This window comes from Gammaproteobacteria bacterium (assembly GCA_035546635.1).
Classification (GTDB): domain Bacteria; phylum Pseudomonadota; class Gammaproteobacteria; order JAURND01; family JAURND01; genus DASZWJ01.
The window spans coordinates 1-57,671 of record DASZWJ010000017.1 but is presented as its reverse complement, the minus strand read 5'-3'; the positions used below and the strand labels follow the sequence as shown (position 1 = coordinate 57,671).

Genomic DNA, 57,671 nt, shown 5'->3' with positions numbered 1-57,671 from the left:
TATATAAGCCTGTAAGCTACCCATATGTACAGCCTCCAGCGTCATCATCCCGATGTAAGGGTCTAATTGCTTAATCATTTCAATTTCTGTAATTAAGCTGGCTTTGTGACCGCTTTCTTCCAAGTACTTAAGTACCGCTTCTCGAAAGATACGCTTCGGTCGTACTCCATACACAGTTGCTTGACGGATCAGCTCCAGCTTTCTGGCTAAGTAGCGTTCTGCTTCTTGCAAATCGCTTGTTTCAGTGCTTTCGCAAACCCGTTGTCCGTTAATTGTTTTGTCGATATGCCAGACTTGGTTTCGTTTGACCAACCCTGGTATTTGTTTTCGTCCCATAATGGTCTCCTTTCGGCGGGACGCCCACAGCAAGCCTTATAATGATCTGCCCAGGCGTCTAAGTCAATCCTATCGAAGGCTAAGCCTTGTATTCCGATAGGGATTTCTATCATGTAAGGTCTGACTTCATCATCAAAACGATTCCTATCCATCCCTAAATAAAATGAAGCGTCTTTTAACCTTATGAATCGGGGAATCAGTACCATTTATTTCTCCACAAACTTATTTTCAAAAGCAGGGCTTTAAAAAAGATAATTGAACCATCCCAGTTTTTATCAAAAAAAATTACGGTATAGAGATTTAATAACTGAAGCATTAAAATAAAAAATTTTTTGTCATTTCTTCAAATTAAAGATAACTATTACGGTAATGAAAAATGTAAATACTTTAGGTATCATTGCTAGTTTTTTTATTCTCTTCGCTTTATATAACTCTCCTTCGCTACGCCAGTTACTTTAGCCTGAAAACTCGCCACATTTGTGGCGAGTTACACATCTAAGATGTGATCCATGGAAGGAATAACCTCCTTCATGGACACAGGTTAATGAACCACCCTCAAGGTCTTTACAAAGCCATTAAGCATTATGGTTCACGTGAAGAATTCGCGAGGATACTTGGCGTCTCCAGACAAATCGTTGGTTATTGGTTAAGTGGTGAAAGGCAGCTTCCAGAATGGATGGCTTTACGGATATTCGTTTTATTGAAGGGCTCTATTCCATTAAAAGAATTGAGTGTTAATCATAAAGCCATCTCTGATATCACTGAAGCAATGGTGTTTCACACGAAAAACCCGACTTTACAAGTTCCAATTAAAGAGATTGTTTATAACGATTTTCAATGCCCTATTTACGGTAGTGATGAACATTTTCTTATAAATTTAAGTAACGATGATCTGAATAGACCTGTATTAATCACGGAAGAATGCAGGCTTATTACCTGTACATGCCGTTTGTTAGCTAATGTTTTATTGGGTAGACGTTTCATTCATGCTTATAAATTAAATTTAATGAAGGTAGTCAATCAATGTGAAGAGATAGAAGCAATTGTTGAGTCATTGCCTATAAGTGAACGGGTGGCGCTAGGGCTTGCCATAGAGAGAGAAATAGGTAATCGCCAAGGTAAAAGAACTGATCTGCAAAGACCAGAAAATAATCTAGAGAAAATAAGTGACCAACTTGTGAATATCTATGCACAAGTTACCTCAGGTCAAAAAACTCGTGCGATTGCAGCAAAAATAGCTGGATTTAATAGTGTTTTTTCATACAGACAAGCGAAAATTGTTGTAGCCAAAGGATTACCAGCTTTGATTGTCGCAATGGATAAACATCTATGTTCCATCTCTAAAGCCAAACAAACTACTGATTTATCAATTGAAGCACAACAACGATTTCTTTCCTCTCTTAAAGAGCTCAATTTTGACAATCAACACTACTGATATTGGAGAAAATTATGGGCAAAATCCGTACTGTCAAACCGGAACTATTTCGACACGTACCGCTTTTCGAAGCAGAAAAAAAATATCAACTGCCTTTGAGATTAGCTTTTATTGCTTTATTTTCATGCTGTGACCGCGAAGGCCGCTTTCGGTGGGAACCGCGCACATTAAAACTCGATATTCTACCTTATGATGACGATATTGATTTTAGCAAAATTTTGAATGCATTTTTGGCAGAGGGTTTTATTAAAAAATATACCGACCAAGGTAAATTTTATGGTTATGTTCCCTCATGGCACCAGCATCAATCTATCAACAAACATGAGCCGCCATCAAGATTACCCGATCCTCACCAGTGTGAGCATGTAAATGCTTACGAACAATGCACAGATATGCATATGCAACATTCTGCATTGCATGAACAGCTGTCTGCAAAGCCCATATCAAACTCCGCAATGCCTAAATCCTCGTCTGCATCTTCTGTATCTACGTCAAAATCAGAAAATATCCCTTTAAATCAGCAGGATAATGACAGGTCAATCGATCTGCGCGCACCAATACCTGAAATGCATATGCAAGCACGTGCAGCGCACATGCCTGCACCTGAAATGCAGATGCATGCATCGCTGGAAATGGAAGTGGAAATGGAAATGGAAGTGGAAATGGAAGTGGAACGGGAAGTGGAAGTGGAACAGGAAGTGGGTGTGGAAAGGGAAATGGAGAAAAAGGGAAACTTGGGTAGTAACCGAAACACTGTCGCGCCAGCGCGACAACGAAAAATCGGTTCAGCCGAAATTTTTCAAGTTTTTAATTTTTGGAAAACCACGCTCAACCGTCCGCAAGCGATTCTCGATAGCAAACGCCAACGCTTGATTAAACAGGCTTTGCAAAGCGGGTACTCCGTAGCCCAGCTCTGCGATGCCATCAGCGGTTGTGCCAAAACCCCACACAACCTTGGGGATAACGAACGCGGACAACGCTACGACGGGCTACATGTCATTCTGCGAGACAGCGATCAAATTGAGCGGTTTATCCAAAACTTCCGCAATCCGCCCTGCCCACCGAATGCATCAGACAAGCTAATACGGGCTAATGCCAATGCCGGAAAAAATTGGCTCAACAAAAAAATCTCGGGAGGAAAAACCGATGCGAAATGAAGAAATGCCGGAATTTGTAGAACTGCTGACGGCTTTGAGTTTGTCTTATGGCCAGTCATTGAATGAATTTATGATTGAACGCTATTGGTTAACCTTGGAGCGGTTTGAGTTTGCCGAGGTGAAAAAAGCCTTGTATGCGTGTACCACCCAGAACCCGGACAAAGGACAGTTTATGCCGCAAGCAACAGAAATATTGCGCCACATCGAAGGCAGCACTGAAATTCAAGCACTCAAAGCCTGGGCGCTTGTTTTGAAAATAGTACGGCAAGTCAGCAGCTATGATTCACTGGTGTTTGATGATCCGATTTTACATCGCGTCATTGATGATATGGGTGGGTGGATTTCTTTATGTGAAACAACATTGGACGAGATGAAATGGAAAGGCTATACATTCCAAAAGCTGTATGCTGCCTATGTACTGCAGCCTCCTGCGCATTTTCCAAAAAAATTACTTGGACGTGCGGCTTGGCAAAATGGTTTGCATGGTTACCAAGAGCCACCGCCGGTAGTGGTTGGAGATAAAGAAAAAGCTAAAAAAGTGTTTGAGCTGGGCACAGACAGGCATACGTTAGTGCATAGAGATGTATTATTGTTAGAAAACAATACACCTGCTTTAGAAAATAGCGCATCTCCAGAATCTTTGCCATGCCCTGAAAAAAAGGACTAGATCATGAAGTCATTTTTTTTAAGCGAGATAAAAGATCAGATTACTTTTGAACAGAAAATAGCTGCTGTGTTTAAAGAGGTGGATGTAATGCATCACAAACAACTGCCTGATAGCCTAGTAGCTATTTTGATCAAAGTTCTAACTGAAGAATTAGGCATCACCCCAGGCATAGCGGTAGATAACCCCTTAAGCTTAAGAGAAATGCTATGCCTGATTCTCCTAGCTACTGGCAAAAGCCCTGAACAATGCGCTGTTTTATTAAATATCACTGCTAATACTTTCTCATCCTATTTAAAACGCATACACAAAAAACTACGTGTCAGGAATCGCATGCAAGCTTTATTTATCGCTTTGCAGAAAGGGTATTTGCAAATTTATAATCACAACAAAATAATGAACTCTTTTTTTTCATAGCCACCGTTCTTGTCCCCTAATTTGGGGTATTCCCAATATACAAAATCCTTCCTAAAATTTGTCCATTCATTTTTTTTAATTGCAAAATTTCAAATGGACACTGTATGCGATACCAAAATCAATTGGGAATAATAACTATGATAGTCCTTGTGGTTAGCTCTTCAGCATTGGCACAAACAAGTCATACGACAACCACAGTTGGACGTTACCTATCTGTTGATAATAAACCGACGTCTGCCCAGCGAGATTTACTATCACAAATTATCCAAGTGCGCTTTCCCCAACCCGTGCAGACAATTGGTGATGCTATGAATTATTTATTGCGATTCAGTGGTTACAGTTTGGTGGATGAGACAAGACAAAGTATTGCGATGAAAAACACCCTAAAAAAACCGCTGCCCTTAGTTGATCGCAGTTTTGGCCCCATGAGCTTAAAAGACGGATTAATCACCCTTGCCGGTCCCGCTTTTACTTTGATGCAAGACCCACTTAATCGTGAAATCAACTTTAAGTTAAAACCTGGCATTACCTGGCACAAAGGATAAGCGCATATGAATATTGAAGCTAAAGATTCGGGTAAATTGAAATCACTTAGCCAGCTGCTAAAAGATAAATGCGGGTCTGACTATGATGCAATTAAAAATTTTGGCCTGACTTGTTTGCTGTTGGTGAGCGTTTTGCTTTCTTTTTTTACCTTAGTATCTGTGATGCACCAATATCATAACGCTGGACAAGCAGCTGGCATTACTACAAAGCGCAATCTGCAGATATTAAGTGAACTAAATGACTTACATAGTCAAGTACAACAGCTTTCCTCACTTTCATCGAAACCTGGAGAATTGAAGACTACTCTGGTGCGTTTAGACACAGAGTTAACTGACCTGGAAAAAGAAATCGCCAACACAGCAAAAAGCACTGAAGTACAAAAACTATCCGTGCAATTATCTGACATGCAGAGCGATTTGGGTGATCTCTCTCAGACCTTCGCCGCCCAATTTACCAATAAAAAATATATCGATGCTAAAAAACTACCCTTTCATGTGTTGTCATTAGATGTGATTTCAGAGCAACCGTTTATCTCCGTTGATTATAACCATCACATCATTCCCTTGGGGATTGGTGACTCATTAGCTACGTGGAAAATTATGAGTGCCGATTACGACACCCAAACCGTTGAATTAACCAATGCTCAGGGTCAATACGTGAAAATAACACTTTCAGAGCAAACCGCATGAAAACCTATGAAAGGCTATTTTGTCTCTGCGCAGGAATGCTTATTTTTTTACTAAGTTGGAGCTCCATTCAAGCAGAGAATGTAGAAAATACCCAAGAGCAATCAACCCGGGTCGAGAGTTCAGAAAACCAAAATACCACGATAGGCACTGCACAAGATTGGGGATTAAGCGAGTCGGAGTGGAACCAATATAAACGATGGATGCAAGGCACTGATGGTCTCTGGTATGCACATATGACACCACCCGCCGTTTTAGGTATGCGCGCTGATAGTCCAGAAGCGCAACGTCACTTTGCTGAAATTGTGGCTCGCCAAGAACATGACAAAGTAGAGCGAGAGTTGGCTTTCAATAATGCAGTGTTTATTGCCATGCGTCGCTTATATCCTGATGAACCGATCATTAAAGATTTTGATAAATCGGCATTTAATCCAGTGAGTGCTAACAGTAAAAGTAAGAATGCAATTTTACAACCTGGTGATCGATTGGCCTTGTTTGAAAATATTCAGCAAGGATTAGATTTAGCGATACTACCCAAAGTGTTGGGATTACTGCGAGCTAACAACAAGGTCAGTCTGGATATTTATTGCAGAGGCAACCTTGACGATAACGCCATTCGCCATTGGGCAGCACTCAATAATATACCGGCTAATTTAGTGGGAAGCGGACGCATCACACTCAATCAGGATGATGGACGTTTAAAAAATAACACTGTTGATTTAAAGCCACCCTATTTGTTGCTGGTAAGAGACGGACAGTCACAAGTAGTTTCGGTCTGGGATCTGTAATGGCGGCTAGTAAAGCCCCAGAAAAAACCCAGCGCAAACGTCGTGGCTTACTGAGTCTGTTGTTATCCCTAGTGGTGCATCTGATTTTAATGAGTGTATTTGCCTGGTTAGTGTTGCTGATTGGTTTTGGTATTAACCGCGTAGTTCATAAAAATGAAACCGGTTATCCCGCAATACATGCCATTGTAGATAGCAATATTTATTTTTTGAAGCAACATACGCTGTTGAGGGGTGAAAATGATTATATGCGTTTGCAGCAATTGCGGCATTGGATCACTAAAAAAACAAAATTAAAGCAGAAAATCAGCTATTTGCAGCAGGAAATGCAGAAATTACAGCCATTAAAAAAATCTCTGAAACCGGCATGGCAAACCATCCATAGCGAGATAGTTCCTTTGCTCTGGGGTGTAACCAGCATCATTTTGACCAGGGTTTTTTTATTTATATTGGCATTACCGCTTTTTATTTTGTGCTTGGGATTAGGGATGGTCGATGGTCTGGTACAGCGTGATATCCGTAAATTTCAAGGTGCACGTGAGAGTACTTTGTTATTTCACGAAATTAAAAGAGGTAGTCATTTTTGGTTTTTTATGCCGCTATTGATGTATTTGCTGTGGCCTTGGCCGATTGCCCCACAATGGTTCCTGGTGCCATCGGCATTAATTCTAGGCTTGATAACACAGCTAGGTGCTAAATCTTTTAAGAAATACGTATGAGGTGGAAGGTGAAAAGAATCAAGCAAATGCTAGTACTGATGCTGTGTGGTGTGATGACTCAGGTTTTTGCTTCACCCCAACCAGAAGATCAAGAACGTAGTTATTTGGTGCAATTGGTCAATCAACTAGATGCCATGACACCACTGGTTTTAGCCGCAGAACGTGAGCAGCCCCAAAATGTACGTATGCAATTCCACTATACAGCTTGGCGCGATAGCAAAGGTCAGTTACACAACGGGTTACTAGAAGATATTAAAACGATTAAAGCTGGCATACGTCAAAAGCTGGATCAAACACCGGTCGAGCCAAGGGCGTTAGATGCGATTCGCGGAGATTATTTAGATAAAAACAACGTATCACCGGAAAGCCATTCATGACCACTGCATCGAGCGCCATAGAAGCCTTTCAAGTTGCTGCCGGTGTTTCAGTCAGTGATCTCAGCTTAACGGTACGTAGTATTTTATTAACGCTAGTATTTTTTTGGGCGGCGGCCTGTGTATACAGCAAAATCCATCATTTTCGACATCACGATGTCGATATGTATGACGCACACCGCCAATTGTTACGGATTTTATTTATTGTCGCCATTGCTGTGGCATTAGTATTTATCCCTTAGATTTTTAGGAGCAATTTATGTTTAAACGCAGTTTATCAAAAATAAAAAATAGTTTCTTAATGGCAGGAGTTTTTTTGACTACCTTGCCCTGTTTAGCAGAGCTACCCAAACCGCCAGATGGCGACATCGCAAATGATACCAGCGACTGGATTGATGTTGGGGGCGCTCTTACCTATAAAACTTTGAGTTACGCCTTAATAGCGCTGGGAGCAATGATCGTAGCCGGTGCGGCATTTGGTACTTTTAAAGCTTATCACACGGCACAGGAGAGACAGGATTTAGGTCATTTCTTTAAGCACGCTGCGGTGGGGCTAGCAGCTGCTGCAATAGGGGCAGGATTACTGTATGCCGGTTATCAGATCATTACTAACAATTAATGAGATTTAACACGATGCTGCTCAACCATATCAATCATAAAATGCCCATTTATAAGGATTGCACTTTATTTGAGCTATTGATAGTGAGCGGCGCATATCTGGTGTTGGGAGGATTGATATTTTCCTTGTTGACCTGGATCTTTATTGGCTATGCCTCTATCGGTTGGGCATTAACTTTGCTGTCATTAGTCCATGCGACACGCTTCTTATTAGGCCGACTACAACGGCTTAAATATGGCAAGCCATATGGTTACTATCAGCAGTTATTTTTTAAAAAGCTGGGTACCTCAATGTTAAATTTCTTCTGGAAAACTCGGCTTGTCACTCGGATTGGTCGCTGGTCCGTTAGGAGAGAACTGTGAAGCTATTTAATGCCTGGAAAAAAGAAGATCGTGATAGAGCAGTGATTCATGTGCAAAGTCGCTTCATTATTGTTTTGGTTCTGCTATGTGCATTAATTAGTGTGGGTTGGATGACAGCCCCTTCTCGGTTACGAGTTTATATTCCACCGGATATTTCTAACGGTGCCACTATCAAGGTCAGCGAGATCCCAGCACCGTTAATTTACAGTTTTACTTATGAAATCTGGCAAGAGCTGAATTACTGGCCGGAAGATGGCAGTAAAAATTATCAGAAAAATTTGCATACTTTTGCAGCTTATTTAACGCCTGAATTTCAAGCCGAGCTTTTGGAAGAGAGTAAGGATTTATTAACCAGCGGACAAATTCAGCGGCAACGCTTCTTGCAAGGTAAATCAGGCAGTGCTTTTGATGTGGCTTCCGTCAAAAAATTAAGTGGTGATAGCTGGGAGGTTGATCTCAAAGTGCGATTGATGGAATACAAAAATAATCAGTTAGTTAAGGATGTCGAAATTTTATATCCGTTAAAAGTCATCCGGCACGATGTTTCCAATAGCATCAATCCTTATGGCTTAGCTATTAGCGGATTCGTCGCTGCCCCACAACGCTTAAAGACTTACATATAGGAGAGAACAGATGAAACGGTTATTGATAAGTCTGTTAGCAATGAGTGTCGTACTATCCGCGCTTTCTATGACCTCTCTACCTTTGTCTGATAGCCAAATACAAAAGCTGCAACAATATTTACCCACGGATGATGACAATGCGCCGCTGATTTGGAAAGGTGATCCGATTTTTGTTGCCATACCGGTGGAAAAAGAAAAGCGCTTAATCTTTCCTGAGCCGGTTCAGGTAGATTTAAACGGCAGTTTAACCACCGATCAACTGCGTATCATCAATAATGACCAAAACCTATATTTAACTGCTCATCAAGCTTTTGCTAAGACGCGCTTGTTTGTAACGCTTAAAAATTCACAGCAAATTATTTTATTGGATGTCGCAACGGACAACCAAGCCTCTCCCAATACCCGTACGATTTCATTGCCTAAAAATACAAAATCAACCTCCATAGCAGTTGCGAAACCTCAAAATAATAACCCATTAAACAATGCAACAATCAACAGTAATCAAACAGTCTCAGCTGATGATTATGTCAATGCTCTGCGTTTTGCTTGGCAACAGTTGTATGCCCCACAACGCTTAATCAACCAGGATCTGGAATTTACCCGGACGCCGATGCATACCACTTCTTGGGTAACGGATTTAGTCTACGGCGATAAAGTGTTAGCACACCCGGAAGCTTCTTGGCTGCTAAATGGGTTATATGTAACAGCAATCGAGCTGCGCAATAAATATCCGCATGACACCACCTTAACAGCTCGCGACCTCTGTGGCGATTGGCAAGCAGCCACGCTCTATCCGCGCACGCATTTGAAACCTGCAGGTCAAAAACCCGATGACAGCACCACCTTGTTGTTAATTTCTACCAAGCCATTTAGCGATGTGTTGGGAGTCTGTCATGGCAGCGCATAAAACCAATGGCTTATTAAAATTTATCGCGATACCCACCCTCATTTTGTTGTTGATAGTCGTTATTTTCTCTATCACGCATCACGACAAAAAACCTTTGCTGCCTGCCATCCATAAAAATGGCAAAAACACTACCGCTTCACAGGATAGTGCCGCTGAATCGTTAGACACGTTAACGGCACAGCTATCCGCAACACAACAACAAGTCAACTCTGTAGTCAAAAACAATGAAACACTACAACAACAGAATCAGCAATTATTGGCGAAACTGCAAAACAAAAAAGATAAAACAGCTGGCGATTTATCACAGCAGGTGGCTGAACTTAAAGATCAGATGCAAAAACTCGGTACGGTAAAAAATAGTCAATATCCTGTAGCTTCCGAGAATCTACCACAACCGATCACCACGATACCGGAATTAGCTGATACTTTGACTGATCCCAAAGAACGGGCACGGCGTGAACGAGAAAAAGAAAAAAGCAATAGCGAAGCTAATAGTAACAAAAAACCACCACCGATACCGTTTTATACCATACCCCCCAATGCCACTGCCGTTGAAGATCGTTTAATGACGCCATTGGTGGGCCGGATCCCAGTGAAGGGTGTAGTCACTGATCCGTATCCTTTTAAGATTGTGTTTTCCGATAACACGTTAGCTGCTAACGGTTTGCGCGTGCCTAATTTAAGACAAATGATAGTCAGTGGTTATACCGAAGGAGACTTAAATTTAGTGAGTACGCGAGGCTGGGTTACTTCTCTTACTTTTGTATTTGCCGATGGCACTATCTCAACCACGACCTCCAATGATAATGACATTGGTCATTTCACTAAAGAAAATGCGTTGGGTTATTTATCTGATGAACGCGGCAACCCAGCTATCCGCGGCAAATTAATCACCAATGCACCTACCTATTTGGGGGTTAATGTGGCTTTAGGAGCGGCGCAAGGCGCAGCTAATGCGTATGCGCAATCTCAAACCACATCCAATACCAATACCATTGGTGGCAATAGCTCCTCAGTCACTGGCTCTCAAAGTGCTTTTGTTGCAGGTCAAGCGATGAGCAATGCCGCCGGTCAAGTGATGCAATGGTGGCATGATCGCGAAGAAAACTCCTTTGATGCGGTATTTGTACCAACGGTAAAAGAAGATGGTCTACCCCAAATGATTGTGGTGAATTTCGCCAAAGAAATCCAAATTGATTATGACCCTGTAGGGAGAAAAATTGTTTATGCGCATTCTAATGATTCTAGTATTTCTCGCCACCTCGATTAGTAGTTTGGTTGGGTGTAGCAATATGCGCGGCAATGTCGTGCCACAAACGGGTCCAACCATGGCACAGGTGTATGACAGCATGGGTGTGGCACAGCCGAAAAACGCGACCTCACCCGTAACACCCTCGCCAACCAAGATGAATAGCTCAAATAGTAGCGGCGAAGATGCGTTACCGGACATTCGTAGTACGGCTAAAGCACAAACCCGAAGTGCTGGATTAAAAACCCATCTCGGAGTAAGCAATAATACTTTTCATAAACTGCCAAACCCAGAATTAAAAATGTACGTTTATCCGCACTTAGCGGGTGAATCTGAGATCCCGATTCCAGGCTATACCACGGTGTTTAATGCTTACTCCCGCGATCACTATCAGTTACCACAAGAAACAACCAGAGAATAATTATGTTAGGATTTTTAGGCAAAAAATCTATAGCTACATCGCCGCCTGTTGTTAAAAACAGTGATATTGCACGTGGCTATCAAAAGCGGCCATCTATAGCCAGCTACCTGCCATGGCGTGATTATAATGAAAGACATAAAGTATTTTTATTGGAAGATAATCAAAGCTTGGCCGTAGGTTTTCGTATTACACCGTTGGCTTGTGAAGCACGCCCTCAAGCGATGCTGGAAGCTATTGCTAAATCCTTACAAGATGCGCTGCAAAATGCGATTCCTTGCGAAAAAGCTAATCCATGGATATTACAGCTCTTTGTACAGCGCGAACAAAATTTATCTCTCGTTATAGAGAAAATAAAACAAGCTATTCCGGCTGAGCGACACAATGAACCTTTAGTCAAAGCGCATTTACAAACCCTGCAGAAACACATCGAATACATCACTCGCCCTGGTGGGGTATTTTTCGACCAACAGGTGACGCAACAGATCTTCCGTGGCGGTCGTCTTAAAGTGTATGCAGTGCTGTATCGCCGCAATAATACATCTAGTGATAAAAATCAACGCCGCACTCACTTAGAAGCCATTCAACATATCTCCCGCAAACTTGCAGAACAATGGCGTGCCTGTGGTTTAGGCGTAAAACGCTTGACGGGAGAAGCTTTTTACCACTGGTTAATGCCATGGTTTAATCCGCAACCCAAACAAACCGCAGGTGACGTGAATGCCTTATTGTCACAGATCACCTTCCCCCAAGATCAAGAGAAGCCTTTTGGCTGGGATTTATCAGAACAATTATTTTTTTCTGCCCCAGAATCGCATAACGAAGGTTGGTTGTTCGACGGTCGCCCGCACAAAGTCATCACCATACAAAATTTAAGCAGCGAACCCGTCATTGGGCATATCACCGCAGAACGTAAAAGAGGCACCGATGACAAAGTCTTCAATCTCATCGACCACTTGCCAGAAGGTAGTATATTTTCCCTCAGCATCGTATTCCAAGCACAAAGCGAAGTAGAACTACATCTGAAATTGATTCATGACAGCGCCGTGGGCAGACATGCCTTGGCGATGAAAGTCAAAGGTGAAATCGAAGAAGCCCAACAGGCGATTGCTAATGGTGATTACCTGTTGCCAACTGTGATGGCCGTTTACATACAAGGTGATAATTACGACCAACTGCAGGAACGTGAGGCGCACACAGAAGTGTTGCTCAACAGCAATGGTTTTAAAGTCATTACCGATGATGAGCTACATCCGGTGGATGCTTATTTGCGTTATCTACCGATGAGCTATGACTTTCATTTCGATAAGAAAAATACTTATCGTTCACGTTATCTCTTGCTAAGTGATATAGCTAAGTTATTGCCAGTCTATGGTAGAAGCTGTGGGACGGAAAACCCGGGGATGTTGATGTTCAACCGCGGTGGTGAACCGTGGTTTTACGATATTATTGCTGATCGCACTAAAAATGCCCATTTTTTACTATTAGGTGAAACGGGTACCGGTAAATCCAATACCTTAAATTTCCTCATCATGCATAATTTGGCGCTCTACAATCCACGCTTTTTTATCATTGATGCCGGAGGTTCTTTTGATTTATTGGCAGATTATTGCCAAAGCTTAGGTTTACAAGTCCATAAAGTCAAAATTGACCCCAAAAATCCTATATCCCTTAATCCGTTTGCCGACGGATTAAAAGTCCTCGATCAAATTGCTGCCCTGGAAAAAACTCAACGCGAGCAATGGCTAGCTAAAGCTGATGAAAGAATCGCCAAAGAATTAGCAAAAAGTGTTCCTGAAAACCCAGCACATGAAATTGACGAGGAAAGCCGAGATATTTTAGGAGACATGGTGTTAGCCGCCCTGGTTATGATTACCGGTGGTGAGAAAAAAGAAGAAGATCGCATTAGAAGAAGCGATCGCATGTTGATTATGGACGCTATTATTCTAGCAGCAGAAACTGCCAAAGCAGCCAATAAAACACAAATGATCGCCAGCGATATTGTTGGAGCTTTTGAGGCACTAACTCAACAATTAGACCCGCATCGCGATGCCGATAAAATCCGTCGCGGTAGGGAGATGGCTGATAGCCTGCGTTATTTTATCCGCGATCCGGTGTCCAGTGAATTTTTTAATACCCTTGGCAATCCCTGGCCAACTGCCGATATCACCGTCGTGGATTTTGGGTTATTTGCCCAAGAAGGCTACGAAGCCCAACGCTCCATCGCCTTTTGCGGTGTGTTCAGCAAAATCCAGACTTTGGCTGAAGCTAATCAATATACCAAACGTCCATTAATTTCAGTCTTGGATGAAAACCACATCTTCAGCAAATTGCCGTTACTGGCCGCTTTGGAAACACGTGGAACAAAGATGGGTCGTAAGTTAGGTTGGTGGATCTGGATAGCCACACAAAACGTCAAAGATTTTGCTGAAGAAGCGCGCAAAATGCTACCGATGTTTGAAACCTGGATGTGTTTGGCCGTTCCTCCTGATGAAATCAATCAAATAGAACTTTTTAAGGTGTTGACACCAGAACAACGCACACTGTTTTTATCGGCGCGCAAAGAAAAGGGCAAATATACCGAAGGGGTTTTGTTAAGCCCGAAAATGCAAGGGCTGTTTCGCAATGTACCGCCACCACTCTATTTGGTTATGGCAGCCACCGAGCAATATGAAAAACACCAACGCCGGCAGTTAATGCAAGACTTAAACTTAACTGAGCTTGAAGTCATACAGTATCAAGCAGAACAGAGGATGTCACAAACGCTGGAGGTCTATCATGATGTTTAGATCTCTTTGGCTCTCACTCATCTTACTTAGTTCAATGAATGCTTTGGCAGGCAGTACGAACACGGTGTTAATCACAGAAAGCACTTTGGCTGCATTGCCACAATGCTTGCATTACCAAGTAAAAGGCGTCTGTTACTGGTTAACGGATACAGGCATTACGGTCACCACACCTTATGTCGCACACTTTTTACCTGATCTGGTCGTCAGTAGTTTTAATCCACCCACCGATAAAAATGGCGGTAATCCCTGGTTAGAAATTAATGAAACATTAGACCAGGCGGGAGAAATTGCAGAAAAAGAAATTATTTCAGCCATAGCGCACACCAAAGCCGGCGGTGGCCAACATGGATTTGAAAACCCCTTACAACAAAATGTGTATTTTAAAGAAGTGGATGTGATTGGAAATCCTGCATTAACCGTGTTGCCTAGCACACCTGCATTATTACCTTCGACTGCCATCCCGTTAAAACCCTATTTTCAATCGATGCTTGATAGCGCCCTTTGGCGTGGGTTTTCCCCACAGGCAGAACCAGAACAAGCCGATGCTGTGATTGAGGATACGACTCATTATGTTGGCAGTAATGCCAGCGCCATTAACTGGGGTGGTGCTTTCCCCTTTGAAGGCAAAGTTGAAACTACTAACGATGCCAAAGCTGCTGCTGTCATAGTCCAACGCGCCAGTAATTTACTCACAGCACAAAATTCTTGGGCACATGTTTATCAATCGCTTCCCACCCATTGTGGCCAGGAATGCGATGCAGCAGTCATTCAAGAAGACAGTGATAACACACAATTTCAATTGGTATATCCCATTCAGCAATCTAGCTGCCAAGTATTTGGTAAATCCAGTAACTATGGTGAAAATTTTGAACAAAACACTCACGGTGGCTACGTCTGGGTTTTGTGGCGGCATTATCAAGGCTGTATTCAAACTGATGGGAAATATATTGGCAAGATCGTGGTGAACTGAGGAAAAATTTATGATGACAACCCTTAATTTTAAAAACGGGTACAAACTCATTCTGATAGGTTTGTATTTGTCACTCACCACCTCTGTTTTTGCCTCTCCTATTATTCCAACAGGCAACAACAATAATGTGTTGTATTACAAAATTGGTGGCGGCAGTGATTATGCGTTACCACCGGTATTAGATACGTCTACTATCAACTTAATGGCAGGAGCCGATTTAGGATTGGGCAATCAATGCGGCATGTTCAATCCAGCATTGTCAATCCAAAATACCCTGAATAATTTACAAGACAACGTCAATAATTTAGAACAAAGTTTGATTAGCAGCGCGACCGGCAGTATCGCTGAGATGCCCATGTACTTTTTAGCCCAGGCTAATCCGACGCTCTATAATCTATTGAATAATGCACTAGTCAGTGCCCATACCCAAATTGATGCCTCATTGAAATCCTGTCAAGCAGTAAAAAATCAGATTGCTCAAGGTAAAAACCCCTATCAAGATTGGGGCACTCTCTCCATCGGAGATATGTGGAAACAACATCTATCTCTAACCGCCACAGGCGATGAAGACATTAACACCGCCAATTCTGATATTACCGAACATGCTGGTGATGATGGTGTGGCCTGGGTACAAGGAAAAAGTGCCAGCGATGGCACTTTGCGTGCAGGTGGTCAATCGCAACCTCCCATCCATGTTATCGCTGATACTGTAAAAGCCGGGTACAACGCCATGCTGAACCGAGATCTCACATCGGACGCGGCAGCGCCTGCTAACAGTGGTTTGGCTAATCAGTTTGCTTCACCGCAGGATGCAGTCAATTGGATTACTAATGTATTGGGAGATCAAGTTGTTACCACCTGCAATGATAACAGCTGCAAAAGTGCTCAAAGTGGCTTGGCCGGTAGAGGATTATTACCATGGGCTACAGTCTGCAATGGACAAAATAACAATGACTGCGTTGATACCTTGCGCAGCAAATTACAGAATTTAGTAACAGGCACCACTGCTGCTACTAAAGATAACCTAACTGCTGTTTCCGCAGATAACTTAGTCATCAGTCCACAAATTATTACCACATTAAAAGGCATGGATTCCAGCCAACAAGGAATCTTTGTCAATAAATTAGCACAAGAAGTAGCTGCGCAACGTCTGATGGATAAGGCACTTACGGCAAGAGATTTACTACAAACTGGAAGCCAGGTGCCAGTCGTTGCTACTAACGAACCCGCACAAAAATTATTAAAACAGGCCAGTGCCAACTTAGATAAAAACATTCAGTCCATTACTTTTTCAGCACAAGTACGCAGACAAATGATGTCCGATACCTTATCTAATCTTGTCAATTACGCTAACTCTCAACAACAACAAGCTTTTGATGTTGGTAAAGTCAATCAACCACAAACTGTGATAGAAAATGCAGCAATCCCAAGTAAGTCAGGAGTTAAACCATGAGTATCGGTGTGCAATCTTATCCTGAACTTTACACTATGCTGTTAGGCTGGAATTTATACGATCAGATATGGGATTTATTATCGCAATCGGGTTTGGCGTATTTACCGTTTATCGGCATATTACTTAGAAATATGGCGCAGCCTTATACCTCTCAAGAAACTAAAGATGCGGGTAGTACCTCACTTCGGCGGATGGAAGTGGATTTTATTGGCACATTGTTATTTATTTTCTTCGGGGTTTCCCCTGCGTTTTTACTAAATCCATCTTTAGTATCTTATACACCGCTTTGTCCTGTCGATGGTCAAAATGAAACTGTGCATCCTGGTAATACCGGCACGACTTACGATTCTGCATTTTCTGTGCCAACAGAAGAAATACGCGTGCCGATATGGTGGTACGCCGTGGTAGCGCTATCGGAAGGAATCACTTCTGGTGCCAATACCATAGTTTCCTGTGTGCCTGATTTACGCAGTATGGTGACCCAAGCCGATATGGCGCGAATAACCGATCCCCAGTTAAAACATGAAGTCGCACAATTTGAGCAAGACTGCTTTATTCCAGCGCGCACGCAATATTTAGCAGACACGCATACGAATGCTGACACAATTTCAGTCATTAACTCCAATCAATCCACATACGGCAGCGATGATACAGAATGGGCAGGTTCACATGGATTTGACCAGACGTACTATCAAAATCTCAAAGCATCCCAACCGGTGCCGGGATTTGCCTATGATGCCAATCAAGACATTAATGCTGATACCAATGAAGATAATCCTCCTGCATATGGCACACCGACTTGCGACCAATGGTGGAATGATCCTCAAAATGGATTGAGACTGCGCTTAATCAATCTTATGAGTGCGAAATATTGGTCAGATTTTGCTCCAGAATTGGTTAGTGACAAAACTAAAGATGATGTATTAAAGCAAATTTTGTTTAACAACACAGGATATGACAAAGCCAACGATACCGTAGGTGATATTGGGTATTCTCATTTAGCTGCTGGATTGGGTGAGTGGTTTCAGCAATTGGATACTTACCCTAAATTGTATGCAGCAGCGCAGGCAGCTCCGATTATTCAGGCTTTATTGTTGTTAATGGTGTATGCGTTTTTGCCGTTAGCTTTGGTATTTACTGGGTATAAGCCTGGGAGTTTTATTTCGGGAGCGGTGATAATTTTTTCACTGATCTTCTGGAGTTTTATTTGGCATTTGGTGAGTTGGACAGATACAGCATTGATGAATGCACTGTATGGGGATAGTTGGTTTTCGCATCAGTCTCCTAATGCTTCTTTAGTAGATATGATTACTGGAACGTTAATCATTATTGCTCCGCTTTTCTGGTTTAGTTTTATGGGGAGTATGGGGGTTGCTGTTGGCAATTTAGTGACAGTTGCTTTTGACGGCCTAATGAAACCTGCCGAAGACTCTGCCATGAAGGGCGCTAAATTGATAAAAGATGGCGGAAAATTTGTGTGGAATAAAGTAAATCCGTTTAATGAAAAGAAGAACTAGTGATTCTCTGATCGATTTTGGTTTATTACATTAGGATCAATTTTTGCAAGATCCATCAAGCGATCATAGCTGGTTTTGGGTTTCGACACACGTTGATTGCTAAGGCTTCCCAATACCACAGTAATAACGGCAGCCAATATTTTCAGGATGATTAATAGAAACATAACAGCTTCAGAACGTTGAGTTTTGGTAGCTTCCTTTTTCATGATGAATTTCCTCATGGAGAACAAAATGTACTTATTTACAGTTTTTAAAAAAAGCTTTTCGCGATTTTTCTTCTGGTTGGTAATAATGTTGCTGGCTATTGCTCCATTCGTTTGGATCAGTATCAGCCACCCTCACTATCTACAGAATTTAAACCAAATTATCTCACAAAATAAACTATTTTTCATTTGCTTGCGTTGGCTACTGATTTTGACTATTTTCTGTACTTGGCCGCGTTTTATTCGTTACCGGGCTAAACAACATTATTGGAAGCCAGAAAAAACTATGTTTTGGCTCAATCAGCGCCTAAAAATAACCCTTTGGCTAGTGATATTTGAGCTGGTTGTCTGTGAAAATCTATTCCTGACCCTGATTCATACACTGGAGGGTCACTGATGTCTATGCATAAACCGCTAGAAGCTTTATTGCGTCCTCCCTTGGAGTGGTGCAGCACCTTAGCTATATTAATTATTATTTTACTGCTTTTTTCCTGTCCAAATACATTTTTAGTATCGCCCGCTATCGCGCATGGCATCGCTGTCGCTTTATTTGCCATAGGTCTATGGCGTTTTAAACAAGGCTACCGAGTATTCTCTTACCACTGTAATTTAAAACGTATGCCTACTTATCGTATCAATTCCAAACAAATTCCAGTAAGTAACCACAAGTTATTTTTAGGCAAAGGCTTTTTGTGGACAACTACGCACACTCAGCGTCTGCGTGATTTAGACCTGCAATATAACCTACATTATAAAAATCCCTCTAGGCATAAGCGCTGGGCGCGGCAAAAAGAATTGCATTGGGAACATAAACCCTTATTTAACGCATTGGCCAAATGCCTGGCAAAAGACTCTGTTTGGAATCCTTTTAGACCTTATCCCGACATCGGAGGGCAACCCTGCATTCATGGTGTCTCTGAGCATGAAGAAGACATAGCCATCAACCTGGCTGATCGCGCCAGCCATATGGTGGTGATCGGGTTACCCGGTATGGGTAAAACCCGCCTTGCCGAAATACTCATCAGTCAGGATATCCAGCGCGGAGATGTTGTTATAGTCATAGACCCCAAAGGAGATGCAGATTTACTTAAACGGGTTTATACCGAAGCAAAGTTGGCAGGTCGAGAACAGGATTTACTGATCTTACATCTAGGTTTTCCGCAGATATCAGCGCGTTATAACCCAGTAGGTAATTTTACTCGCGTAACAGAGGTCGCCAATCGAATTTCTAATCAGCTTCCCAGTTCCGGTGATTCAGCAGCATTTAAAGATTTTGGTTGGCAATTTATCAACTCCATGGCATTGGCATTAGTATCCATGGGTGAGAAACCTGATTACCAGAAAATGAAATTTTATATCACTAAAATGGATTTGCTGCTGGAGAAATATTTAAATTTCTGGCTGCCATCCCTCGATAGCCAGCTAGAAACTTGGCTCAGTTCTTATATCCAGGAGAATACAACGGACAAAAAACAAGTTTCTCGTTTACAGGCATTGATTGCTTACGTGCAGACAAATAGTTTGTTTAACAACCCCATATTTGATGACCTATACCATGCTTGCAAATATGATAAAGAGTATTTCAGTAAAATTACTGCTTCATTAGGTCCATTATTAAAAAAACTCACCACCGGAAAGGTGGCAGAATTATTATCCCCCAATTATACAGATACCAACGATTCGCGCCCCATCTTGGATTGGTTGCAAGTCATCCGTAACCAGCAAATTGTCTATGTCGGTTTGGATGCGCTGACTGACCGGGAGGTATCTACTGCTGTAGGGAATGCGCTATTTGCTGATTTAGTGTCAGTGGCCGGTCGGTTATACAAATATGGGTTGCATGATGGATTTTATAAAACCGCCAGTCAAAAGCGGGATTTGCCGCGTGTCTGTGTTCATGCGGACGAATTTAATGAAATTATTGGTGATGAATTTATCCCTTTATTAAATAAAGGACGAGGCGCTGGTTTTACGGCAGTGACTTATACCCAAACCTGGTCAGACGTCGAAGCTCGCTTAAAAGCCGCCGCTAAAGCGGGACAAGTTGCCGGTAATTTAGGCACGGTCATTATGTTTCGATGTAAGGAGGCGCGCACGGTAGAGATGCTGTTGGAACAATTACCCAAAGTACCCATCCTGCGAACAATACCTGCTTCCAGTAGTAGTGATACTGCGCATGGCGAGGAAGGTATATTTTTCCGCTCGGCCAATGAAGACCGGCTTACTCACAGTGAGCAGCGTTTGATTGAACAAAATGACATATTAAATCTTCCCAAAGGGCAAGCATTCTGCTTGCTGGAAGGTGGCAAACTCTACAAATTACGTATGCCACTACCGCAACAATTGGCAACTATAGAAGTTCCAGCTGACCTGGACAATATGTTGCGTTGTATGTGCGAGCAATATCAACAGTTTGCTAAAGCAGCCTAAGGAGTTTCTATGGAAAATATATTAAACACTTTGTTACCGTGCCAATCAGGAGAAATTATCGCCAGGCAACCTATATTACAGACCCATTTGACACAGTTGAAAAGCCTGATTAGTGCACCTCGTGATATTTATCAGGAACTATATTTGGCCACGCTGTATCGTTTTATGGAATTTTGCCAAGCTATGCCCTTTGCTGTAGAGCAACCAACACCGTTTAGTCTTTTAATACGACAGTTAGAGTTAGCAATAACAGCACTCCAGTTACGTCGTGGTCGAATGTTACCAACACATTCTGAAAGCGAAACTATTGCAGAGCAGGAACCCTTATGGACCTATGCTTTATTCAGCAGTTGCCTGTTCAAAGAGATTTTGCGTTTGCAGCATGATCGTACTGTTACCCTGTATCGCAATACCAGCGAACAATTAGGGTTGTGGTCAGTTGCGGCGGGTAATTTGTTCGAACCCGCAACCTATTACAAAATTACCGCTCCAGCAGCTAACCCGATGATAACTGATAGCAATATATGCCTGGGTATACTGATTGGTAAAATCATCCCCTCAGTAGGGCTACGCTGGTTAGCCAGTCATCCTAATGTGTATGGCAGCTGGCAAAATGCGATCCAAGAGAATGCAACGACATTCCAAAATATATTACTTGATCTAATAGCTCAAGCGGCAAGCGCTATAACTTATCCGCTTGGCAGTCAACAAGTAACGCCTCCAATCGCAACCCAGATTGATTCCTTTCTAAAAACGTCAGAGCACATCCCAAAAGAAAATATTTTAGAATGCTTTATTAATTGGCTAACGGAAAAAATAATGACGGATGAGGGCAAGTCATCTTCAGTTTATTTACTACGTTTACCCGAGGGTTTGTTTGTAGGCAATGATTGGCTACAAGCCTTCTGCAACAGTCATCAGCGTTATGCGCCTGTGACTGCATTGCTAGCTCAATTAGCTGACATGGGTGCTATAAAGTCAGTCAATACGGTGAAATATTGTTCTATCCATTTTGAGCGTCGCGATATCTTGGAAGGTGTTGTTATCGCTGAAGCCTATTTAAACGAAACCTTGAAATCCTTACCCATTCGAGAGGATTTTGTTCCTGACCCTACATTCATTGGAGACTAGCCATGTCCGTTGAAAAATTTGAAGAAATGACGATAACAACCACAGAACAACCAACTCATGAATTAGAAAAAAAATTTCATTTGACAGGTGATGTGTGTTTGACCATTCATACCAAAAGTGCGTATTCCTTATTTGATGGCACTTGGAAATATCAGGAAATGGGCTTGTTACAATTCGCTGAATTGATGCGCAACCTCTGTTTCGCTGCTCGCAAAGATGATCCTTATGCAGAGAGTTATTTATTGAAAACGTATGATGCCATCCTGGCGATGCATAAGGATATCCAGAAGATAGAGTCTTATTGCGCCCAACAATTAACTCAGGTGAGGGGATTTGAAGTGCCGGTATTTTCAAATACCCAATTCCACAAAAAGGCATTGCGTTTTTACACGCCCTTCAGTTATATGGGTGCGCGCTTAATTGCTGATCTTGACTATACCTTACGTCAAGCATACAGTTTAAAACAAATGGGAATATTGCTTGATCGAGATAAATTACCCGCGCGCTTAATGCCGAAAATTCGTATGTTGTTTGGCTTGGCACGACGCTGGCACTATCATGGTATAACTCGAAAAGATGTGTTAGAAAATAATCAAATAGCGCAGCGGGCAAAAACAGACATGGGCGATATTTCAGCAGCCGTTTTGCAAAAGAAAATCCGGTTTGTTTTTTTGCCACGCCCGCTTTGGCAGAGCTATTTAGAAAAATAGAATAATTTCAGCTAATGTGCTGAAAAGTTAGGTTATATACTGGCTGCGCTTGAAATTGCGCTTTTTTTATCTTTCGACTTATTTTTCTGTGCAGTGTCTTTTTCTTGCCTAAATAGTTGTTTTTCAAGCTCCAGACAGCGTGTTTCGGCAATCACCGCTTTTTTGTCTATTTCGTGATGCTGTTGTATGGATTCTTCTAATTTTCTTTCTAGCAGCGCAATTCTTGCAACATGCTGTGATTGTATTTGTTGCATTACGCCAACTTGTTGCTGGAGTGCGTTTATTTGCTGCTCATATTCCTCCAATGTTTTTTCTTGCCGCGCAAGTGCTTCATGGGCTTCATCAAGCTGCTCTCCATCTTGCGCAATTTGTGCCTCTAGTTTGGATTTTGTTTCTGCGACGGCCTTGCCTATCTCCGCCAATATGGCTTGTTTCAAGTTGGTAGATAGCTCGTGGTCTATCAGGGATTGGGCATGGGCTTGTTCTGCCCGCCAACGTTTCAGGAATCCGGCTAGCTTGGCGAAAGAGCCGCCGATATGGCTATGGATGGTGCGAACTGAGATTTTTTCACCCTGTTCCTGCATTTTTTGGGTGGCTTGGCAAAATAAATCATACGTGATGAGTTCCTGGCGCATGAGAGAGTCCTCGAGTTTGATGATAAATAACATAAAATAACGTTTAACAAATAAGATCGTTATTTTATGTTATTTAAAATAGGGCTGCAAGTCATATAACTTGCAAGCCATACAAGGCTTGGGGCGAGATTAATAGTTTTCGGGTCGGCGAAATATAGAACTGAATATAAAAAACTAAGAAATGATTGTTTGGCGGTGGATTGTATTTGGGATAAACATTTTTTGAGTGAAAATTTTTTTAAATAGGAAATAAAAATTGTTGCCTTGAACCTGTGGAGCTTGTGTACGAGAAGCGGAAAAGTGTGAGTAAACGGTGGGCAACGTCATGTTGTCCACGGTTTATTCACGCGTCCCGCAGGGTTTCCGCTGGTCCGCAGGACTCGTGCACAAATCCACAGGTGTACGCTCTTTATCTAAACAATACTCTCGCGTTGCCTCAAATTAAAACCCGCGAGTTTAGCATTATTTATTTCTGATCTTACTACCAATTTTCGGACACACTAAAGACAAATAAAGCATTGATTATACACTTCATCTGTCTTCAGTGTGCCCACGAAAAGGTTGCTAGATTATCCAGTCAATGGCCATCAAGACATTCTGACCAAGTATCATTTCTGTGCTTATTGATTTTACCTGCCTCGTAAATATGCAGCTTAATAATCAAGTTCAATTTCAGCGCGACTGTTCACAAATAGAAACAATCATTTTGCAAACACAAGCTTCTAAAAATTATTTTACTCTATATACTTTATTTTGAATGTCATTAAATTTCCTTATTTAATGCTTCAGTGACTTAAGGGCGCGTAATAAAAAAAGCGTCAGCTACTTTTGCGTATTTAGGGTTTTATTAAAACCTAGTGATATAAATAAAAACTAGTCAAGAGAGGCCATATATGAGTTTAATAGAAAGAATGAAGGAGATAAATGATCAGCGAAAGCAGGAAGATTTTGAAAAAGACAGAAAATACCAACCTAGTTCTAAAAGTACAAATATATACAAAGACGTTTGGGAAAAAGCATTCGAAAGATATAAGAGTCAAGATAGTCGTCCTGGTTTTCAAATGACATTATTTTCACATTTTCGGCATAAATTTACCTTGTATCCTGCATTGGCAGAATTTAAACAAGAGTTAGAGGACGAAAAGAGCGAAAATAGCGAACAAATAATGATAAAGTGGTTAAAAGATGAAGAAAAACTAAAAAATAACGAGCACTCTTTTCGTAATTATTTGATAGATGAGTTGCAGAAAGAATTTCCTAATGATGATAAATGGAATAAATTGAGTAAACATCATATTAAATTTTACACAGGCATTGTTTATCGCGGAACACCTGAGCACCCCAGCTATGTATTTCAAAATGGTTTTAAGGATACTCAAAAAATGAATGATGTTAGATACTATATCCCTTTAACCGGCTCGGGTCATATTGGTGTTAGCACCTCTAAAGATATTCGTATAGCTTTAAATTATACAAGAGGCGCTGTTGGATATATGGGCTTTACTGCGGGACGAGGTTATCTTTATAAAATTAATTTGCGGAGTTCAAACGGTATAGATCTCGATACCATGGGAGGTTCATCAAAACGAGAAGTAAATGTAATAGGTGGTATTAGTAGAGAGGATGTTATGGGAATAGTTAATGCGAAAGGTGAAATCACGCATGCAAACCCTAACTACAAGCCGGCAAGACTATCTGAGAAAACTGATAATATTCCCGAAGCACTGAAAAAGAGCTTTCGTAAGATGTAAAAGTAAGAAAATTTTTTTACCGCATCCTTATTTTCTAGCAAGATAAATACCTTTGAATTCCATAAAAAAATATGAACAAACATTGAAGTTAGAGGAATTTTGGGTTAATGAAGAATTTTTTTGCTACGGTAATGGACTTGTTTCGCGCAAGTTTGTGAGGTGGTCTATGTCAGAACACCTGATGGTTTACCCAAGCTCATGACAAAATGATTTATGGTGCGGCCTCGGGAGCATTGTAGCTAAATTTTAAATAAATAAAAGTGGTTAACAGCATAGATATATATCGTGCAGCATCAGCCTGGAAAAGTGGCAGACTAGTTCCTTGCAACGTTAAAAACCAGTCACCTCCGATTTCAAAAAAACCAATGCCCCATATAATCATGCCCCAGCCACATGCTAGATATACCCACTTTTTAGCTCCTTCAAATCTTTCAGCTTGGCATATATTTTTTACCATACTGACCACGCCTATTAATGCGAATATGCCAATCAATGACTCTAAGAGAAACATGGCACGGACAATTCAGCTGGCAATGATCGCCATAACTGTGATGAGTTCCTTTTCATAGTGATCAATGGAGTAATCACATGGTTTATGGTATCAGTGAAACCACTGATATTATTCAATAATGAGAGAAAACCAACAATTCGACCCTCTGCAAAGATATTGTTTTTACAGCCTATTATGATATTATTGCCGCCATAAGTCGCCCACTGCACGACTTTAAACTGCAGTGTCCACCAGAACCATTCGCAATGAAAGCCTCTGGTCACCCATATCCTGGGATTTGCGTTATACCTAAAGTAGTTGATGGGTATTCATTCAAAGCAACTTTATCGTTTTGTACTAGCAAAGCGGTTTTTATCACTTCTGCATTTCTTTGCAGTATCACAGTCCCTAGCAGACTGTGGTTAATTCACTTTCCACCTTCACTGCAAGCAACACAATTCCATTTTGTGCATTTTGTCACAAGCAGGTATTGTTGCGCGCGCCGTGATTTTTTAAACCTACCCATATGGGGAGAACTTATCTTCCCTTTAGGGCAGGTGCGTTTTCTTCCTGTGGGTTTTTTCAGCTCAGACAGGAGAAAGCATCATGACTTCACTTAATCAAGTTATGCTCATTGGCAATTTAGGCAAAGCCCCTGAGGTGTTAAAAGCCTCAAAAAGTGGCGTTTTTGTCCGAATTTCTTTAGCGACAACTAAAAAATACACCAATGACAAAGGAGAAGCTCAACAAGCGACTCAGTGGCATACCGTGTATTTTTCAAACAAACTCGGAAAGATAGCGGCAGATCATTTATCTAAAGGAGCTACCGTTTATGTTTCCGGTGAATTACGCCATTCTGAATGGCAAGATAAGGATAATCAGAAACGTTTTAGTTCAGCGGTTTTTGCGACTGATCTTAAGTTTTTGAGTAAAAAGGTAACTGAAAAAACTGAGTCAACTGAAGATTTTTCTCAGACAATTGAAACAGCGGATTCAGAGCCTTCTGTTAAAAGTTTGTTGCATTATTTGCAATCAGCACTGCAACAACAACCTGCACAAAACTGTGCATAAATAAACCACCCATACGGGGGAATTCCCCGTATGGGCATTCCCCCTTTGATTATTTAAAGGAGGAAATATGAAAGAGAATAAGTTTACTTTTTGTCTATCCGGTTATGGCTACTGGATTGACAGCAAGAAGTCACTAGAGGGAACGCTAATCAAAATCAGAGTGCTTTCAGGTACCGCTGATGATATTGAACTGGAATGTGTTGTGGATGCTTCACATTTAGTCATGCTGGAAAATCTTAAACAGCAATGGCGAGTTGGAGAGTATGTAGTAATGTATTTTACCGCGCATTACCTACATCTTTCAAACTGTCAGAGCGGATTGACGGCGCAGGATCCAAAGCAGATGGTACAACTTAAAGGTAAGCTGATATCCCTTCGATGCTGGTTGCAAGATGGTGAAAAACCCGCCGCAACCTCACCTGAGGAACTCTGACTATCGCTATCATTTTGATTGGAGTTATACTATGCGTTATCAAGATCAAGCCAAATCCTTATTCCAGCTGCAAACAGAGCTGGCAGACAGTAAAGTGGAGATAGCCGTGAGCAAAGCAGTTAGCCAGGTAGTTGACCAAATTATCAACCTCAGACATGAGGTAGGTGGACTTCGCGTAGAGATGCATCGCGAAATCAGCGGTCTAAGGCATGACATGGTTGAGCGTTTTTCAAAAGTAGAAAGCCGCTTGTCCTCTGTTGAAACTGCTCTGGGCAGGCGCGATCAAATCCGAGGTGAAATCCGTACCCGCTTGTTTGACTATTCATTCAAAGCAGGTTGGATCATCGGCTTTGTCGCGCTGTCGGCTGCGATCTCATCGCTCATTGTGCTGGTGCATTCACCACTGGTGCATTAACTCAACAACATTAACCTCGGGTGTTTTTTCCGCGGTTAACTGCAAACTTTCCCATCGAGGAGGAAACTCCCGCTGATGGGTTTTTCCTCCTCATTAATTTTTAAATCAGGAGGAACATTCGATGATTATCTTAAGTGGCACATTGCACGTTAATAGCCAAAACAATCTGCTGCATTGCAGCTTGGGACGCTTTGTCATTGATGATGGTCGTTTTCATAATTTACCTGTCGGAAAGCATGACGGTTTTTTTGAAATCCAAAAGATCGAAGCTACTGTTATGCAAAAATCCCAAGGCCAAGTGCAATTAGGTTTGTTGGCCATTGTGAGAGGATTTTCCATCAAAACAGAGGTCAACCGTGTTGCAGCTGTGGAAGCCAGGAGTGTAGTTAAGCGTCAACTTCCGCTTTTTGTGGACACTGATTTGCAAGACTGCATATCTAAGGCTGTTACGGTTGAAGCTTCGGTGGCTGAAACTGCTTGCTTAACTGAAAACTCGGAAAATCTGCTTAATGAAAATGAGCCGTTGCCGGAAACAGTTGAGTTGGACAGCACCTTACCAAGGGAACAACTTCGTCAGAAAATTGCGCAGTTACAACTGTTGGGCTATCGGTTTGAAAAAGACCGCCAGCTTTGGCAAAGAGCTGCTTAATTTTTTAACCTTTCATCAACAACCCCAAAAGGGAGAAGTGTCTCCCTGCGGGGGATATTTCTCCTTTTTAAATCAATGGAGAGATAACCATGAAATTTTTATTAACTTTAAAGAAAATACCTGATGAATTAAGAAAATTTTTCTTGGGATTTAATTTGTATGTTTTTCTGAGAGTCAAAATTATAGGCATTGTTGTCTTGGAATATGCATGTGCTGTTCTGAATAGTTTAGTAGTTCACTTGCAATTGCAAATTTCCCCTCTCAAGCGTTTGCGCTATAAGGTGTATTGGCACTATGTGGTGACTGAAGGCAATTTAGCACAGGTTAGTGAAAAAATTCCCTTTAAGAAAATACGTAGATTATTACAGCCAGGTGACCATGTATGGTGTGCCAGTGGATATAATAAAATTACCGACAATTCAGTTAAACCAATTAAATATATTTTGTACCGTTCTAAAACGTATAAAGAGTTTGTTTGGTTGAAGATGGCTCCAAAATTATTTTCTAAGGGAGCAGTGGGTTGGGGTGATAAATATTGTATTGAGGGATATTGGGTAAATGCTGACACTATTTGTCTCCGAGATGATACACATGCTTCAGCAAATGGGTATCGAACAGATTACAATGAGCTTTCTTCTTTATGGCAAGACGATAGTTTGTACTATGATGACTCGGAAGATGATGATCCAGATATTTATTCTGATTAAATAAGCTACTTAGTTTTTAAAATTTGTCTTTACTTACCCGAAGGGGAGAAATTCTTCTTCGGGGAGTTTCTCCTTTTTATTTTTTACAGGAGAAACCACGATGTTATTTCAACGACTAGCACGAAACTTTATTAAATTTGGTTACTTTCCCACCGACAGCGAAACACTCAAGCGCATCTTAAATGCTTTAGTGCCCGCTGAAAGTGGTCAACTAGCCATCTTTGACCCTACCGCTGGCGAAGGGGTTGCCCTGGCTGAATGCAAATACCATTTAGGCCAAGATCGCACCACTGCTTACGGGGTTGAGATTGATGAAGAACGTGCCTGGCACGCTAAAACTTTATTAGATCACTGTATACAAGGTGATTTGATGGATTGCATCATCAGTAAAAACAGCTTTGGCCTGATGTTCTTAAACCCCCCTTATGGAGATTTGACCAAAGACCAAAGCGGCGGTCATTACACCATGGAAGGTCGTGCCCGGCTGGAGAAATTGTATTACCGGCGCACGATAAGTACGTTGCAGAAAGGAGGCGTACTGGTGCTGATTGTTCCACACGCTTCGCTTGATGCTACTTTTGCTGAATGGATTTCCCGTCATTTAGTACAGGTTAAAGTGTATCTTGCCCCTGAACAGCAGTACAAGCAGGTGGTATTGTTTGGTATCCGCGCTGATGTTGACAGCAATGAGGCTCGTAGCCTGACCCGTAAGCGCTTGGTGGCTATAGGGGAAGGTGAATTGCCGGAAATGTTGCCAGAAGAATGGCTCGATACTCCCTACACCATTCCTGCTGTTAAAACCGCCATCGCGCGTTTCAGCATCAGCCAACTGGATGCCAGACAACTGTTGGAAATGATAAACAATTCGCCCTGTTTATGGACGCAATTTTCACAACGTTTCGGTCAGCCATTGGGCAGCCAACGACGACCATTGATGGATTTATCGCAATGGCATTTAGCGTTGGCATTAGCAGCAGGCCAAGTTTCTGGTGTCGTCAGCAGTCAAGACGGACGCACTTTCCTAATACGCGGCAGTACTTACAAAACGCAGACCGAGACCTTTAATTATGAGGTGGATGAAGAAGGCAAAGAAACGGAAGTCCGCACGCGCTTAGATCGATTTATTCCAGCTTTGCGTGCCTTGGATATGACGCCAGAAAGTCGCACCTTTGGCCGATTATTAACGATACGCTAGGGAGATCCAAAATGCAGACTGAATTTTTACAATCAGAACAATTGCCCGGTCTTTTTATCGATGCGTTAGTCACTGATGCGGATAACAATTTGTTGTTTCTATCCGCCTGGGGTAATGAATCGTTTGTGCAGCAAACACGAGCGAGATTATCGCTATCAGATTGGGAAGAACAATTGCGTCATTTTCGGTTGCAGCAGCCCGCTAAAAATCTCACCACCGGCTTGATCTCTATAGATCGCACCCTGGTGGAAGACGTGACCGGCAGGCCAGCAGGCAACACGTTGTTGGCGCATGTCACACAATTGTGGATTTACAATCGTTTGACGATAGCACCGGATAATGCCAACCACCGTGCAGTACTATTGCGGCGGCATACGGAAGAAGAAACGCAGTATAAAACACGTGTGTGGCAAGCATTACAGGTGTTATGTCCCATACCGTTACATGTTACGTGGGAGTTTTTATTGGATAAATTTGTTGAGCGCGGGTGGGTCAGGTTCTGTCGGGGTTTTAAGATAGATGCCTGTTATTTGGATTTTTCTAATTCGGCGGTGGAATTATTCATTACCGATCAGGTTCAGACTGGTGCATTGACTTTACCCAGGTTGCAATAAAACTATTTTATAAATCACCTTGTCCGCTTAAGTCAGTTTGGTTAAGCGGGCGTATTTCACCCGTAGGGGCTATCAACCCTTACGGGATGGTGGCCTCTACTCTTTATTTTACAGGAGAGCAAGATGTCACTTGAAATGAACCAACCTAATACCACTGTTGTACCAGTAGTGGAAATGTCAGCTGAGGAAATCTCTGATGATATTTTATTATCTGAAAACACAACGGAGTGTGAAGACAATAATGCGGAAAATGTATTATCTCTGTCGCAATTCATTGACGACTTTGGCGCCGGATTGCTGGATGCAGTCCGCCGTCAGAATCCACCCGTTTTTACCGGTGAGAGTAATAAGCAACGTGCAGCCATATTGGCTGGTTTGAAGCGACAGCCTTTTGCTGCGCAGGCCAGAACAGTGCAGGCAGTCACACAATTATTGCTCGACCAAAACGAACGGGCGGCAATTATCAACGGAGAAATGGGGTGCGGCAAGTCAATGATGGGAATAGCCACGGCTACTTTGTTGCACGCCGAAGGTTACTATCGCACTTTAGTGCTTTGTCCACCCCATTTAGTCTATAAATGGCGACGAGAAATTTTAGAAACGGTAGTTGATGCACAAGTCATTATCCTGAATGGGTCTGACACCTTAAGTAAATTACAAGCCTTGAAGCAGCAGGTAAGTGATCCTGCTATGCATGGTCCCGTATTTTACATTATGGGTCGGGTACGTCTACGTATGGGGCATCACTGGCGATTAGCCGCTGTGCCACGTCGTGTCTACCAGTCTCTCTCAGCCGATAGGGATGATAACCTTTCTCAGTGGGTCAATCAGAAAACAGTATTGGCCAGCTGTGCCGAATGCGGTACTTTTGTGACCACACCTGGCGGCCAATATTTGCGTATGGAAGATTTATCACCAGATAAAAAACTCCAGTGCCAGAAATGCCAATCACCTTTGTGGACCTTGGTGCACCCACGTCAACCTGCACCTTTACGGGAGCAGGTCAAGCAAGGGCTGTGCCAGTTACCAGGCATTGGCATTAAAATGGCTGAGCGACTCTTGATGCAGTTTGGCGAAGCATTATTATCCCGCAGTTTAAGCGATAATATTTACCAGCTGGTGCAATTGATGGATGAAAATGGCCGCTTTGTTTTTTCTGACAACCAGGCGAAACGTCTTGAACGTGCGTTGGGTAGTTTTGAAATGAACATCGGCCAGGCTGGGTACCAAGCTTCTGAGTTTATTAAGAGGTATCTGCCTAAAGGTTTTTTCTCATTGCTGATAGTTGATGAAAGCCATGAGTTCAAAAACGCCAGCAGCGCACAAGGACAAGCGATGGGTGTATTGGCCAGCCAAGTGGATAAGGTTTTATTATTGACTGGAACACTGATGGGTGGATATGGTGACGATCTTTTTTACTTGCTGTGGCGCATTTTACCGCAGCGGATGATTGAAGATGGTTTCAAATATAACCACCGTGGCTCTTTGGGTACCGCAGCCATGGGTTTTATGCGAAAACATGGGGTGCTGAAAGAAGTTTATAAATCCACTGAAGGCGGCAACCATCGCACAGCTCGGGGTAAACGTGAGTATGTGCATGTGAGCAAAGCTCCTGGTTTTAGTCCGATGGGGGTTGCGCGTTATCTGCTGCCATATACTGCTTTTTTAAAACTGCGGGATTTGGAGCAGAATGCACTGCCGGATTATCAGGAGCACTTTATCAATGTGGCGATGACGGCTGAACAGGCTGATTATTATCACAGCCTGGAGCAGACCTTAAAAGAGTATCTAAGGAAAGCGCTTAGCCGTGGTGACCATACTTTATTGGGCGTGGTTTTAAATTGCCTGTTGGCTTGGCCTGATTGTTGTTTTCGTGAAGAGGTAGTCACACATCCCAGGGCGAAGTATACTTTGGCGCGTGTGCCTGCTGTACTTGATGAGGCAGCATCTCCTAAGGAGCAGCAACTGATTGAACTTTGTTTACAAGCGAAGCAGCAAGGTCGGCGTGTGTTGGTTTACACGATTTACACTGGGACACGTGATACGACTGGGAGACTGAAACATTTGCTCGAACAGGCGGGTTTAAATACCGCAGTGTTACGATCAAGTTTGTCGGCTGACCGGCGGGAAGATTGGATTGCTGAGCAGGTGGATAAGGGGATTGATGTGTTAGTTTGTCATCCCGAGCTTGTTAAAACCGGCTTGGATTTATTGGCCTTTCCTACGATTGTGTTTTTGCAGTCGGGCTATAATGTTTATACGCTAATGCAGGCTACACGTCGAAGTTGGCGGATTGGGCAGAAGCTGCCAGTGGCAGTGTATTTTTTGGGTTATGAGAGAACGGCGCAGATTCAGTGCTTGTCGCTTATGGCTAAGAAAATTGCTGTTAGTCAATCGACTTCTGGGACTATGCCGGAGTCGGGGTTGGATATTCTCAATCAAGAGGCTGAGAGTGTGGAGGTAGTATTAGCTAAGCAGTTAATTTAAGGCAGTCAATCTTTTTATAACGACAACACCCCATCCGCTTTTAGCAGATGGGGTATTTTTTTGGTTACTCTGTCAGTACGCAAAACTTCTCTAAATTTCGGATTAGGTTAGGCGGTCTGATTGATTTGGTTGGATTGCATTTCCTTGTGGTATTTAATATAAATTTTTATATATTCAACTAATACAGGATAATCAACAGCATACTTGTCAATTTCTTCGCCAGTCAGGATATCTTCATCTATTTGACTAGAAAGAATCTCAAAAAGATTTTGGTCTATTTTTGTAAATTTTTCTTTACGGAAATATTCTCCTTTGCCAAGAAAGCGTACTAAAAAGCAAAGTTGTGCACATGAAACAACAACACGATTTTTGCTTAATCTCAATAATTCATTTACAGGATTAGAACGCGACCAAGCAAACACTAATGGTTCGCATATAATTCTAAGTTGATTTAAAGTGCTGCCTTCTTTATATGGAGTAACTCCAGAAAAAAAATCTGGATGATCAATTTTCATTATTACTTGTACAATTTTGTATAGGGTGTCTAAATATTTCATTACATATATTTCTTTGTGTTCGTTAATTTTAAGTTTCTTTGCTAAACTAATACTCTGTCTTAAAGAATTTGTAGCCGCGTGCCATTTTGTGTTTGAATTATCTTGATATGAAATTAGATTAATAGCATTGTTAAAATTATTTATAATTTCATTTAGAAACGTTTCAGACCTTCTAAAGACGGAATCTCGCCAATATATAAAAATTTGAAAAAGTAATCCTAAAGGCACTGCAATTTTTATAACAAAGTTAAAAACTTCTTTAATCACATTAATAGTTTGTGGAAATAAATTGAAATAAAACGCCAATCTGAATATACAAATAGCAAATAAAGAAAATAATACAATTAACCCTAAAAAGAGCAAAATGCTAAAAATTTTTATATATTTAGAAAAATAGAATTTGATTTTTTTCATCTCAATCACCGATTTAGTTTTGAAGTGAAAATCCAAGTCAAATCACAGCGTCCAGAATTGAATTGTGAATTAAATTGGTGGCAAAAACATTAATAGTACATCTGTGGGTCAAAGATTTATCAATAACTTTGAATTATAAATGTACTGATTCATCCTTCAACATGAATGGAATAACGGAGCCATCACTATCGTTCCGAAAACTCCGCTCATTCTGGGGATAGAAAAGTCCAAAATATTGTTTTGACACCATCACGCAATAATCCGCCTCGTACGCTCACCACTCGGGACGAATATCGGTATCTCACATTGCCAAGAGCCGACGCCTTCCAATTCAAGATCAAAGGAAAACAAGAGCCAATCTCCACCTTGCTCCGATGGAAGTTGCTCAACCCTCAATACGCGCCGGACACACCGCAACGATGTGTGCTGCTGAGTGATGGAATCGTCAGAAGGTAGGCAAGCTAGACGGATAACTTCTAGCTTAATCAGGCGAGACAACCATGGAGAGTTTTGAAATTTGTCGAAATACTCCTTGATTCGTGACCCGAAAGTTAGATGTAACGGCATTTCACCCCGCAGGGTAGACAGGCAGGTTTTAATCGTCTGTGGGAGTGCTGCTAATCCAGATAAAGTTGCAATGTTACCATTATCTAGGAAGAGGTCGTGTGCATGGTTGAGTGCAAAATCTACAGGAAGATTGTGGGCGTTAAGGCGTGGAAAACTTTTAAAAATACTAAATGATAAAATGATATCGTTACTATCTGTTCTCTGCCACTTTGGAGCAGCTGATAATTGTCGGCCATCTCCTAGCGCATTTATCAGTACAAAGCGGTCATATTGAGCAATGCGATCAAATTGCTCACAGAAATTGATGAGTGTGCAAAGGTCGCCTATGAGGAAATGGTCGATGCGCAGTCGCCATTCTAGCTCAGTAGTGCCGATAAGCTGACCAGTACAGACCAAATTTGAACCTATTGCCACGAAATCTATATCATCCTTAGAAGATGGAATGTGACCAAGTTTAGCAGATGCCCGGCGTTCAGCTTCTAACTTCATTGAGCGAAGCTGATCCGCCGTATAGCTCACTTCATCTCTGTCGACTTGCAAGCCATGATTTGCGCAAAGCCATATACCATTCGATATATCCTTGCGTTCCTCTGGCGTCATCGTGTCTAGAAATCTAGGGCCACCCGGTGAAGCAGCATGAATGTGAGCGGCTACGCCAATATTGATGAAAGCACTGGACGATTCCTCACTGGGCCCTGTAGTCGAGACGTCACATCCGGAAAATGAACAGCGATAGCCTACCCGAAGAGCTAATGCTCTCTTAACTTTTTCTAGAAACTCGTCACGTTTTGGTCTAGTCATATTCTCAAATTCCTAGTTTTACAATACACCGCGTCACTGTGGAAAGCTGCAGCTTTCCGCAGTGACGCGGGATCTACGGACAGCTAACCCTATAAATTTAAAATAAAATTTCCTCAAATTGGTCACGCCATCCAGATGACAGCAACAAATATACCTTAAAAACAATGCCAAACAAGCGCCCGCGATTTAAAAAAATAACTCTAATGTCCCTTGACTCTCATGCAAAATAATTTATTCTTATGATATAAGTCATTACTGCTAGACTCTAAAAGCAGTTCAGGCCAGAACCTACGGGGATGAAACTCTGGTCGCAATCATAAGTGGTTGTTCCCATCCATACTATAGCGATATCCAAATAGTATTTTATATCACACCTCCTCCCAGGAGTATCTCTCATTCCGAGAGGTTTTTTCACATCTACTAAGATGTATTCAGATTTTTTAATCCGAATATATTTCTTCCTAAACTATTAATTTGCAGTAATAAACGACATTGACTTGCAATGAATCTTATTCAGGTCTACTCACGTCTATTCTTGATACAAGAAATAATAGCAAACCATTATCAATTCAAGCCCTTATACATAACACTATGAAATGTGGCCAACTATTTTTTAAGAAATAACGAAATCATTAGCAAAACCGTAGTAAAAAAACGTCTATCAACGCAATATTAAGCCGATTCAACCATTAACCCCAAAACCTTAACAGGAGATAACTATGTCACTAGAAAATGAAACCCTTAACTCTGATTCACCCGAAAGCAAGCAGTATTTTATTAACGATGATAAGTTCCAGCAACTCAAGCAATGTCAGCAGATTATTTTTAATGCTATCGAAGTATCGCCCAGCTTACGCAAAATCGTTAATGAATTAATTACCCCAGAAAATCTGGAAAAAGTAACTAAGAAGTATCTGAGTGTATTTAAAGCAGAATAACTAGCAATGTCATATTTTATTTATTCAGTCATTAAGTACCTCACCTCAAGTCCTGTAGCAGTTTAACTACTGCAACCTTTAGCCAGACGGTGCCAAGGTTGGGACTTAACACTAACCGAAAATGCCGTCTTGAGGTACGGAAAGACAGAATGAGTATTAAATCCCAACTATTACGCTCACTATATAACACACTTAGCCATAGCCATGAGGGTGCTTACGCAACTCGGGCTGACCGGCAGGTGGTGTTGACCAGTACTATGAAAGAGTTGGTTGGGCTGGGATATAAAATTGCATCAGTCCAGCAGCTTAAAGAGAAACACATTACGGCACTGGTAACTTATTGGCAGAGGAAAGGTTTAACTGTGGGAACAGTAAAAAATCGCCTGGCCGCATTACGTTATTTAGCTAAACAGATTCGTAAATCTTCTATCATTCCTAGTAATAAAGCTTTACAGATTGGTGCTAGAAAGCAGATTGCCATTAGTAATAAATCCATCCACTCAGTAAATTTTGCGCGCATAACAGATCCTCATGTACAGATGTCATTGCAGTTGCAACGTGTTTTTGGCCTTCGGCGTGAAGAATCAATTAAAATACGGCCTCACATGGCGGATAAAAACGATAAATTGCTATTGTTAGGGGCTTGGTGCAAAGGTAACCGCAGCCGAGAAATCCCTATCCGTACTGAAGAGCAGCGCTATTGGCTAGAGCAGGCCAAGGGCTTTTGTGTAAGTCCCGATCAATCCTTGATTCCACCGCATAAATCCTATATTCGCCATCGAAATGTATATGACAAGCAGCTGCAACGTGCGGGCATTCGCTCTCATGGACTTAGACATGCGTATGCCCAGCTGCGTTATCAAGAGCTCACCGGACATGATGCTCCTATCGCAGGAGGTCCGAAATTTTCAGAGTTACCACCATTGATGCAGCAAAAAGATAGATGGGCGCGAATGGTGCTGACGGAAGAGCTTGGGCATAGTCGGTTACAAATTACTTCGAATTATCTAGGATAGGTGTTTGCTTGCTTCATTTTCCATAATCACTAGATAGCAACGACATCATATCTAGATGCGCATATAATAGCGCTATGTTAAGGGGAGTTATGCCTTCAATAGTTTTGGAGGCGGGATTTGCACCTGCCTGCAATAACAATTGCGCACTCTCCAAAGCATTAGCTTGTGCAGCAAAATGCAAGGGGGTCACGCGCGCATAATCCTCGTACCCATTAGCATCAAGGCCGGATCGTAATAGTTCTGCAGTTTTGGTGGCATCATCCATTTGAACTGCTTCAATCAGTTGTTTCATAAGAGTTCCCTCAAAATTTATATAAATTATCTATTGGTCTTCAGTAGGCTATGATTTTTTATGGTGGATTTCCATATACCGTAAGAGAGTTTTTATAATTAAATTGGTATTTATAAGCTTTTTCATTAAAAATTATAGGCTGCTTATATCTTTGTGATTGCAATGTTCTCTCTTCTTAGGCTGTTTGGCTTTTTTATAGACAACTCCAGTCCATAGGGTATGCTAAGTGGGCTCTAATGACTTTATTCACAAGTTTATTCACAGTTTCTGTGGATAAAATCAATCTATGAATTTAGGAATAAATCTAGATAAAAAACCTAATGCTACAAGCCTAATGGCAATGGCGTAGCCCCTGTATCCGGCCGGTCCTTCATAAAAGCTCTTTAGCAAGCCTTACTTCCCCAGAATATAAACTTTAAATATACAAAATCGCCTCTCCTTTAAAACTGCTTTTATGATATATTACGGTATTGACTTTAACCGTACTTTGCTATCTAAAAATTATAATAATAAGAATCCATGTCTAGATATATTTATGTGTGTCTCGTTAGCCTATTTTGGCTGATAACTAATAGTTATTCACTTCCTCCCACTAACTTCAGTCAAGCCAAGAAAATCGCCGGTCAAATTTTTAGTGAGAATCCCCAAACTTTATACTGCGGTTGCCGTTATGCTGCAGATAAAACAATTGATTTAGACAGTTGTAGTATGCAAGCTGCACAAGAAATTCCGCGTGCTCATCGAATGGAATGGGAGCATATGATGCCAGCGGAGAACTTCGGGAGACAGCTGTCTTGCTGGCGCGAAAAAATTTGTTCTGGTAATGATGAGAAAACCTATAAAGGCAGAAAATGCTGCGCAAAAGCCAGCAACGAGTTCCGGCAAATGGAAGGTGAGCTATATAATTTATGGCCTGCAGTAGGTCTGGTCAATCAAGCACGTTCTAATTACCGATTTTCCGACTTTGGCTTTAAAAGTTCAATTTCTAATTTTTATGGCTGTTCTATTTTGATCGACCACGAAACTAAGCAGGTTGAGCCTCGCGACTTAACAAAAGGCATCGTTGCACGAGCAAATTTATTCATGTCTATAACGTATGGAATTAAATTAAGCCATTCACAGCAAGCATTATTCGAGGTGTGGAATAAACAATATCCCCCTTCTGAATGGGAGAAAAAATGGGCTAAGCAGGTTGCTTATATTGAAGGATATATTAATCCTTATATTAAATAGCTGAAGAGATAATTCTCATTATCGGCAATAGCCTATTCTGTGTCTAAAAACATTTTGTAACTAACGATAGATGTTGGCTGTAGATGATACTTATCTTTTCCAGGCAGTAGGCAATAATAAATGTCGCTTTCGTCTAATCGGATAGCGTCATGGATAACCCAATCCTCTTGGGGTGGAACAAATTCATCGTGCTTAGGAAAAAACACCAACTTAGTTTTGTCGTGCAAGGCATGCAACGTCTGCTGCGGAATATCTGGCTCCCCTGAGGCTAGCTCATAAAATGTTTCCATATCGGCAGCGGTGCGGATGATAAGCCAAGTTTCTTTACCCTCGGTGTCCAGCATTAAAAAGCTCCCTGATTCTTCAGCTAGATAGTATTCAATAATTTGATATTTAGAGCATATCGTTTGAAACAGCCCGATCAATGCTTTGCTTCGTAAAGGATGGAGTGTTTCAGTGCTTAGACAATCCAGGATGGGTTTTGATACTTCCAGATAATATTCTCGCTGCAGCTGTTGGATATATTTTACTAACTTCGCTGGATAATCTGTGGCGCTTTTGGAAAGGAACTGATGGATTTCTTTTTGATTAAATGCCGTGATCGCCGTTTCCTGATCGGCTTCGCCGGTTAGCATAATAATTTTAATGGGTAATTGCGATTTGATATTGCGCGCCAATTCCAGCCCATTCATACTAGGCATATCATAATCTACTATTAAAATGCAGGTTTCTTCAAAGCGGTGGGGATTAAAAATTTCTTGATGCAACTGTGATAGCTGCACTCGAACTGAAAAATCCCAGATATCCTGATTTTCGAGCTGTAGGTATTTGGATAGACTTTGCTGGTGATGGTTGGCTAGTAGAAAGTCCTGTGCTTGTTGTGCAGAAGTAAAGCATCGGCATTTGAATTGATTGCCTAAAGCCAACTCCAGGCTAGTGAGAAATTCTGGGTCATCGTCTACGATAATTAGCGTAGTAGGGTGATATAAGACGGGGATTTGATGCATAGTTAAGCTTCCTTAGTTGATGGGTTTTTCTTAGGGAATTTTAAGATAAACTCTGTGTATTCTTGCCACCTGGATTCACAAGTGATGCTGCCGTTCAAGGCTTGCAAGGTGAGCTGACAAAAAGCTAATCCCACGCCGGTGCCTTTGTTGGTGCCGGAGGTGAAAAATAAGTCGAAGATATGTGGCAGGTTTTTTTCTTCAATGCCCTGGCTGGTGTCTTTGAAATGAAGGGTATTGTAGTTTTTAGATTGCTCCAGCCAGATATGAATATGCCCCTTGCCGGTTTTATTGATAAAGTAGATCGCATTTTTCAATAAGTTGAACAGCACATGTATCAGCAATATTTCTTGACCGTAAAAAGTAAAATCCTGCGCATCATTCCAGATAATTTTAGGCTTGCCGTTGAGCGGAAATATATATTGCGCCAATGCTTGGTTGATGCAGTGTCGGGCAGAGCATTTTTTGCTTGGCGCTAATTTTGTTGCATGGCTGGAGCGGATATTGGTTAAAGTCATATCAATGATGTTTTGTGATTGATCGACTTTATTTTCCAGGGTATCTAACACTTGCGTTAATAACTTTAATCGCGAGGCGGGGATAGAGGGTATAGCCAAATGATGTATTTTGGCGGCTTCATAACCGGCCAATAAAGCCGGCATTAATGCGCGAATGCCTTTGACGGCACTTTTAAGCGCCGCTAATGGTGTGCGTAATTCATGCGCCAAACTGGCGCTAATTAATGCCATACCTTTGAGTTGTGTCAGGCTGTCTTCAATGCGCTTTTTTTCGGTAATATCGGTAGCTACACCTAATACACCAAAGACAACCCCCTGTGGATCAATCAGCGGAACTTTATTAATCAAAGTCAGAATTTTAGTGCCATTTTTAAGGGACAGCCACTCCTCAGCGTTGGTAAGATGTTGTCCGGTTAAAGTTTCCTGATCGCCGGCGCGAAATTTATCTGCAGTATCGCCATCCGGCAGCCAGCCGATTTCATAATCGGTTTTGCCGAGAATTTCTTCCGGGCGGTTTAAACCGATGAGTTCTGCATAGCGCTGATTGCATCCCAAATACACTGACTCTGTGTTTTTCCAAAATATCAGTTGTGGTATCTGCTGAAAAATAGTTTCAATCAGAATTTTCTGGTCTTGAGAATTAAATACTTCCATGTAAACCTGTCCTAAGCGGTCATATAAATATAAATGCCGTCCAGCAATTGCAGCCGGCTTTTTAGGGAGAAAAAGGCAGCTCCGGCTGCTTCGTCCCATTTATTTTCATCTGTGCCGCACAGATTGGCGACTACCGTTTTTGACTGTTCGCTATGTTTGCCGCCATCCAGATCAATGTGACGCTGGAAATAATGAATAAAAGGCTGTAGTGAACGCTGCTCAGCAGTAGTTAGGTGTGTTAGTTGTTGCAGAATCTGTGTGAACATCAGCGAGGTAATATGTTCACGCCCAAATGCAAAGGCGCTGGCAATGATGTGGCTGTCTCTATCAATGAATCCAAAGGTATCGTTCAAAAAACGTTTGGCAGGTTTGGGTAAATCATCTTGTGTCAGTAATTGAGATAAATCGGGATTATTGCGGATGGAGCTAATAAAAGCGTTAATAGATTGTGTATTAGCGCCGCAGTGGTGCATGGCTTCCAGATAAAGTTGAAAATGGCTCAAATAGCGGCCATCAGGCAGAACATCGCTTTCTTCTTCAGCCAGCATGGTATGAACCAATCGGCAGCCTAGATGATCTGCGGGGGGTAACCATAAGGGCGGGTTGCAAGTCAGTTTGCGCTGTAACGCTTGCAGTAATACCATGAAATCATAAACCGCAAACACGTGTACTTCCACAAAGCGGCGTAAGCGCTTAATGGAGGTGATGGCGCTGAAAGTTTCATGCCCATTGATGGCATCCACCAAGGGTTGGACGATAGAAATGATGTTGGATAATGACATGCGCGTGTATCCCTCTTCTGAATAACTCAGCGAGAGGGGTAAACTGGCAAAGGGATAAGACGGACAGCGAGGCGTATTGCTTTGAGGGCTTTGCGCCCCGCCACCAATCCACCCTCTGTCAATTTACCCCGCCTATTGCACCTAAAAGCACTTTTCTTAAACCTGGCAACGTGCTGCCTCGCCTCCCGAATACATCAGGCGTTGAGGGTTGACTCAAGGAGCAACGTGGTTTTGCCGCGGGCGTAATACGGCCAGGGCAAAGGGTGGTTTTTGAAAAATGAGAAAGGATACAAAAAGGAATGTGACGCGGATGCGTCTTGGTGTAAAATTGCATTGTCTGATGAACCTCCAACTCAGGTTTGTCGGGAAGTGACCCCCCTCTGTGCTTGCTACACATGGGGGTTGCGCCTATTTGTAAAAAATAGGCAAATGCTATTATCTGCTGAATATTTTTTGAAAGCAATACCTGCTTAAGGTTTCTTTAATTAGTTTAATGCCTACAACTTCTGGACTCTTTAATTCCAGCACACCCTCCGCGCACGCCATAATCATGGCTGCTCCTAATCAGCTGAGCTTGAATAATTCACACTGTGTAGTTGGAGTAATAATCTAGATATTGATTTTTTTATATACCAATAAAGTCAGCGGGAACAAAAACTCATCACCTATAGTGAAAGAAAATTTTTCAAAATTAAATTTGAATTCTTTTTCAATACTAGATAAGTCTGAGTAAGTTAAGTAGTTGAGATAAAAATTCTCACCAATCGCAGGGTATGAAGAATAAAACCATTCAGATCGTAGACCCATATTAATTATTAAATCGATAGTCATAAGAGAGAACTGATAAAACATTTGCTGCAAACTGTAAACTTCTTGGGAAAAATCTCCTTCTTCTAGCATGAGCAATAGACCACACTTATCTAATTTATTAGCTAAATGACAGAAAGATGACCATCGAGCGCAAGGTTCTACGTGGTGCAAAACAAAACGACAAAAGATCAAATCAAAATTTATATTTTGCTCGCCTTTTAAAATACTTTCGTTCAAATTGCAAATTCCTTCCGAAATTTGCTTATTAAAAGGATCGATGATAAATATGTTAGCTTCTTTGCAATATTTATTCTCAATTAGATAATTCGCTACATTTTTTTCATATAACCCTGTATCTCCTCCAAATCCCAGTATGTTGAGTTTATTTTTAGGAGTTAATAACTTATCTAATTTATTACGAATATTTTCCTCAACTAATTGATCTCCATATTTTATTCCTTCAGTAACTTTCATTTTGTCAATGAAAATGTTTTGGTCGAAAAAAAACTGGCTAAGTTTTCTAGCTAAATATTCGAGATTTATTTTATGGGAAAAATAATTCTTAATAATTGTCTGATTCTGTTTAGAAAAATGTGTTAATTTATTTATATAAATTTCTTGTAGATAAGGAATTTTTTGAAGAAACAAGGATTGCTTGGAAACAAATTGATAGAATGATTCTCTTTGCAGGATGTTAATCAAATTTCCATCTGGCAGCAGAGATAATGCCTGTTGGAAAAACTGTTCATTATGATTTTGCATTCTGTTCATGATGATTCCTAAAAGATATGCACTATTTAAACAAACTAATATACATTTATACCATAGTAGCTATCTAATTAATAATAGATTTTTGAGAATGCTTAAATAAAAGGTTAAGGTTAGATTAACTGGTTTATAGCATAGAATTACCTATAAAGTTATCAGAATAACAAAAATGAATTTCAAGCAGATACGCATTGGTGTAAAATGATCTAGCTACGACCCCTATCTTACTCACCTGGATTCAATGAAATAAGAAACAATGATACAGCTTATCCCAGAAACAATACCCAGAGAAGACATTCTCATGGGGAAAATTTTTAATAATCGATTTTGGCGTCAAATTTTGACAGAAGTATGTCAGAAAATTGATGGTCAAAATATAGGCTTACAAGTAATATCACCTTTTGGTTTTGAGCTACTAGAAGATAGGAATTTTTTTTCGCGCAACTTAAGACGTTTTTATGCTTATATCGGAATACCCGGTAGAATTAACTTTGAAAAAGACGCTATCGCATCTGATTTTAAAAAATCTTTATTTGCGAAGTTGACTCAAATTGGCACCCAATTTATTGATGATATTGTAATTATATATGAAAATGAAACCCTGCATAAACTGCGCAACAATGACTATATCTGTAAACCCACTGATAAGTTGCTCGATATTCAAGTTCGCAGTGTAGAAATTGACATTTTAACAGACTATGCCAATTATATTATTGCTATTCTGGATGGTCTCTACCGTGAAAAGGGAGAAGGGAAAGATTACAATACTTGTGAAAAACAGCGCTGGCGTCTATATCAACTATATATTATGCAAGAGACTATCTTCGGCTATCTTTTGCCGACAATGACAATATCTGAAAAAATTGCTTATGGCAGCATTTCGACGATGATACGGAATTCAATTCAAGTTTTTTATGCTATTAATACCTCGACATCAAAACCTAGTTGGCAAGAAAAAGAAATTATTCATCACCTTATTAAACCGCGTATTGAGAAAATGTATAATGCGGTTAATAGCGAAAATAATCATCCTAAGATAAAATTATCTTGTAAAGGATACCATTTTGCTGATGAGTTGAATCTAATAATAGATCTAGATATTTATCATCGTGCGATAGATAAAATTAAGCGCACTTATTTAATGCTGGAGTAGTCGTTAATCTTAAATAAAAGGAAAATATTGATATGGAAAATGATAAAGAAAAAACGATCACTTTTAAGGCTTGGTATATTTGTTTAACAGCTTCATTATATCCTTTTTATGCCTTTATTCAGATGAATTCTCTTAATGTGTATGGTCCTCATTTTATACAACAAGGGAGTATCACTCTTGGTGAGTTAGGTATTTTATCAGCCAGCTACATTTATGCTGACGCAATTTTCTTACTTCCAGCCGGTATCTTATTAGATAAATTTAGCACTCGAACATTACTATTGACTTGCTTGTCACTAAGCGCCCTGGGAGCAGCTTTAATGGCGATTTCTCAACAATTTCCTGTGATTGAATGCGCTAGAATAATTGCGGGGATAGGCCATTCATTTGCTTTGCTAGGGTGTTTTCATTTAGTTGCACAATGGTTTCCGGCTAGAAAACAAGGGTTTCTTATTGGTTTAATTTTAACCATTGCGCTTTTGGGTGGCCTGGTAGCACAATCACCGTCAGAATTGTTAATTGAGAGATTTGGAATTCATACAGTTTTGTGGCTAAATGTTATTTTAGGATTGTTAATAGGGGTTATTATCTGGATAATTTTACCCATAAAAACAACGCACTCTAAAACTGAAATGCCCACTAGTCAATTATGGGAAGGCCTGAAGACAGCGTGGTGTAATTCTCAAAACTGGTTATGTGGTTTCTATACTTGTTTTCTTGGGTTGCCTTTAATGCTTTTAGGTGCTGTATGGGGATCTACCTATCTAATGACAACTAAACATTTAACAGCTCTGCAGGCATCTTGGATAACAAGCAGCATTTTTTTGGGAACTATCATAGGCTCATCATTAGTCGGATGGATTTCTGATACCTTACAATTACGTAGACTGCCTATGGTTACAGGGGCAATTGGTTGTTTAGTATTGCTGCTTGTGGCTTTATTTACTCATGGATTACCTGTGTCGTTGCTTATTATTTTGTTTTTTCTCCTTAGCATTAGCGCCAGCACTCAAGTCCTTGGTTTCCCTACGATTGCAGAAAGCAATCCTACAAAGAATAGAAGCACTGCTATGGGCTTTTCAAATGTAATCATTGTGGGAGGTACTGCGACCTTTCAACTGTTCTTTGGAGCTCTGTGGGCAAGTGTTGAGCTACGCAAATACGCAATTATTACTCTATTAATGGCTTTAATAATAAGTATTATCTTGGCGCTGTTAATTAAAGAAACCTTAGGCAATAGGACAAATTCATCATTTGAGTGATATTCTGATGCACCCATGGAAAAAGAGGCTATTATCCGCAAATCCTAGTTTTCCAAACTCTTTAGGGTAATCTAATAGATTTTTGTCACCCTTTGGTATATCCTTGGCAAGCTCAATTTCTGAATATTGGTCTTTTTCAGAATGAAAAAATTCATAGTTTACTTTATCACTTTTCGTCGCGCTAAGAAGTAAATCCATCATCATTTTTAATTCGCGTATATCTGCCATGTAGCTGCGGGGATTGCCTGACTGCGGGGCAAACTCCAACAAGGTTGGTAATGCTAAAGAATAATATACAGGTTTTTCTTTTGTTTTTAGATGGTGCGGGCACATTATAGTAGGAGCGTGCCTAATTTGATAATTATTTACATAAGCATGCTGTATTAAATTGGTTGGTGCGCTGGAGTTGCTATCCCCCACGGGTGCCAACCCTGGAAAAATTCCCTGTCCAATAGCCATAAGATGCTTAATGGTATTAATTATGTAAGGCTTGGGTTTCCAGTTGCGCCTTGAAACTTCTTTAGAAAATATTTCCCATGCTACGTCATAGCTCATTTGGGTACGACAATTATAGGATTGCTTCCACGCTTCTTGTAGCCAATATCTGTGTAATTTTAAAGAACTCAGATTATTTTCATTAGCCTCTAACCATCCTCCTTCAAAAAATAACACATCACAATACCACGCATCTTCATTAGAAATACGATGTGCCAAATCATAAAAAACATAATGCTGATCCAACAATTTTTTAGGCGCAAAAGTATTAATCCCATAGTGCCGTTTCAAACGACCATGGGCGATAGCGTCGGCAATTTTTGGCAACATAAAAATAGTACGTGCACCGGCAGAGATATTCCATACTTTTCTGACAAAATCATCCGGCGTTGGATCGAATGCCTCCCATAATCCAAAATTTACTCCACTGCTTAGCAGCTTAGAAGGCATAACACGTTGTTCGCTTTCGAAAAATATTTCTACAGATCTGTTTAAAATGAAGGTAAGTGGCACGTAACTATAACTTAATTTATTTCGAATCCTTTCTGGAACCTGCAGAGATGAAAGTGGAATCGTATTACCACTTAAGGTAGGCAAATGCATCACTCCCTGATTCAATATCTTATCGCCATAACGGTAGCGCGCCCGGATAAAACCTAATTTTGGACTAAATTGCTCAAGAATAGCTCCTAATGCTGGATTAGCGGCTTTAATATCATCTTTGATATCATCCCAGGCTATTTCTTCGACATTGAGATTTAGATTTTTTTTCATGATTTTGCCCTATTAATGCCATTAATATTTGGTTGAAATATTTGCAGGCTATTATTGTATGCTATTTTACCAAAAAAACATAGTAGTTTAATACACTCAAAAGCTGTGGCTTAATAGCACTTAAGATTTCATTAATCTTACTTCTTAAATTAATATGTATTGGAGACGAGTGATGGGTAACAAAGATATTTTTTATCAATCTATTTCAGAAAGCGCTTTATATCAAATGTACTTAGAAATGAAAATTCGAGATCCTAAAACTGAGGAAATGAGCACTTCTCTTTACCTGACTTGCATAACAATTCAAATCCTTGAGGAGCTGGGCAATAAATTTCCTACTCAAGATGAAATTGATTCTGTTGAGGCGCAAATTATACGCTTTCACAGAAGAAAAGAACTTTTAAAAAAAGTTGCGTAACTCCCAATAAATTGGAGAAGCATGTATGAGTAATAAAAATAGCATAACTGCCGAAAAGAAAACCTCGAACGAAATGCATCAAAATTTTATTCTTACACATCTTAACTATGCTTTTAGAATGCCGATAATTGGCATTTTAAAATCAGCGCAAATGATTTGTAAAGATAACTCATTGACAGCTGATTTACATGAGCATATCAATAATATTAATAATTCAGCGAATGAATTATTACATAATATTGATCGAATTAGCAATTTAGTTTTGTCTGAGATTGTAGCCATTAATTCTGGGAAAGTTTCTTCTAACAGCGAAATAGAGAATACGCAACACTTAATCAAACGTATTTTGTTGGTTGAAGATAACGAGATCGAACAAAAAATAATCTCGACAATGTTAAAAGAAATTGGCTATGAGGTGGATATCGCAGCTAGCGGCCAGCAGGCTTTGGATAAACTTCGCCAAGTTTATGATGTGATATTAATGGATATTGGCCTCCCTGATATTACTGGACTAACTGTAACTTCTAAAATTCGCACTGCAGAGTCCTCTCAAAAGAAAATACCTATTTTTGCATTAACTGCTTTACAAGATGAAGAGAGCAAACGTGAATGCTTAAATGTCGGCATGAATGCAATGATTTCCAAGCCCGTAACTGCAGATGTTTTAAGGAATTATATTGAGAGATCACTGCAATCACAAAAGCCATTTGACGAATAAGTTCTGATATCAAAATTTATACTGACTTTTTGAATCAATCAATCTTTTGGCAGATTTAATCTCTATAAGAAAAAGAAAAATAAGGAGGTTAGGCGGTGCCGGTATTAGTAATAGAAAAGTTAAAAGAAGCGATTATCATTAATAGCAATATTGAAATTGTTATAGCAGAAATAACAGGCTCATTAATAAAAATAGCCATTAAAGCACCACCTAAAATACCAATATATCGGGAAGAGATCTATCACCCCAATATCTCTTCGGGCTAATTAAATCGGTCAGCCCTTACACAGCGTTACTGACTATTAAGAAAAATATTAACAAGCTCAAAATTTAAATTATTCAATTGGTTATTCAGTGTGACGGCTTCAAACATGTAACCCGTCAGGCTGACCTTCTCAGCATATTAACCTTTCAAAGTTATCAATCCACCAAAGCATCCTTTTCAATATTTAATCCTGCCCTCCCTTGTCTAAGCGGGAATGGCACTTTACCAAACAAATCTGATAGACTTCTATGATGAATAGTTGAAGCCTAACAACAACCTAGGCCAGGAAGCAACCAAAACAGCAAGGAGCTGACATATGCATAGACAGGTATTCGCCCATGATTGGCGCTCTCATACACATCACCCCAAAACATGTCTTTTCTTTTCCCTTATACTCCTCCAGCGTAGCAGCTGGTTTTCCCTCTCCTGCAGATGATTATATCGAGAACAGCCTGGACTTAAATGAACTGCTTATCAAGCATCCTACTGCTACTTTTTTCGTGCGGGCCAGCGGCAACTCCATGCTTAATGCCGGCATTCACGATCAAGATATCCTGATTGTAGACCGCAGTCTGACTCCCGTTTCAGGACGAATAGTCATCGCAGCGATTGATGGTCAGCTGACTGTGAAACGCTTGCAAACGACTACGCAGGGTAAGGTACTCCTGCTGCCAGAAAACGAAGACTTCCCGCCGATTGAAATCAAACCAGAAAGCGAGGTTCACATATGGGGCGTAGTGACCAATGTGATTCATCCCGTGTGAGCTCACCCTCTATCTCGCCGATTTATGCTCTGGTCGATTGCAATAATTTTTATGCTTCCTGCGAGCGGTTATTTAACCCTGCGTTAAATCAAAAACCGGTGGTGGTGCTCTCTAACAATGATGGCTGTATCGTTGCGCGCTCTAATGAAGCCAAAGCCTTAGGCATCCCAATGGGTGCACCATTTTACAAATACCGCATACTACTCAAACGCCATCAGGTCGCGGTTTTTTCTTCAAATTACACTTTGTATGGTGACCTATCCCAACGCGTTATGGCTTCGTTGCGCATGCTATGCCCTGAGGTTGAGGTGTATTCTATCGATGAGGCGTTTTTACGACTGGATAGCTTGGCGCATTGCGACCTACAAAAATTTGCGGAAAATCTACGGGAAAAAATCTATCAATGGACTGGCATCCCTGTTTCTATCGGCATTGCGCCCACTAAAACTTTAGCCAAACTCGCCAATCGGATAGCAAAATCGCAAACTATTACCGGAGTATTTGACCTGCGCGAACCCCAATTACAACGCACCATACTGCAAAAATGTGAGGTAGTTGATATCTGGGGTATAGCCCACCGCACAGCCGCCAAACTGCAGCGGTTAGGTATCACTACCGCACAGCAGCTATGTGATTATCCCCCTAAAATCATCCGCCAACATTTTGGTGTTGTGGTCGAACGGATTGGCTTGGAACTCAAAGGCATCGCCTGTCTGACGCTGGAAAAAACCTTACCCAAGAAAAATATCATCGCTTCCCGCTCATTTGGCAAACCCATCACCAGCTATGTCGACCTGGCCGAAGCCATTAGCCACCATACTGCACGCGCCTGCACTAAATTGCGTCAGCAACATTCCAAAGCTCAAGCGATTTATGTTTTTATTGCGACCAATCCATTTCGATGCTCGGAGCCACAATATCAAAATGGCAAAATTCTTGGCCTTCCCACACCCACAGCCGATACTTCGCGTTTGATTACTGTTGCTAAAACGGCATTAAAAGAAATCTTTCAGCCTGGCTTTCAGTATTACCGGGCGGGCATCATGTTAATGGATATTGCATCAAGCAGTATTCAACAAGATTTGTTTCTGAATGATATGACCAATAACAGCTCAAAACAGGAAAAAGTGATGCAGGTCATGGACATGCTTAATACCCAATTCGGGTCAAAAACATTATTTATTGCAGCTGAAGGCACAGAGCCAAACTGGGTTGTGCGCACTAATAGCAGATCACCACGGTTTACTACTAATTGGCATGAATTGGCGAAAGTACTGGCCTGAGTCCATAGTTTTATATAGGCTAGATTCTATAGGGCGCCTCTCGAAATTACCAACAAAGGCCAAAATACGCTTTTCAGCAGTTAAAACCAGAGGATGGGGTACTTACGCTCCATGGTGCATCCATGTACCCCCGCTATCATCCTGATAGGGTGCGCGGATAATGCGCATATAGAGCACTTCTGGTTGGAGCTTAAAGCGAGAAGAGTTTTATCTGAATGAGTGTAACGATATTGATTGAACAAATTTCACACATCATGAGCTCTTTCATTTTATTTATAACTATGAGAGGCAAGGTGTGCAGGGAAGGGGAAAAATGTGATCGAGGCTCATCATTTTAGAATTTAGTTACACAGTATGTTGTCATAATCTTGATTAATCACTTATAAAGTCCTTAAAATATGTTGCGTAAATTTTGCGTGAATGAGTTGTGCATTGTTATGCATAGTGCTGCAAATTGCTGTGGGCTGACCGCCTTAAAATTGGTTAATAATCAAGTGGTTACTAAACAAGTTCCCGCCTCTTAATCAATAGGTCGTAGGTTCGATCCCTACACGGCCCACCATTAAATCAAAGGGTTGTGAAAAAATTTTTAAAGCCAATAAGCTTTTCAGTGTAATTTTGGTGTAATTGTAAAATTAAATTATTCGGATTCTTATCATCGCACAGAGGAAATTAGTGTGAAAAAAATGATCTCTCTATTTTTAATAATTATCTTTTGTCTTGGCGTACAGTTAGACGCCGCCGCTAAAGGTCGAATAGGAAGTAAAAGGATAGGAGGTTATACTGCTTCTGGAAAAGGTAGCCACTATATCGGTGGATATAATAAACGTGCCAGTAGCAATTATGCTAAGAGAACTAATAAAAAACGAAAATAAAAGTACCTTACACGCCTCATACCTGGCTTATGTTCAGTTAAGCTTCCCTCCAGACATAAGTTTTTCTGCGAATATAGAGCACCTATATTTAAATGCTAGTATTGATTTGCTCCCAAAAGAGGGCAGTTTAAGTTCTATCTTCTAACTGCAAATAAATCAATGAGTTATGGAAAATTCATCACTTTGATAGCTCATCAGCCAAATTTTTTACTATTTTCTCTTGAAAATATCAATTTAAGCCCCAGTTAATATTTGTAATGGAGCAAAACAGCCTTTCACCTCGGATAAAATAATGATTGATTCCTTTGGCTATTTATAAATCCATAATTATATCCCTAGGCTTAACTCATGCAACATCCTGAATTAGCAAGATTCAAGCCAATGTCTCTATACTTACTCGCTCGGCTTCTAGGTCGTATTGATAGTATAGGTATGAGTTGGGTCGCCATCTAAATAAGGTAGAAATCAATGCCCAAAAAACGAGTTTTTATTAGTTTTGATTACGATAACGACGAGTCACTGAAAATGCTTCTTGTTGGTCAATCAAAGCATGAAGATAGCCCTTTTGAATTGTTGGATTGGTCAATCAAAGAACCTATAAGAGGCGATTGGCAAGCAAGGGCTCGTGCGCGAATTAAAGCAGTTGATATAGTTGCAGTGATATGTGGTTTGAATACACACACTGCTACTGGCGTAAGCGCTGAACTTTCTATAGCGCAAGAAGAAAATATATCTTATTTTCTACTTTCTGGATACGCAGATAAAGCTTGTGTAAAACCAGTGTCTGCGAAAAATACAGATAAATTATATCAATGGACATGGGAAAATCTCAAAGTTCTAATTGGCGGGGGGAGATAACGGATGAAAAAAGCTCTCGTTATCGGTATTGACAATTACCCTCAGCAACCGTTAAAGGGATGTGTGAATGATGCGTTAGCAATAGCAAGCACACTTGAAAAAAATGGAGATGGATCGCCAAATTTTTCTGTACAGCTTTTAACAAATGAAAAGGCGTCTAATGCAGCGATAAGTGATTCTCTTTGTAATTTATTTAAAGGTGATGCAGACGTTGCCCTCTTGTACTTCGCAGGTCATGGCATTATAAGCCCAGATACAAATACTGGCCATATTGTCAGTATAGATGGAGGGTCGGGTGCTTGGGGCATGTCTATAGCAGACATATTAGGTAAATCAAATCAAGCTTATCCACATATCAAATCAACAGTAGTGATTCTCGATTGTTGCCATTCTGGTTTTATGGGTGAAGTACCCGCTTTGTCGAATTCACAAATAGCCACTATTGGCACTGGGGTTACAATCTTAACTGCATGTCACCGCAATGCAGTGGCAGCAGAAACTAATGGGCATGGATTATTTACCAGTATCCTCTTAGATGCTTTAAGTGGAAGTGCGGCCGATATTTGTGGCCGGATAACTCCCGCATCTCTTTATTCTCATGTAGATCAGATACTAGGACCATGGGAGCAACGCCCTATATATAAAGCAAACGTACAAACATTTGTGGTATTGCGAGAAGTAAGTCCGAAGATTCCCAAAGAAGTTCTTAGAAGATTGCCAGATTATTTCCCAGAAGCAGCTCATACGTTTCCCTTAGATCCATCTTTTGAGTCGGATCGTAACAGTATCCCTGAAAAATTCAGACATCTTCCTAGAGATGAAAGTAAGGAGCGACAATTTAAGGAATTACAAATGTATAATCGACATGGATTGGTTGTGCCAACTCAAGCCGAGCATATGTATTATGCAGCTATAGAAGCAACGGGGTGTAGATTAACAGCTTTTGGAGCTCATTATCTGCAACTCGCAAAATTAAATAGGATTTAACTGTTAATTACAGATCGATATAGAGTAAAACCCCTTTCAAAGATTAAGATAAATTAAGAAATCAAATGTATAAGGTTGTATCTCATCTCTAATTTATCCATTGCTGCTTGAATATGCGTTCCGTTTTGATGGCTATATCGCTCTACCATCTGAAGTGTCTTATGTCCGGAAATTCTTTTCACTGTTGGGAGATCAACCCCAGTCTGCACTAAATGAGTGATCGCAGTATGTCTTAATGTATGGCGCACTATCTCCTTGGAATTCAAACCGGCAGCTTCAATAACCCGGCGGAATGGTTTTTCAATGCTGATTGTATGACCGCTGTCTGAATTTGATTTGGTAGCCGGGAACAACCATATTTTTTCTTGGGAAACACCGTTTAAGTGATCAGATAAGATTTGAGCCAGACGTTTGGTAATCGGCTGTTGGCGAGAGCCTGCTTTAGCTTGCGGGATATGAATGATGCGTCGTTCTAAGTCGATATGCTCTATTTTGATAGATAAAATCTCCATTCGGCGCATGGCGGTTTCAAGTCCAATCATGATGAACAGATAAACTTGTGGATGAGGGTCATTTTTTGCGGCTTCCAGCACTCGACTGACTTGCTCTGAGGTTAGGTAAGTAATTTTGCTTTGATTTTCTTTAAGTCGTTTAATATTACCGGTTTTTTTGTCCAGCCATTGCCACTCAATAGCTTTATTAAATAGATGCGAAATGGTGGCTAGTTCACGATTAATTGTACTCGGTTTTACATTGCTCTCCTGACGCAGTTTCTTATAACATTCGATATCTGAAGTGCTAATTTTATTTAGAGCCAGTTCACCAAAAAACGGAATCAGGTGTAATTTCATTTGCAGACGCTTAACTCTTAAATTTTTACCCCCTTCGTGTTGTTGCTTTTCCAGATATTTCAAGGCAGCTTCTTTGAAATTAAAAATAAGCTTACGCCCTTTAGGAAGGTTTAGCCGATCGTCTTTGGCATCACGGCGAATTTTTTCAATAAATTCCTCTGCCTGTGTGCGGGTTGTTCCATCAGACTCTCGTCCGACCACCCGATGAATCCTTTGTCCATCCACCATAATATTTACAGAATAAACACCATCACCGTTGGCTAGACGTTCAAAGCTGATACCATGCTCCATGAGTTTCTGTCCGGGAGCCAATTTACGCAGTTCAGTACGTGCTAATTTATTGAACTTTAATGACATAAGAAATTCCTCTTCTATTTTTATATCAAACTAATTACAGATTTTTGATTTTTCGCTGCACTTCGGTAACTCCTGGATAATGCACAGGCTTCTTTACCTTCTGCCCAACACCACGTGCCGATTCCCATAGTTTACTGGCTGGTTTATTTCCCGCTGCGATTTCATTAAGCAACGGCCAGTATTCATGTAAATGCTCACGAATTATCCCAGAGTATGCTGTTACCGGTAGCCAACGTTTACTGACCACTTTGCCTTTCTCATTTTTCACATCGATCTGAAAATGCTGCCAGAAGTATTCACAGGTTCTGATTAATACCCATAGCTTCTCTTCATAATCACTCAATAAGTCTGGTGCGCAAAGTGCAAATGCCACAAAACGGTCAGCTTCGTCCGGTTCCCACATCTGCCGAACAGCTTTTTCTACAGTAGTATGTACCTGCGGAGGAGCAGTAGGCAATATAAATGAGCCATGTGCCTGCTCCCGAGGAGTCATTTTTATTTTGGACTCTTTGGCTGCTTTTTCAATCAATCCTTCAATAAAACTGGAAACCGTGCGCCGTTCCAGGCGTGCCATTAATTCCACAGTAAATCGCAATTTTGGATTTAAACGTGCCTGAAGTATTTCACTGCGATTTAATTTTCCACCTGCACCTTTTCTTTTGATTAAATTTGCTGATGTTTTTTTATTACTCATTAAGTTATCTCATCATTTATTTACGTTGATTTTAAAGAGCAGAACAATTGTTCTGACTTATTCTAAATGGCGTTGTAGTATTTTACAACACGGTATTCATCGATTATCCTGCTCGATATCAACACTTAATTATTTATCCATTGAAGGAGATATTTTTATGATGAGCGCCAATGCTGAAACTCTCAAGATTGAAATGTATCCGGATGGTCGCCTGAATGCGAAAAATGCTGCGATCTATATCGGCTACTCTGTGAAAACTCTCGCAATGAAGCGATGCAAGGGCGATGGTCCCAGCTTTATTAAAATGGGGTACATCTATTATTTTCGCGCTGATCTGGATGCCTGGATTGATGCACAGGGAAAGCAGACCAGCACTGCTCAGCAACTACACAAGCGACATCTGAATATTGTGACCATGGGAGAAAAATAATGGCGGCTCAATTATCTCCTTCCGTCCCTTGCGACCTGGTTAAGTTGGATATTCACGATCCTGTTTTACTGGCGGTAGATTGGCCAAGCTGGGATTGCATTCATCGATTCAATGGACAGTGCCGTTATTACGCTGAAACACCGACAGTAGAGAATCTTAGTTTTTGTTTTCAGCGTGAAGTATGGATTCTATATGCAAGACGTGCTTCTCTTCGACGCGTATTGCATCTGGGATATGCCGTGCAAGCGAATAACGCCCAGAAAATTCTGTTGATTTTACTGGCTGATTCTCTGATACAAGGAAATAAATATGCTGGATATGTCCGCACCGCTCATTGAATTACCGCCGTTGACTGACCCAGCCGCCTGGGAGTCGCCGTTATTATTTACAGAATTGGAGACACCTGAGATCGTTGCCGATTACCTCCCCGACACGTTGCGAGACTTTGCCAAAGCGTTAGCCTGTGCTACTGAAACGCCAGAAGCACTGAGTGTCATGACGGTGCTGGGTACAATCTCTACCATATCAGCCAAACACGTATTCATTAATCCTAAACCCGGCTGGCATGAACCCATTAATATTTATACGCTCATTGCTCTGCCTCCAGCTAATCATAAGTCCGTAGTATTGAAACAGTGCCTGAAGCCTTTAATTGACTGGGAACAGCAGCAGATCAGTGAACAAGAACCCGCCATCAAGAAAAAGATTTCCGAACGCAAAACTCAGGAAAAAATTATTGATAACCTGCGTATCAAGGCGGCAAAAACCAATGACTCATTCGAGCAAAAGCAGCTTATTCAGGAAATCACCGCTTTAGAAACAACACTGCCCTCGATTCCGATGTTACCTACGCTATTCACCAATGATGCCACGCCAGAGTCCTTAGCTAATTTAATCTCTGAGCAGCAAGGCAGGCTGGCAATCATTTCCGATGAGGGCGGGATTGTGGAGACTCTGGCCGGTTTGTACAGTAATGGTTCGGCTAATATTGATATTTTGCTCAAAGGTATCGATGGCGGTGAGGTACGCATTCGCCGCAAAGACCGCGCTATTCGTTTAAACCCCTATTTAACAGTATTGTTAGCGGTACAACCGGCCATTATCCAGAACATGAGCGAGAAACGCCTCTACACCGGTAGTGGTGTTTTAGAGCGTTTCCTATATGTACTTCCCAAAAGCCAACTAGGTTACCGTACGCATAATACGCCTGCCGTTGCCGAGTCTGTTCAAGCGAGTTATCACAATAAAATCACCAACCTCCTAAACAGCTTTGCTAACGCACACAAAATTTCGGTAAGCCATACACTTACCTTATCAGCAAAAGCTTATCAATTATGGCGCGAATTCCAGGCAACCATTGAAAAGGAATTAAGACCGGAAGGCAATCTGGCTAATTGCCCTGGCTGGGGCGGAAAGATTTGTGGTTTTTCCTTGAGAATTGCAGGCTTACTACATGTTGCCGAATTTGAAACCGGCAATCTTACTATCAATGAAAGTACCATGAGAAATGCACTGACCATAGCTGAGCTATTAACCCAACATGCTGCAGCTGCTTTTAACCTGATGGGTGTGGATGCGGCGGTTGAAGACGCCAAGGTGATTTTGCAGTGGATACAGTCTCAAGCGCATAAAACATTCCGGCAAACGGAATTAGTCCTGGCCATGCGTAACCGAAAGCTGGGCAAGCCAGAACGGTTATCCAAAGCCCTCCACGTACTTTATCAACGCAACATCATCAGTTCCCCAATAAAGATTGCCACTACCAAGAAACCTACCACCGTTTATCAAGTGAATCCCCGGCTATTCTTCAATTCATAAACAGCAACCTAACCAGAAAAAGTGAAATAAGTGAAACTTGTTACCCTGCAACAGGAATAAATTTCACTTATTTCACTTTTTCTTGTACCAGGAGGAATTTAAAAAATCTTGTTGCGCCTGTGGGTATGTGGGCGAGAAGTCAGTGAATGGGGGCAAGCTGTGGGTAACGCGGTAGCGTTATCCATAGTTTGTCCCCATGTTCCGTAGGACGCTGACTGTTCCGAAGGATCGAGTAAGCCAGTCGCATTACTGCTGCTGGCTCCTCTAAGAACGCAGCATGCGACTTTCACCGCACTACGCTCAAGCATTTTTAAGACTAAATGTGATTTAGTCCGGTCACCTCATCTGGTAGCCACTATGTCCCGAAT

The 57,671-nt window shown here is 41.1% G+C and carries 63 protein-coding genes (1 of these 63 running past the window's edge); 49 read left to right on the top strand and 14 right to left on the bottom strand.

All coding sequences use genetic code 11. From position 1 onward, the window contains the following. Positions 1-336, bottom strand: the beginning of a protein-coding gene (locus VHE99_03085) for a tyrosine-type recombinase/integrase (GenBank protein ID HVV68011.1). Its footprint begins 882 nt before the window's first position; only the first 336 of its 1,218 coding nucleotides appear in the window; its start codon is at positions 334-336; its stop codon lies off the left edge, out of view. 544 nt (positions 337-880) lie between these two features. On the opposite strand from VHE99_03085, the gene VHE99_03080 reads away from it, so the two are divergent. From VHE99_03080 to VHE99_02985, 20 genes are all read left to right on the top strand, one after another. Then, on the top strand, positions 881-1,771 hold the full coding sequence (locus tag VHE99_03080) for a hypothetical protein (protein ID HVV68010.1): 891 nt from the start codon (positions 881-883) through the stop codon (positions 1,769-1,771). Positions 1,772-1,785: 14 nt separating this feature from the next. After that, positions 1,786-2,928, top strand: coding sequence for a hypothetical protein (locus VHE99_03075; GenBank protein ID HVV68009.1), 1,143 nt, complete (start codon positions 1,786-1,788; stop codon positions 2,926-2,928). Further along, positions 2,918-3,595: a DUF6475 domain-containing protein gene (locus VHE99_03070; GenBank protein HVV68008.1), complete on the top strand. Its 678-nt coding sequence runs from the start codon at positions 2,918-2,920 to the stop codon at positions 3,593-3,595. The genes VHE99_03075 and VHE99_03070 overlap by 11 nt, the downstream gene beginning before the upstream one ends. Before the next feature lie 3 nt (positions 3,596-3,598). Next, positions 3,599-4,009, top strand: a complete 411-nt coding sequence (locus VHE99_03065) for a helix-turn-helix transcriptional regulator (GenBank protein ID HVV68007.1) — start codon at positions 3,599-3,601, stop codon at positions 4,007-4,009. 137 nt (positions 4,010-4,146) lie between these two features. Then, positions 4,147-4,554: a hypothetical protein gene (locus tag VHE99_03060; GenBank protein ID HVV68006.1), complete on the top strand. Its 408-nt coding sequence runs from the start codon at positions 4,147-4,149 to the stop codon at positions 4,552-4,554. A gap of 6 nt (positions 4,555-4,560) precedes the next feature. After that, entirely contained in the window at positions 4,561-5,244 is a 684-nt protein-coding gene (locus VHE99_03055) for a hypothetical protein (GenBank protein HVV68005.1), read from the top strand. Beyond that, positions 5,241-6,029, top strand: coding sequence for a TIGR03759 family integrating conjugative element protein (locus VHE99_03050; GenBank protein ID HVV68004.1), 789 nt, complete (start codon positions 5,241-5,243; stop codon positions 6,027-6,029). The genes VHE99_03055 and VHE99_03050 overlap by 4 nt, the downstream gene beginning before the upstream one ends. Then, positions 6,029-6,745, top strand: coding sequence for a DUF4400 domain-containing protein (locus VHE99_03045; GenBank protein ID HVV68003.1), 717 nt, complete (start codon positions 6,029-6,031; stop codon positions 6,743-6,745). Before VHE99_03050 ends, VHE99_03045 begins: the two co-directional genes overlap by 1 nt. Before the next feature lie 8 nt (positions 6,746-6,753). Next, the gene (locus VHE99_03040; protein ID HVV68002.1) at positions 6,754-7,122 is read left to right on the top strand and encodes an RAQPRD family integrative conjugative element protein; all 369 of its coding nucleotides are present in this window, start codon (positions 6,754-6,756) and stop codon (positions 7,120-7,122) included. Next, a complete protein-coding gene (locus tag VHE99_03035; GenBank protein ID HVV68001.1) occupies positions 7,119-7,361 on the top strand; it encodes a DUF3262 family protein in 243 nt (80 codons plus the stop codon). Before VHE99_03040 ends, VHE99_03035 begins: the two co-directional genes overlap by 4 nt. A gap of 17 nt (positions 7,362-7,378) precedes the next feature. Further along, positions 7,379-7,738: a hypothetical protein gene (locus VHE99_03030; GenBank protein ID HVV68000.1), complete on the top strand. Its 360-nt coding sequence runs from the start codon at positions 7,379-7,381 to the stop codon at positions 7,736-7,738. Between the two features lie 14 nt (positions 7,739-7,752). After that, a complete protein-coding gene (locus VHE99_03025) occupies positions 7,753-8,100 on the top strand; it encodes a DUF3487 family protein (GenBank protein HVV67999.1) in 348 nt (115 codons plus the stop codon). Then, a complete protein-coding gene (locus VHE99_03020; protein ID HVV67998.1) occupies positions 8,097-8,723 on the top strand; it encodes a TIGR03746 family integrating conjugative element protein in 627 nt (208 codons plus the stop codon). Before VHE99_03025 ends, VHE99_03020 begins: the two co-directional genes overlap by 4 nt. 10 nt (positions 8,724-8,733) lie before the next feature. Continuing rightward, a complete protein-coding gene (locus tag VHE99_03015; protein HVV67997.1) occupies positions 8,734-9,630 on the top strand; it encodes a TIGR03749 family integrating conjugative element protein in 897 nt (298 codons plus the stop codon). After that, a complete protein-coding gene (locus VHE99_03010) occupies positions 9,617-10,900 on the top strand; it encodes a TIGR03752 family integrating conjugative element protein (GenBank protein HVV67996.1) in 1,284 nt (427 codons plus the stop codon). Before VHE99_03015 ends, VHE99_03010 begins: the two co-directional genes overlap by 14 nt. Further along, the gene (locus tag VHE99_03005; GenBank protein HVV67995.1) at positions 10,857-11,300 is read left to right on the top strand and encodes a TIGR03751 family conjugal transfer lipoprotein; all 444 of its coding nucleotides are present in this window, start codon (positions 10,857-10,859) and stop codon (positions 11,298-11,300) included. The genes VHE99_03010 and VHE99_03005 overlap by 44 nt, the downstream gene beginning before the upstream one ends. 2 nt (positions 11,301-11,302) lie before the next feature. After that, positions 11,303-14,086 carry a conjugative transfer ATPase gene (locus VHE99_03000; GenBank protein ID HVV67994.1) on the top strand — a complete coding sequence of 928 codons (2,784 nt, stop codon included), beginning with the start codon at positions 11,303-11,305 and terminating at the stop codon, positions 14,084-14,086. After that, positions 14,076-15,056, top strand: coding sequence for a TIGR03756 family integrating conjugative element protein (locus tag VHE99_02995; protein ID HVV67993.1), 981 nt, complete (start codon positions 14,076-14,078; stop codon positions 15,054-15,056). The genes VHE99_03000 and VHE99_02995 overlap by 11 nt, the downstream gene beginning before the upstream one ends. 10 nt (positions 15,057-15,066) lie before the next feature. Beyond that, positions 15,067-16,509 (top strand): integrating conjugative element protein, encoded by a 1,443-nt coding sequence (locus VHE99_02990; GenBank protein ID HVV67992.1) that lies wholly within the window; start codon positions 15,067-15,069, stop codon positions 16,507-16,509. Next, on the top strand, positions 16,506-18,026 hold the full coding sequence (locus tag VHE99_02985; GenBank protein ID HVV67991.1) for a conjugal transfer protein TraG N-terminal domain-containing protein: 1,521 nt from the start codon (positions 16,506-16,508) through the stop codon (positions 18,024-18,026). The genes VHE99_02990 and VHE99_02985 overlap by 4 nt, the downstream gene beginning before the upstream one ends. Here VHE99_02985 and VHE99_02980 read toward each other — a convergent pair. Next, positions 18,023-18,232 carry a hypothetical protein gene (locus VHE99_02980; GenBank protein ID HVV67990.1) on the bottom strand — a complete coding sequence of 70 codons (210 nt, stop codon included), beginning with the start codon at positions 18,230-18,232 and terminating at the stop codon, positions 18,023-18,025. The genes VHE99_02985 and VHE99_02980 overlap by 4 nt on opposite strands. 25 nt (positions 18,233-18,257) lie before the next feature. Between VHE99_02980 and VHE99_02975 the strand changes: the two genes are divergently transcribed. The 4 genes from VHE99_02975 to VHE99_02960 are packed head-to-tail and all read left to right on the top strand — an operon-like array spanning position 18,258 to position 22,500. Continuing rightward, on the top strand, positions 18,258-18,626 hold the full coding sequence (locus VHE99_02975) for a hypothetical protein (protein ID HVV67989.1): 369 nt from the start codon (positions 18,258-18,260) through the stop codon (positions 18,624-18,626). Further along, entirely contained in the window at positions 18,626-20,659 is a 2,034-nt protein-coding gene (traD, locus tag VHE99_02970) for a type IV conjugative transfer system coupling protein TraD (protein ID HVV67988.1), read from the top strand. The genes VHE99_02975 and traD overlap by 1 nt, the downstream gene beginning before the upstream one ends. Positions 20,660-20,668: 9 nt before the next feature. Next, positions 20,669-21,790, top strand: a complete 1,122-nt coding sequence (locus VHE99_02965) for a TraI domain-containing protein (protein HVV67987.1) — start codon at positions 20,669-20,671, stop codon at positions 21,788-21,790. 2 nt (positions 21,791-21,792) lie between these two features. Then, complete coding sequence (locus VHE99_02960) at positions 21,793-22,500, top strand: AcaB family transcriptional regulator (GenBank protein ID HVV67986.1); 708 nt, start codon at positions 21,793-21,795, stop codon at positions 22,498-22,500. 32 nt (positions 22,501-22,532) lie between these two features. Here the strand turns inward: VHE99_02960 and VHE99_02955 are convergent, their stop codons facing one another. Then, positions 22,533-23,135: a DNA-binding protein gene (locus tag VHE99_02955; protein ID HVV67985.1), complete on the bottom strand. Its 603-nt coding sequence runs from the start codon at positions 23,133-23,135 to the stop codon at positions 22,533-22,535. Positions 23,136-24,028: 893 nt separating this feature from the next. Between VHE99_02955 and VHE99_02950 the strand changes: the two genes are divergently transcribed. Continuing rightward, a complete protein-coding gene (locus tag VHE99_02950; GenBank protein ID HVV67984.1) occupies positions 24,029-24,886 on the top strand; it encodes a hypothetical protein in 858 nt (285 codons plus the stop codon). A 211-nt stretch (positions 24,887-25,097) separates the two neighbouring features. Here the strand turns inward: VHE99_02950 and VHE99_02945 are convergent, their stop codons facing one another. Further along, on the bottom strand, positions 25,098-25,397 hold the full coding sequence (locus VHE99_02945; protein ID HVV67983.1) for a DUF2165 family protein: 300 nt from the start codon (positions 25,395-25,397) through the stop codon (positions 25,098-25,100). A 585-nt stretch (positions 25,398-25,982) separates the two neighbouring features. Here VHE99_02945 and ssb point away from each other — a divergent pair. The 8 genes from ssb to VHE99_02905 all read left to right on the top strand — a co-directional run bounded on the left by ssb (position 25,983) and on the right by VHE99_02905 (position 32,947). After that, entirely contained in the window at positions 25,983-26,447 is a 465-nt protein-coding gene (gene ssb, locus VHE99_02940; GenBank protein HVV67982.1) for a single-stranded DNA-binding protein, read from the top strand. A 67-nt stretch (positions 26,448-26,514) separates the two neighbouring features. Continuing rightward, positions 26,515-26,880: a hypothetical protein gene (locus VHE99_02935; protein HVV67981.1), complete on the top strand. Its 366-nt coding sequence runs from the start codon at positions 26,515-26,517 to the stop codon at positions 26,878-26,880. 31 nt (positions 26,881-26,911) lie between these two features. After that, complete coding sequence (locus VHE99_02930) at positions 26,912-27,295, top strand: hypothetical protein (protein HVV67980.1); 384 nt, start codon at positions 26,912-26,914, stop codon at positions 27,293-27,295. Positions 27,296-27,416: 121 nt separating this feature from the next. Beyond that, on the top strand, positions 27,417-27,944 hold the full coding sequence (locus VHE99_02925; protein ID HVV67979.1) for a DUF3275 family protein: 528 nt from the start codon (positions 27,417-27,419) through the stop codon (positions 27,942-27,944). 89 nt (positions 27,945-28,033) lie between these two features. Continuing rightward, entirely contained in the window at positions 28,034-28,651 is a 618-nt protein-coding gene (locus VHE99_02920; protein HVV67978.1) for a hypothetical protein, read from the top strand. A 100-nt stretch (positions 28,652-28,751) separates the two neighbouring features. Then, complete coding sequence (locus tag VHE99_02915; protein ID HVV67977.1) at positions 28,752-29,846, top strand: DUF6094 domain-containing protein; 1,095 nt, start codon at positions 28,752-28,754, stop codon at positions 29,844-29,846. 11 nt (positions 29,847-29,857) lie between these two features. Continuing rightward, complete coding sequence (locus tag VHE99_02910; protein HVV67976.1) at positions 29,858-30,460, top strand: hypothetical protein; 603 nt, start codon at positions 29,858-29,860, stop codon at positions 30,458-30,460. A 123-nt stretch (positions 30,461-30,583) separates the two neighbouring features. After that, on the top strand, positions 30,584-32,947 hold the full coding sequence (locus VHE99_02905; GenBank protein HVV67975.1) for a DEAD/DEAH box helicase: 2,364 nt from the start codon (positions 30,584-30,586) through the stop codon (positions 32,945-32,947). A 107-nt stretch (positions 32,948-33,054) separates the two neighbouring features. On the opposite strand, the gene VHE99_02900 is transcribed toward VHE99_02905, so the two are convergent. Together VHE99_02900 and VHE99_02895 are read right to left on the bottom strand one after the other, a co-directional pair. Continuing rightward, complete coding sequence (locus VHE99_02900; GenBank protein ID HVV67974.1) at positions 33,055-33,918, bottom strand: hypothetical protein; 864 nt, start codon at positions 33,916-33,918, stop codon at positions 33,055-33,057. Positions 33,919-34,167: 249 nt separating this feature from the next. Continuing rightward, complete coding sequence (locus VHE99_02895; GenBank protein ID HVV67973.1) at positions 34,168-35,286, bottom strand: hypothetical protein; 1,119 nt, start codon at positions 35,284-35,286, stop codon at positions 34,168-34,170. 719 nt (positions 35,287-36,005) lie between these two features. Here VHE99_02895 and VHE99_02890 point away from each other — a divergent pair. Both VHE99_02890 and VHE99_02885 read left to right on the top strand, forming a co-directional pair. Further along, positions 36,006-36,224, top strand: a complete 219-nt coding sequence (locus VHE99_02890) for a hypothetical protein (GenBank protein HVV67972.1) — start codon at positions 36,006-36,008, stop codon at positions 36,222-36,224. 149 nt (positions 36,225-36,373) lie between these two features. Next, complete coding sequence (locus tag VHE99_02885) at positions 36,374-37,240, top strand: phage integrase N-terminal domain-containing protein (GenBank protein HVV67971.1); 867 nt, start codon at positions 36,374-36,376, stop codon at positions 37,238-37,240. A gap of 13 nt (positions 37,241-37,253) precedes the next feature. Here the strand turns inward: VHE99_02885 and VHE99_02880 are convergent, their stop codons facing one another. Beyond that, on the bottom strand, positions 37,254-37,532 hold the full coding sequence (locus VHE99_02880; GenBank protein HVV67970.1) for an ankyrin repeat domain-containing protein: 279 nt from the start codon (positions 37,530-37,532) through the stop codon (positions 37,254-37,256). Positions 37,533-38,051: 519 nt separating this feature from the next. Between VHE99_02880 and VHE99_02875 the strand changes: the two genes are divergently transcribed. Beyond that, the gene (locus VHE99_02875; protein ID HVV67969.1) at positions 38,052-38,765 is read left to right on the top strand and encodes an endonuclease; all 714 of its coding nucleotides are present in this window, start codon (positions 38,052-38,054) and stop codon (positions 38,763-38,765) included. Between the two features lie 32 nt (positions 38,766-38,797). Here VHE99_02875 and VHE99_02870 read toward each other — a convergent pair whose 3' ends face one another. The 4 genes from VHE99_02870 to VHE99_02855 all read right to left on the bottom strand — a co-directional run bounded on the left by VHE99_02870 (position 38,798) and on the right by VHE99_02855 (position 43,304). Beyond that, entirely contained in the window at positions 38,798-39,772 is a 975-nt protein-coding gene (locus VHE99_02870) for a response regulator (protein ID HVV67968.1), read from the bottom strand. Positions 39,773-39,774: 2 nt separating this feature from the next. Continuing rightward, a complete protein-coding gene (locus VHE99_02865; protein HVV67967.1) occupies positions 39,775-40,941 on the bottom strand; it encodes a PAS domain-containing sensor histidine kinase in 1,167 nt (388 codons plus the stop codon). Positions 40,942-40,952: 11 nt separating this feature from the next. Then, entirely contained in the window at positions 40,953-41,723 is a 771-nt protein-coding gene (locus VHE99_02860; GenBank protein HVV67966.1) for a DUF3050 domain-containing protein, read from the bottom strand. Positions 41,724-42,332: 609 nt separating this feature from the next. Further along, positions 42,333-43,304 (bottom strand): hypothetical protein, encoded by a 972-nt coding sequence (locus VHE99_02855; GenBank protein ID HVV67965.1) that lies wholly within the window; start codon positions 43,302-43,304, stop codon positions 42,333-42,335. A 253-nt stretch (positions 43,305-43,557) separates the two neighbouring features. Between VHE99_02855 and VHE99_02850 the strand changes: the two genes are divergently transcribed. Both VHE99_02850 and VHE99_02845 read left to right on the top strand, forming a co-directional pair. Then, on the top strand, positions 43,558-44,454 hold the full coding sequence (locus tag VHE99_02850) for a hypothetical protein (protein ID HVV67964.1): 897 nt from the start codon (positions 43,558-43,560) through the stop codon (positions 44,452-44,454). 32 nt (positions 44,455-44,486) lie between these two features. Further along, positions 44,487-45,716, top strand: coding sequence for an MFS transporter (locus VHE99_02845; GenBank protein ID HVV67963.1), 1,230 nt, complete (start codon positions 44,487-44,489; stop codon positions 45,714-45,716). Here VHE99_02845 and VHE99_02840 read toward each other — a convergent pair. Beyond that, complete coding sequence (locus VHE99_02840) at positions 45,705-46,985, bottom strand: hypothetical protein (protein ID HVV67962.1); 1,281 nt, start codon at positions 46,983-46,985, stop codon at positions 45,705-45,707. The two genes, VHE99_02845 and VHE99_02840, sit on opposite strands and share 12 nt — an antisense overlap. Positions 46,986-47,157: 172 nt before the next feature. Between VHE99_02840 and VHE99_02835 the strand changes: the two genes are divergently transcribed. The 8 genes from VHE99_02835 (at position 47,158) to VHE99_02800 (ending at position 53,153) form a co-directional block, all read left to right on the top strand. Then, a complete protein-coding gene (locus VHE99_02835; protein HVV67961.1) occupies positions 47,158-47,403 on the top strand; it encodes a hypothetical protein in 246 nt (81 codons plus the stop codon). A gap of 25 nt (positions 47,404-47,428) precedes the next feature. Further along, positions 47,429-48,121, top strand: coding sequence for a response regulator (locus VHE99_02830; protein ID HVV67960.1), 693 nt, complete (start codon positions 47,429-47,431; stop codon positions 48,119-48,121). 95 nt (positions 48,122-48,216) lie between these two features. After that, a complete protein-coding gene (locus VHE99_02825) occupies positions 48,217-48,387 on the top strand; it encodes a carbon storage regulator (protein ID HVV67959.1) in 171 nt (56 codons plus the stop codon). 337 nt (positions 48,388-48,724) lie between these two features. Next, positions 48,725-49,150, top strand: a complete 426-nt coding sequence (gene umuD / locus VHE99_02820; protein HVV67958.1) for a translesion error-prone DNA polymerase V autoproteolytic subunit — start codon at positions 48,725-48,727, stop codon at positions 49,148-49,150. Beyond that, positions 49,147-50,433, top strand: a complete 1,287-nt coding sequence (locus VHE99_02815) for a Y-family DNA polymerase (GenBank protein ID HVV67957.1) — start codon at positions 49,147-49,149, stop codon at positions 50,431-50,433. The genes umuD and VHE99_02815 overlap by 4 nt, the downstream gene beginning before the upstream one ends. 677 nt (positions 50,434-51,110) lie before the next feature. Continuing rightward, positions 51,111-51,308: a hypothetical protein gene (locus tag VHE99_02810; GenBank protein HVV67956.1), complete on the top strand. Its 198-nt coding sequence runs from the start codon at positions 51,111-51,113 to the stop codon at positions 51,306-51,308. 468 nt (positions 51,309-51,776) lie between these two features. Continuing rightward, a complete protein-coding gene (locus VHE99_02805) occupies positions 51,777-52,166 on the top strand; it encodes a hypothetical protein (GenBank protein HVV67955.1) in 390 nt (129 codons plus the stop codon). 3 nt (positions 52,167-52,169) lie between these two features. Beyond that, complete coding sequence (locus VHE99_02800; protein HVV67954.1) at positions 52,170-53,153, top strand: caspase family protein; 984 nt, start codon at positions 52,170-52,172, stop codon at positions 53,151-53,153. A gap of 53 nt (positions 53,154-53,206) precedes the next feature. Here VHE99_02800 and VHE99_02795 read toward each other — a convergent pair whose 3' ends face one another. Continuing rightward, complete coding sequence (locus VHE99_02795; GenBank protein ID HVV67953.1) at positions 53,207-54,361, bottom strand: site-specific integrase; 1,155 nt, start codon at positions 54,359-54,361, stop codon at positions 53,207-53,209. A gap of 34 nt (positions 54,362-54,395) precedes the next feature. Beyond that, positions 54,396-55,055 carry a hypothetical protein gene (locus tag VHE99_02790; GenBank protein HVV67952.1) on the bottom strand — a complete coding sequence of 220 codons (660 nt, stop codon included), beginning with the start codon at positions 55,053-55,055 and terminating at the stop codon, positions 54,396-54,398. 157 nt (positions 55,056-55,212) lie between these two features. Between VHE99_02790 and VHE99_02785 the strand changes: the two genes are divergently transcribed. The 3 genes from VHE99_02785 to VHE99_02775 are packed head-to-tail and all read left to right on the top strand — an operon-like array spanning position 55,213 to position 57,303. Further along, on the top strand, positions 55,213-55,485 hold the full coding sequence (locus VHE99_02785; GenBank protein HVV67951.1) for a DNA-binding protein: 273 nt from the start codon (positions 55,213-55,215) through the stop codon (positions 55,483-55,485). After that, entirely contained in the window at positions 55,485-55,823 is a 339-nt protein-coding gene (locus VHE99_02780) for a hypothetical protein (GenBank protein HVV67950.1), read from the top strand. Before VHE99_02785 ends, VHE99_02780 begins: the two co-directional genes overlap by 1 nt. Beyond that, positions 55,795-57,303, top strand: a complete 1,509-nt coding sequence (locus VHE99_02775; GenBank protein HVV67949.1) for a YfjI family protein — start codon at positions 55,795-55,797, stop codon at positions 57,301-57,303. The genes VHE99_02780 and VHE99_02775 overlap by 29 nt, the downstream gene beginning before the upstream one ends. Positions 57,304-57,671 lie beyond the last annotated feature (368 nt).

Bases quoted from the DNA above. Each gene is read 5' to 3' on its own strand.
- VHE99_03080 (HVV68010.1), top strand. From the start codon at position 881: ATGAACCACCCTCAAGGTCTTTACAAAGCCATTAAGCATTATGGTTCA.
- VHE99_03075 (HVV68009.1), top strand. From the start codon at position 1,786: ATGGGCAAAATCCGTACTGTCAAACCGGAACTATTTCGACACGTACCG.
- VHE99_03070 (HVV68008.1), top strand. From the start codon at position 2,918: ATGCGAAATGAAGAAATGCCGGAATTTGTAGAACTGCTGACGGCTTTG.
- VHE99_03065 (HVV68007.1), top strand. From the start codon at position 3,599: ATGAAGTCATTTTTTTTAAGCGAGATAAAAGATCAGATTACTTTTGAA.
- VHE99_03060 (HVV68006.1), top strand. From the start codon at position 4,147: ATGATAGTCCTTGTGGTTAGCTCTTCAGCATTGGCACAAACAAGTCAT.
- VHE99_03055 (HVV68005.1), top strand. From the start codon at position 4,561: ATGAATATTGAAGCTAAAGATTCGGGTAAATTGAAATCACTTAGCCAG.
- VHE99_03050 (HVV68004.1), top strand. From the start codon at position 5,241: ATGAAAACCTATGAAAGGCTATTTTGTCTCTGCGCAGGAATGCTTATT.
- VHE99_03045 (HVV68003.1), top strand. From the start codon at position 6,029: ATGGCGGCTAGTAAAGCCCCAGAAAAAACCCAGCGCAAACGTCGTGGC.
- VHE99_03035 (HVV68001.1), top strand. From the start codon at position 7,119: ATGACCACTGCATCGAGCGCCATAGAAGCCTTTCAAGTTGCTGCCGGT.
- VHE99_03030 (HVV68000.1), top strand. From the start codon at position 7,379: ATGTTTAAACGCAGTTTATCAAAAATAAAAAATAGTTTCTTAATGGCA.
- VHE99_03025 (HVV67999.1), top strand. From the start codon at position 7,753: ATGCTGCTCAACCATATCAATCATAAAATGCCCATTTATAAGGATTGC.
- VHE99_03015 (HVV67997.1), top strand. From the start codon at position 8,734: ATGAAACGGTTATTGATAAGTCTGTTAGCAATGAGTGTCGTACTATCC.
- VHE99_03010 (HVV67996.1), top strand. From the start codon at position 9,617: ATGGCAGCGCATAAAACCAATGGCTTATTAAAATTTATCGCGATACCC.
- VHE99_03005 (HVV67995.1), top strand. From the start codon at position 10,857: ATGCGCATTCTAATGATTCTAGTATTTCTCGCCACCTCGATTAGTAGT.
- VHE99_03000 (HVV67994.1), top strand. From the start codon at position 11,303: ATGTTAGGATTTTTAGGCAAAAAATCTATAGCTACATCGCCGCCTGTT.
- VHE99_02995 (HVV67993.1), top strand. From the start codon at position 14,076: ATGATGTTTAGATCTCTTTGGCTCTCACTCATCTTACTTAGTTCAATG.
- VHE99_02990 (HVV67992.1), top strand. From the start codon at position 15,067: ATGATGACAACCCTTAATTTTAAAAACGGGTACAAACTCATTCTGATA.
- VHE99_02985 (HVV67991.1), top strand. From the start codon at position 16,506: ATGAGTATCGGTGTGCAATCTTATCCTGAACTTTACACTATGCTGTTA.
- VHE99_02980 (HVV67990.1), bottom strand. From the start codon at position 18,232: ATGAAAAAGGAAGCTACCAAAACTCAACGTTCTGAAGCTGTTATGTTT.
- VHE99_02975 (HVV67989.1), top strand. From the start codon at position 18,258: ATGTACTTATTTACAGTTTTTAAAAAAAGCTTTTCGCGATTTTTCTTC.
- traD (HVV67988.1), top strand. From the start codon at position 18,626: ATGTCTATGCATAAACCGCTAGAAGCTTTATTGCGTCCTCCCTTGGAG.
- VHE99_02965 (HVV67987.1), top strand. From the start codon at position 20,669: ATGGAAAATATATTAAACACTTTGTTACCGTGCCAATCAGGAGAAATT.
- VHE99_02960 (HVV67986.1), top strand. From the start codon at position 21,793: ATGTCCGTTGAAAAATTTGAAGAAATGACGATAACAACCACAGAACAA.
- VHE99_02955 (HVV67985.1), bottom strand. From the start codon at position 23,135: ATGCGCCAGGAACTCATCACGTATGATTTATTTTGCCAAGCCACCCAA.
- VHE99_02950 (HVV67984.1), top strand. From the start codon at position 24,029: ATGAGTTTAATAGAAAGAATGAAGGAGATAAATGATCAGCGAAAGCAG.
- VHE99_02945 (HVV67983.1), bottom strand. From the start codon at position 25,397: ATGTTTCTCTTAGAGTCATTGATTGGCATATTCGCATTAATAGGCGTG.
- ssb (HVV67982.1), top strand. From the start codon at position 25,983: ATGACTTCACTTAATCAAGTTATGCTCATTGGCAATTTAGGCAAAGCC.
- VHE99_02935 (HVV67981.1), top strand. From the start codon at position 26,515: ATGAAAGAGAATAAGTTTACTTTTTGTCTATCCGGTTATGGCTACTGG.
- VHE99_02930 (HVV67980.1), top strand. From the start codon at position 26,912: ATGCGTTATCAAGATCAAGCCAAATCCTTATTCCAGCTGCAAACAGAG.
- VHE99_02925 (HVV67979.1), top strand. From the start codon at position 27,417: ATGATTATCTTAAGTGGCACATTGCACGTTAATAGCCAAAACAATCTG.
- VHE99_02920 (HVV67978.1), top strand. From the start codon at position 28,034: ATGAAATTTTTATTAACTTTAAAGAAAATACCTGATGAATTAAGAAAA.
- VHE99_02915 (HVV67977.1), top strand. From the start codon at position 28,752: ATGTTATTTCAACGACTAGCACGAAACTTTATTAAATTTGGTTACTTT.
- VHE99_02910 (HVV67976.1), top strand. From the start codon at position 29,858: ATGCAGACTGAATTTTTACAATCAGAACAATTGCCCGGTCTTTTTATC.
- VHE99_02905 (HVV67975.1), top strand. From the start codon at position 30,584: ATGTCACTTGAAATGAACCAACCTAATACCACTGTTGTACCAGTAGTG.
- VHE99_02900 (HVV67974.1), bottom strand. From the start codon at position 33,918: ATGAAAAAAATCAAATTCTATTTTTCTAAATATATAAAAATTTTTAGC.
- VHE99_02895 (HVV67973.1), bottom strand. From the start codon at position 35,286: ATGACTAGACCAAAACGTGACGAGTTTCTAGAAAAAGTTAAGAGAGCA.
- VHE99_02890 (HVV67972.1), top strand. From the start codon at position 36,006: ATGTCACTAGAAAATGAAACCCTTAACTCTGATTCACCCGAAAGCAAG.
- VHE99_02885 (HVV67971.1), top strand. From the start codon at position 36,374: ATGAGTATTAAATCCCAACTATTACGCTCACTATATAACACACTTAGC.
- VHE99_02880 (HVV67970.1), bottom strand. From the start codon at position 37,532: ATGAAACAACTGATTGAAGCAGTTCAAATGGATGATGCCACCAAAACT.
- VHE99_02875 (HVV67969.1), top strand. From the start codon at position 38,052: ATGTCTAGATATATTTATGTGTGTCTCGTTAGCCTATTTTGGCTGATA.
- VHE99_02870 (HVV67968.1), bottom strand. From the start codon at position 39,772: ATGCATCAAATCCCCGTCTTATATCACCCTACTACGCTAATTATCGTA.
- VHE99_02865 (HVV67967.1), bottom strand. From the start codon at position 40,941: ATGGAAGTATTTAATTCTCAAGACCAGAAAATTCTGATTGAAACTATT.
- VHE99_02860 (HVV67966.1), bottom strand. From the start codon at position 41,723: ATGTCATTATCCAACATCATTTCTATCGTCCAACCCTTGGTGGATGCC.
- VHE99_02855 (HVV67965.1), bottom strand. From the start codon at position 43,304: ATGAACAGAATGCAAAATCATAATGAACAGTTTTTCCAACAGGCATTA.
- VHE99_02850 (HVV67964.1), top strand. From the start codon at position 43,558: ATGATACAGCTTATCCCAGAAACAATACCCAGAGAAGACATTCTCATG.
- VHE99_02845 (HVV67963.1), top strand. From the start codon at position 44,487: ATGGAAAATGATAAAGAAAAAACGATCACTTTTAAGGCTTGGTATATT.
- VHE99_02840 (HVV67962.1), bottom strand. From the start codon at position 46,985: ATGAAAAAAAATCTAAATCTCAATGTCGAAGAAATAGCCTGGGATGAT.
- VHE99_02835 (HVV67961.1), top strand. From the start codon at position 47,158: ATGGGTAACAAAGATATTTTTTATCAATCTATTTCAGAAAGCGCTTTA.
- VHE99_02830 (HVV67960.1), top strand. From the start codon at position 47,429: ATGAGTAATAAAAATAGCATAACTGCCGAAAAGAAAACCTCGAACGAA.
- umuD (HVV67958.1), top strand. From the start codon at position 48,725: ATGATTGGCGCTCTCATACACATCACCCCAAAACATGTCTTTTCTTTT.
- VHE99_02805 (HVV67955.1), top strand. From the start codon at position 51,777: ATGCCCAAAAAACGAGTTTTTATTAGTTTTGATTACGATAACGACGAG.
- VHE99_02800 (HVV67954.1), top strand. From the start codon at position 52,170: ATGAAAAAAGCTCTCGTTATCGGTATTGACAATTACCCTCAGCAACCG.
- VHE99_02795 (HVV67953.1), bottom strand. From the start codon at position 54,361: ATGTCATTAAAGTTCAATAAATTAGCACGTACTGAACTGCGTAAATTG.
- VHE99_02790 (HVV67952.1), bottom strand. From the start codon at position 55,055: ATGAGTAATAAAAAAACATCAGCAAATTTAATCAAAAGAAAAGGTGCA.
- VHE99_02785 (HVV67951.1), top strand. From the start codon at position 55,213: ATGATGAGCGCCAATGCTGAAACTCTCAAGATTGAAATGTATCCGGAT.
- VHE99_02780 (HVV67950.1), top strand. From the start codon at position 55,485: ATGGCGGCTCAATTATCTCCTTCCGTCCCTTGCGACCTGGTTAAGTTG.
- VHE99_02775 (HVV67949.1), top strand. From the start codon at position 55,795: ATGCTGGATATGTCCGCACCGCTCATTGAATTACCGCCGTTGACTGAC.